The organism is Albidovulum marisflavi (assembly GCF_025751435.1).
GTDB classification, from domain to species: domain Bacteria; phylum Pseudomonadota; class Alphaproteobacteria; order Rhodobacterales; family Rhodobacteraceae; genus Albidovulum; species Albidovulum marisflavi.
Genome location: NZ_JAOWKY010000002.1, coordinates 392878 through 449408 on the forward strand (window position 1 = coordinate 392878; position 56531 = coordinate 449408).

The following is a 56531-nucleotide window of genomic DNA, read 5'->3' on the forward strand; positions in this document are numbered from 1 at the left end:
GACGAAGCTTTCCGCTGGCGGGACCTGATCGGCTTCGCGACGGTCTTCGCAGGCGTGCTGCTCATGTCCTGGGAACACGCCCGCAAGGCGTCGGAGTAAAAGGCCATCAGGCCGCAGGGCTTGACTGTGCTCAGAAAAGCAGGGTCAGGATCAGGACGATGGCGATGCCGACCAGCAACGGTACGAGCATGCCGCCGTTCCGGCGTGCGGGATGTATGTGCGGCGGCGTCTTCAGGCGCTCTGGAACGTCCGACGCACCAGCATCACCGGGCCCCGCCGGCACCTCTGTTTCCGCCGGTCGCCCGCCCTTCCGATTTCGTTCGGCATCATCCGGCGGCGTTTCGCTTCTTTCGGATGCGGCACTCTGTTCGTCGGGGGCCTTGCCCTTGGACCCTTGGCCCGCATGCGGTTTGGATTCGGCCATGACGGTCTCCTTTTCATCCATTCGCACAGATAACTTGGCCGACCACCGGAACGTTCCCCGCCGGATGCGCGTTCAGGGATTGAAGGCCACGCGCGCGCTGCCCCGAAGGGAGGCCGGAATGAAGAAATCCTTTGAAGCGACGCACAATCCTATCGCGGATGCGCCTGTCGATCCGCCGCCCGACCAGCCCGGCGACAGCGCCCTGCTCGCCGCTGTTCATGCGGCGATCGCGGCGGATGGCCGGCTTGCGGAAGAACCCATCAGCATCGTCATCAGGGACGGCTGCGCAACTCTGACCGGCACGGTTTCGTATGAATACCAGAGGGTTCTGGCCGATGCCTGCGTCAGCTCGGTCCCGGGCATACTTGTCGTCCTGAACCAGCTTGACGTGCAGGAGACGGGTCCGATGGCCTACCCGGACTGACGCACCGGCGGGCGGGCGGTTCAACGACCACGACCACGACCACGACCACGACCACGACCACGACCACGACCACGACCACCACAACGAAGGAAGGAGACACGATGTCCATCGCGAAACACACCGAGATCAGCGCATCCGGCCCATCGCTTGCCGAGGCGATCGACAACGGGATCACGAAGGCCTCGAAGTCGATCCACAACATCGAGCAAGCCTGGGTCAAGGATATATCGGTCGACGTCAAGAACGGGACGGCGGCGCAGTACCGCGTCAACATGAAGCTGACCTTCATCGTCGACTGAACAAACAGCAGCCCGGGGAGGGTAAAACATGACCGCGAAGGTTCGCACGTGTCTGTGGTTCAACGGGAACGGACTTGATGCCGCTCGGTTCTACGTCTCGCTCATATCGGACAGCCACATTGACCGGACTTTTGCGCCAAGGCCCGATGAGCCGCCGCTGATCGTGGACTTCACGCTGGCCGGGACACCCTATCAGGCGCTGAACGGCGGCCCACAGTTTACGCACAGCGAGGCGGCGTCGATTTCGGTCCTGACCAGGGACCAGGCAGAGACGGACCGGCTCTGGGACGCGCTGACCGCGGACGGCGGGACCGAAAGCCAGTGCGGCTGGCTGAAGGACCGCTTCGGCGTGTCCTGGCAGATCGTTCCCGAAGCGCTGCCGGAGCTTTTGTCAGGCCATGACCAAGCGACCGTGGCCCGAACCTTCGAGGCGCTGATGGGAATGCGCAAGATAGAGATCTCGGCGCTTTTCGAAGCGGCGGACGTGGCTTGAGGTCAGCCGCAATGAGCCCGGAACCTTGGCGCCCTTCGCCGCGTTGATTCCGCGGAGGAAAACCGGATGGCCCTGCGATCGCTCCGGCGCGACTATCTGACCCGTCCAATTCACCGTTGGGCGCGGGACGCCCTTCCCGTGCTTTCGCAATCCGAGGAAGAGGCACTCAACGCCGGCGATACCTGGTGGGAGGCCGACCTTTTCACGGGCAATCCGGACTGGTCAAAGCTGCGGTCGGTTGCGCCGCCCCGCCTGACCGGCGAGGAAAAGGCCTTCCTTGATGGCGCATGCCGCGAACTTTGCGACATGATCGACGAATGGCAGGTGAATCAGCTGACCGCCACTCTTCCCGACCGCGCTTGGGATTTCATGCGCGCTCAGGGCTTCTTCGGCATGATCATCCCCAAGACATATGGTGGCCTTGGCTTTTCCGCCTATGCCCATTCCGAGGTCGTCCGCTTTATCTCGACCCGGTCGCTGGTTGCGGCGGTGACCGTGATGGTGCCGAACTCGCTGGGTCCGGGCGAGCTGATCCTTCAATTCGGCACCGACGCGCAAAAGGAACATTGGCTCCCTCGCCTCGCCGACGGGCGCGAACTGCCCGCCTTTGCCTTGACCAGCGAAGAGGCCGGATCGGACGCGGCGGCGATGGTGGATACCGGCGTCGTCTGCAAGGGGCGCTGGAATGGGAAAGAAGTGCTTGGTCTGCGCCTTGACTGGTCGAAGCGCTACATCACGCTTGCGCCCGTCTGCACGGTCCTTGGCCTTGCATTCCGAATGCGCGATCCTGATCGTCTTCTGGGCGGCAAGGTGGACATCGGCATTACCTGCGCCTTGGTTCCGACGGACCTGGATGGTGTGAGCATCGGCCGCCGCCACATTCCGGCGGGTCAGATGTTCCAGAACGGCCCGACCACCGGCAGTGGGGTGTTCATTCCCCTGGATCACATCATCGGCGGGCCGGATTTCGCCGGTCGCGGCTGGATGATGCTGATGAGCGCGCTTGCCGCAGGGCGGGGCATCTCGCTGCCCTCGCTCGCTTCGGCAGCGGCCTCGATCTCGGCGCAAACGTCGGGCGCGTACGCCCGCATCCGCCAACAGTTCGGCGTTCCGATCGCCGAATTCGGGGGCGTGCAGGAAGGGCTCGCCCGGCTGGCCTCCGGAACCTATGCACTGGATGCCGCGCGGCAGCTGACCTGCGCCGGCCTTGATGAGGGGCGCAGGCTTGCGGTGATCTCGGGCATCATGAAGGCGCACGGCACCTACCGGATGCGCGACGCCGTCATCGACGCAATGGACATCCATGCGGGCAAGGCGGTAATCGACGGGCCGCGCAACTACCTGTCCATGCTCTACAAGGCCCTGCCGATCGGGATTACGGTCGAGGGGGCGAACATCCTGACCCGAAGCCTGATCATATTCGGCCAGGGGGTGATCCGCGCCCATCCGCACCTTCTGGACGAGATGGACGCGCTTGCGCGAGATGACACCGAGAGATCGCTTGACGAATTCGACCGCGCATTCTGGGCGCATGTCGGCCACCTTGCCCGAACCTTCAGACTGGCCGCCGTTCGCGCCTGGACGAACGGCAGGTTCGCGCCCGCGCCCGATGAAAGCCCGGCGAGACCCATCTACCGACTCATGGCGCGCTGGTCCGCTGCCTTCGCGCTGACGGCCGATTTCGCGCTGCTTACACTTGGGGGCAGCCTGAAGCGTCGGGAAATGCTGTCTGCGCGGTTGGGGGATGTCTTGTCGGAACTCTACATCCTTTCGGCGACGGTCAAGCGGTGGGAAGACGAAGGGGCGCACGAAGAAGACCGCCCGCTGGTCGATTTCGCCGCCCAGACGGCCTTTGCCCGGATCGGCCGAAGCCTGGATGCGGTTCTTGCGAACTTGCCCGACCGTTGGGCCGCCTGGTTTCTCAGGCCGCTCATCCTGCCACGCAGGCATGGCCGCGGCCCCTCCGACCGGCTGACCAAGGCCTGCGCCGACCTTGTCTCGAACGCCGGGCCGACGCGCGACCGGATCAAGGGCGCATGTCACGACGGATGCGCACGCGACGGGATACGGCTTGTGAATGCGGCCTTCGAGGCGGCAAGCGCATGTGAGCCCCTGTTGAAGCGCCTTCGCAAAGCCGGTCTGAGCATCGCGCAGGCACGCGCAGATGGCTGCCTCTCCAAGGACGAGGCGGCCCGGATCGAAAACATGCAAACCAAGGTGGCAGAGGCGATCCGTGTCGACGACTTCGGCCCCGACGAAATCGCGCGCCTTTTCCCCGAAGCGCCGCGGCAGCCACGCGACACCAGCCAACCCGCCCCAGGCAGCAAGGAGGTTGCCCGATGAAGGATCGCCCCGTGTATCTCGTCGATGGCGCCCGCACGCCGTTCCTCAAGGCACGCGGACGGCGCGGCCCGTTCACGCCGGTGGACCTTGCGGTGCAGTGCGGCCGCCCCCTTCTGCTGCGCCAGCCGATCGACCGACGCGACTTCGACCTGGTCATACTGGGTTGCGTCAACGTCATCGCGGACGAGATGAACCCGGCCCGCGTCGCCGCGCTTCGGATGGGCATGGGCGACGCGATGGTGGCCTTCACCGTGCAAATCAACTGCGGGTCGGGAATGCAGTCGATCGACACCGGCTTTCGCTACATCCGCGACGGGCGGTGCGACCTGGTCCTTGCCGGTGGGACCGAGGCGCTGAGCCACGCCCCGCTCGTCCTGTCCGCCGACGCCGCGGACTGGTACGCCGGGATGGCGACCGCCAAGGGCCCCGTCGACCGGGCCCTGCAACTGACGGACCTGCGCCCGGATCACTTGCGACCGGTCATTGGCCTGGAACGCGGCCTGACCGATCCCGTGACCGATCTGAGCATGGGGCAGACCGCGGAAATCCTCGCCTACCGCTTCGGCATCAGCCGCGAAGCCGCCGACAGTTATGCCGTCCAAAGCCACCGCCGACTTGAACGCGCGCAACACGAAGGCTGGCTGGCCACCGAGGTTCTTCCGGCGTTCGACAGGGATGGGAAGGTTCACGACCGGGATGATGGCATCCGGCCCGACACCTCGACGGCGGCGCTGGCCGCATTGAAACCGGCGTTTGAGAAGCCATACGGAAACGTCACGCCCGGCAACTCGTCCCAGATCACCGACGGCGCGTCATGGGTGATCCTTGCCTCGGAGGAGGCCGTGAGCAAGCGCGGCCTTGAGCCCATCGCGCGCATTGTCGACAGCGAATGGGCCGCGCTTGATCCCGCCTTCATGGGGCTTGGCCCCGTCCTGTGTGCGACATCCCTGGTGCGGCGGCACGGCCTTGCGCGCGAAGACATCGGGCTTTGGGAGTTGAATGAGGCGTTCGCCGCCCAGGTCCTGGCCTGTCTTGCGGCATGGGAAGACAAGGCTTTCTGCCGCGATGTACTGAAGCTGGATGATGCCTTCGGCCGGATCGACCCAGGCCGCCTCAATGTCGATGGCGGCGCGATCGCGCTTGGCCACCCGGTCGGAACCAGCGGTAACCGCATCGTCCTGCACCTCGCGAAGGCGATGCGCAGGCGCGGTGACCGGCGCGGCATCGCCACCGAGTGCATCGGCGGCGGGCAAGGCGGCGCCATGTTGCTGGAGGCGGCGGCATGAGCGGCCCCATCTCCTCGCAACTCGGGCCCGACCGGCTTGAACTTGGCCCCGCCCGCGATGCGCAGCGCGACCGGCATTGGCGCGCGGCGACCGACACAGGAGGCGTGTGCTGGCTTCTGCTCGACGTCGAGGGGCAGGACACGAACACGATCAACGAAGACGTGCTTCGCGGCCTTTCGGATCAGCTTGGCCTGATCGAAGCCGATCCGCCGTCCGGCCTTGTCATACGATCCGCGAAGCCGGGCGGGTTCGCAGCCGGGGCGGACGTCGGAATGCTGGCCGCAATGACCGACCCCAAGGGTGCGGGTCAGCGCCTTCGCGATGCGCACGCGATCCTTGACCGGCTGGAAGACCTGCCCTGCCCGACCGTCGCGGTGGTCCATGGCGCGGCCTTGGGCGCAGGCTTCGAGATCGTGCTGGCCTGTGATGCCTGCATCGCGATCGACGGCGCAAGCTTCGGCTTCCCCGAGATCAAGCTTGGCCTTCATCCCGGTCTGGGCGGCACCTTCAGACTACCCGCGCGGATCAACGACACGAAGGCCATGAAGATGATGCTGACCGGCAGGTCCGCGCACACGAGCAAGGCCAAGGACCTGGGCATCGCCGATGTCGTGACCCAGGAACGCCATCTTGCAGCGGCGGTCCGCGGGGTGCTGGCGGACGGAATCAAGCGAAACGGGCCGGGCCTCGCGGATCGGGCGATGGCCATCGCACCCGCCCGGTCGATCGTCGCGCGCCGGATGCGCGCAAAGACCCAGGACAAGGCGCCACAGGAACACTACCCCGCGCCTTTCAAGCTTATCGACCTTTGGGAGCAACACGTTGGTGGCCGCGAGGCCCAGGAAGAGGCCGAGATAGACTCCTTCGTCGATCTTCTGGAAACGGACACCGCGCGGAACCTGATGCGGCTTTTCCGGCTGCGCCAGAAACTCAAGTCCCGCGCGCCGGACGAGGATGGCGTGGAGCATGTGCATGTCATCGGCGCGGGCCAGATGGGGGGCGCGATCGCCGCCTGGTGCGCCATGAAGGGAAAGACGGTCACCCTGTCGGACCCCGATCTGCAACAGATAGGCAAAGCCCTGCCCGCCGCCGTCAAACTGTGCGAAGGCGCGCATCTTTCCAGCCTGGAGACGCGCGATGCGCTGGACAGGTTGATCCCGGACCCCGACGGCGAAGGCGCGTCCCATGCCGACCTGGTGATCGAGGCCGGCCCGGAAGACGCCGGGATCAAGGCGGAGATCTATGCCAAAGTCGAGCCGCGCCTGAAGCCCGACGCGATCCTGGCGACAAACACTTCAAGCCTTGGGCTTGAAGGGCTTGCGCACGACCTGCGCCGTCCCGGTCAGTTCGCGGGGCTGCACTTCTTCAACCCGGTGGAAAAGCTGCCGCTGGTCGAGGTCGTCAGCGCCGACAAGACCGAAGTTCGGGTTCAGGACGCGCTGGCCGCGTTCTGCGGAGCTGTGGACAAGCTTCCCGCCCGCGTCTCGGACGGGCCCGGCTACCTGGTCAACCGCGCGCTCACGCCTTACCTGCTTGAGGCTGTCCTGCTCATCGGCGAGGGGATCCAGAACGAGGCGATCGACCTGACCGCCACCCGCTTCGGGATGCCGACGGGTCCTGTCGAGCTTGCGGACCGCATCGGGCTGGACATCTGCCTTGACGTCGCGGACAGCCTTCGGTCGCAACTCGACAAGCCGATGGCCGAAATCCCGGACTGGTTTCGCGACAAGGTAAGGCAAGAGCGACATACAGGCCGCAAGGCACAGCGCGGCTTCTACCTGTGGAAGGACGGAAACGTCCAGAAGATCGACAGCAACAACGAGCCGAAGGAAGACTTCACGGACAGGCTGATCCTGCCGATGCTGAATGCCTGCGTCGAATGTCTGCGCAAGGGTGTGGCGGAGGATGAGGATCAGGTAGATGCCGCCCTGGTCTTCGGCGCGGGCTTCGCCCCCTTCCGGGGTGGACCGATGCGCTACGCGCGCAGCCGGGGGGCCCTCTCCGTTCGCGATCGGCTGGAAGAACTGGCCGACATCCATGGTGAACGGTTCCGGCCGGACCCGGGATGGTCGGATCTCGCGTGACGATGGCGGGCGTGACTTCCAGAACGGATCCTCAGGAAATCGCACGGGACATCGTCGCGCGCGTCGGCCCGAACGTGCGTCTTGCGCTGCCGCTGGGGCTTGGCAAGGCCGTCACCATCACCAACGCGCTGACACGTCTTGCGGAAGAGGACAGTTCGATCCGGCTCGACATATTCACCGCGCTCACGCTTGAACGACCGCAGCCCGAATCCGACCTGCACGCGCGCTTCCTTGGCCCTGCCATGGACCGGCTGTTCGGCGCCTACCCGGATATCCGCTATGCCCAGCTTCTTCGCCGCGATGCCCTTCCTCGCAACATCACCGTCAGCGAGTTCTTCTTCATGGCGGGCCGCTGGCTTGGCAACGTCCGGGCGCAGGCGGCCCATGTGACGGCCAACTACACCCACGCGCTAGGCGACCTGATCGCCCGCCGGCCCAATGTCGTGGCCCAGCTTCTGGCCGAAGAGCGCGGACGGCTCAGCCTGTCATGCAACACGGATATCACGGTCGATCTGCTGCAAGCCCGCAGCCGAGGCGAGGCAAGCTTTCTGATGGTTGGCGAGGTCAACCGTCAGCTGCCCTTCATGGGCGGAACCGGCGAAATCGGCCGGGGCGAGGTGGACATCTTGCTAGACGACCCGGACAACGCCTTCGAACTTTTTTCGGTCGTCAAGCGACCGCTTTCGCTTGCCGATCACGCGATCGGGTTGCACGTCGGACGCCTTGTCCCGGACGGCGGCACGCTTCAGATCGGCATCGGCCAGATCGGCGATGCGGTTTCCTCGGCGCTGCTGCTGAGGCACGAAAGGCCGGAGGTCGCAGCAAGCATCTGGCGCGATACCCCGTTTCCGCGCGCCCCGGACTTCAAGGGGGCCGGTTTCAATGAATCAGGTCCGTTCCGGACCGGACTTTACGTCGTGACGGAAATGCTGGTCGAGGGCATCCTGGCGTTGCTGAAGGCCGGGGTCATCGGGCGCGAGGCCCAAGGGGCGTTGGTGCATGCGGGGTTCTTCCTGGACAGCCGCGCCTTCTACCGGACCCTGCGCGAAATGTCTGCGACGGATCGCGCACGCATCGCGATGGTGCCGGTTTCCTTCACGAACGACCTTTTCGGGGATGAGCCAGCCAAGCGCGCCGCGCGCCGCGACGCGCGCTTCGTCAATGCGGCGATGAAGGTTACGGCCCTGGGCGGGGTGATCTCGGACATCACGCGGCAGGGCCAGACGATCAGCGGTGTCGGCGGGCAGTACAATTTCGTGGCCCAGGCCCATGCGCTGGACGGCGCGCGCTCGGTCATCGCGCTTGACGCGACACGGGTGCGGCGCGGCCGTCCGGTTTCGAACATCGTCTGGGACCATCCGCATGAAACCATCCCGCGCCATCTGCGGGATATCGTCGTCACGCAATACGGCATCGCCGACCTGCGCGGACGCCCGGACGCCGATGCGATCCTGGCAATGATCGCGATCTCGGATTCACGCTTCCAGGAGGAGCTACTGGAAATGGCGAAGTCCGCAGGCAAGCTGCCGGCTCGGGCGCAGGTGCCCAAGGCGCGGCGCCAGAACACAAGCGAAAACCTGTCGGCATGGCTGGCAGGCTACCGGCGAAGCGGTGAGCTTCGGGATTTTCCCTTCGGCACGGATTTCAGCGAAACCGAACAACGCCTTCTTCCGGCGCTTCAGCGCATCAAGCAGGCGACCGGTTCGCCCCGAAGCCTTGCGATGTTGGCGCTCAGGGGGGCCATGCACGCATCGCCAAGCGCTGGCCCCGAATGCCTGCGCAGGCTGAAGCTGGACCGGCCCGCCACACCAAGGGAACTCGCCTTGAGATGGCTTGTGCTTGGCGCACTGGCGCAGCGGGATCGCTGACGCCTGTCATGGCAATCGTGTTCAGGCCCGCACAGAAGGCCTACCCTCAGCCATGAAGCATGAGCTTTTCGGGGTCGCCCAGAAGCGCGCGCACCGCGTTCACGAAACGCGCCGCCTGCGCGCCGTCGGCGACGCGGTGATCAAAGGTCAGGCACACCGGCAGGCAGAGCGCAAGCTCGAAACGGTAGTCGTCAAGGTCACCCTTCACAAGCTGGCGAAGCTCGGCTCGGGCCGCGCCGAAGATCGCGGTTTGCGGCGGATTGATGATCGGAGAAAGCCCCGTCCCGCCGATGGGGCCAATGTTGGTCAGCGTGAAGGTCGCCCCCCTCAGGTCTTCCGCGCGGGCCTTGCCTTCGCGCAGGCGCTCTGCAAGTTCGCCAAGGTTGTGCGCCATGTCGATGATGCTGGCCTGGCCCGCATTGCGAAGCACAGGCACCAGTAGCCCCCGTTCCGTATCCAGGGCCACGCCGACGTCGAAGCGATTCTTTCGGTGAACCTCGCGGGCTTCGGCGTCGAACGTGGCATTGAAGTCTGGAAAGTCGGCAAGTGCCACGGCCAGCGCCTTGACCAGAAACGGCGTGAGCGTGAGCGCGCCACCTTTCTTCTCGATCTCCGGTGCGTGTTTGCGGCGCAGACGTTCAAGCGCGGTGATGTCGATCACGTCGTGATGGGTCACATGCGGGATATCGCGCCAGGCCTGTTCCATGCGCCGGGCGGTCGTGCGGCGAAGCGAGCGCAATTCGTAGACATCCTCTTCGCCGTCGGCCGCGTCCGCGTCGTCATCCGCTTCGCCATGCGTGGTCTGCGCGGCCTCCCTGACCGCCTTTTCGGTGACGCGCCCGTCCTTGCCGGTCGCTTCCAACTTTGTCAGATCCACCCCAAGTTCACGCGCAAGCCCTCGCACGGCCGGTGTCGCAAGAACCTCGTCGGGTTTGAGCTTTTCGTCCCTGTCGCGACTGCGCTCTGGCTCATCGGAGGCTTCGCCCCCGCCTCCTTCATCCGTGTCTCCTTCATCCGTGTCTCCTTCATCCCTGTCCCACTCGCCTTCGCCGTCTTCAGGCGCGCGGTCCTCCGGTTCGTCGTCGGATCGCGCCTTCGCCGGGGCCGTTTCTGTTGGGGCCGTTTCTGTTGGGGCCGGTTCGCGGTCTCCGTTCTGTGACTGGGCCTTGTCTGCATCCCCATCCCCGTCTTCCGAAAACACCAGCAGGACATCGCCGACATTGACGATGTCGCCCACCGCGACGCGGATCTCCTGGACTGTGCCGCTGACTGGCGCGGGAATGTCGACCGCAGCCTTGTCCGTCTCGGCCACGATCACGTCATCGCCCTCGGCGACCTTGTCGCCCTTTGCGACATTGATCTCGACGATCTCCGCCTCATGGATGCCTTCGCCGGGATCTTGCAGTCGGAATTCGTGGGGCATCATGTATCTCCCGGCTAGTAGTTCATGGTCGCGCGGCAAGCATCGGCGATGCGTTCCGCATCCGGCAGGTAGAGTTGTTCGCGCGCGAAATAAGGCACGTTCACGTCCGGTCCGGTCACGCGCATGACCGGCGCCTGCAGCTTGAGGAAGGCACCCTCCATCACACGCGCCGCGATCTCGGCGCCCGGGCCATAGCTTAGCGGCGCCTCGTGCACGACGACGCAGCGCCCGGTCCGTCGCACGGAGGCCGCAATCGCCTCATGGTCGAGCGGAGAAAGCGTGAGCAGATCGATCACCTCGGCCTCGATCCCCCCGTCGGCCAGCGTCTTCGCGGCCTCCATGGCGCGCGGCAGCATGGCGCCATAGGCCACGAGCGTCAGATCGGTCCCGTCACGCCGGATCATGGCCTTGCCGATCGTGATCGGTTCGTCCTCCTCATCCGACACCTCTTCGCGAAAGGCGCGGTAGAGGGCCTTGGGCTCGAAGAACACCACCGGATCGGGATCCCGGATCGCCGCGACCAGCAAGGTTCTTGCGGCGCGCGGCCCGGATGGCACCACCAGCTTGATCCCCGGCATGTGGGTGTAGAAAACCTCGCGGCTTTCCGAGTGGTGTTCGAGTGCGCGCACGCCCGCGCCATAGGGCATCCTGACGACCACCGGCACCTGACGCCCGCCCTGCGTTCGCCAGCGCATCCTCGACAGGTGCGACTCGATCTGGTGGAAGCCGAGATAGGAAAAGCCCGAAAACTGCATCTCCGGAACCGGGCGCAGCCCGCGCATGGCCATCCCGACCGACACGCCCATGATCCCGCTTTCGGCCAGCGGCGTGTCGATCACCCGTTCTTCGCCGAATTCCTCGATCAGGTCCTTGGTCACACGGAAGATGCCGCCGTCGACGCCGACATCCTCTCCAAGAATGACGACGCGTTCGTCCCGGCGCATTTCTTCGGCAAGCGCAAGGTTGATCGCTTCGACCATGGTCAGTTCAGCCATCCTTCCACCCGCCGGGACTGTGCCCGTCCTGCATGCGCGCGCGCTGCCGCGCGAGTTCCGGTGTCAGTTCGGCGAAGACATGATCGAACATCGGGCCGACATCCTTCAGCGTCTCGATCCGGGCCTCGGTGGCCTTCCAGGCGGCCTGGATCTCATCGGTGATCTCTTCCTCCATCCGCTCGATGCCCTTGTCATCGACAAGACCGCGCGCCATCAGCCACTTCCCGAACCGTTCGATCGGGTCGCGCTGCCGCCATTTTGCCACTTCTTCCTCGTCGCGGTAGCGGCTGGGATCGTCGGCTGTCGTATGCATCTCAAGACGGTAGGTCACGCACTCGATCAGCGTTGGTCGGCTTTCGTTTCGGGCACGATCGACAGCCTCGCGGGCGGCGACATGGCAGGCAAAGATGTCATTGCCGTCGACCTGGATGCCGGTCACACCGTAGGCGATCGCCTTTTGCGCCAGTGTTTCCGATCGGGTCTGGCGCGACCGCGGCACCGAGATCGCGTATTGGTTGTTCTGGCAGACGAAGACGACGGGGCAATCGAAGACAGAGGCAAAGTTCATCGCCTCGTGAAAATCGCCCTGGCTTGTGGCGCCATCGCCGAAATAGGTCATGGCGATCTCTTCCTCGCCCAGAAGCCGCGCCGCGTGCACGATGCCCACGGCGTGCAGCATCTGCGTGCCGACCGGCACGGCAAGCGGCAGGGTGCGGCTGTCTTCAGCAAGCGCGCCACCCTCGTTGTAGCCGGCATCGTAAAGCAGGATGTCCTTGGGATCGGTGCCGCGCCAGAAATGCGCAGCCGTTTCGCGGTACGACGGCACGAACCAGTCCGTTTCATCAAGGGCAGAGATCGTGCCGACCTGGGCCGCTTCCTGGCCATTCACGGGTGCGAAGGTGCCGATCCGCCCCGACCGCTGCAACTTGAGCCGCCGTTGATCGAAGCGGCGGGCCTTGACCATCGTGCGGTAGCCGCGGACAAGCAGATCATCGGGGATTTCGGGCACAAGTTCTTCGTCCGCCTTGCCGTCTTCATCCAGGATCGACAGGCGTTCAACGCGGCTTTCAAATTGAAGCGGTTCTCTTGGCAAAATCCTCTCCGCAGTGATGTGACACAACGTTTTCAGACGGGGAATGGTTCCGAACAGCCTGATCGGCGCACGCCACAGGTCTTTCCGGCGTTGGCGCGATCGCCGCCGCGTCGCCTCGTCGCCTTCGCCGCCCACCGAGCGCCAAAGTCATTGACGATCTCGGGCCGTTTTCAGGAAGATGTCATCGCGACGCCGACGCCAGTGGCGGAAATTCATTGCTTCAATGCGGCCCATTCGTGGCTGGGCGGCAAACGCAGCGCCGAAGTGATGCCGCCAGAAGCGGACCGTCCCATGGATCACGTCGTCGTCGCGTTGGTGAAGCAGTTCAAAGTGCTGACGCGCGACAGCGGCGGTCAAAGTGAGGGATGAGACTTCGCACCCCAACCGATGCCATTGATAAAAATGGGGCTGTGGCGGACAGAGAGGGATTCGAACCCTCGAGACGGTTCCCCGCCTACACACTTTCCAGGCGTGCGCCTTCGACCACTCGGCCATCTGTCCGTGGCGCGCTGTTTACAGGGGGATATGGTCGATTTGCAAGGGGGCGCCGGGGAAATTTGACGGTTAATCGGTAAGGTACAGGTTCACCCGGCGGTTCTGCTTGCCCTTGTTCTCGATCTTGCCAAGCGTCACGCGTCCGATCTCTTTGGTCCGCGCCACATGGGTGCCCCCACAGGGCTGCAGATCCACCTGGTTTTCCGCAAGCCCGATCCTGACCAGGCGCACCCTGCCCTGCCCCATCGGAGGCTGCACCGACATTGTCTTGACCAGCCCTGGATTTGCCAGAAGCTGCTCGTCGGTGATCCAGTCGTCGCTTACCGGAAGGTCCAGCGCGATCAGATCGTTCAGCGCGGCCTCGATCGCCGACGGATCGGTCGGAGGTTCGGGCATCATGAAATCCAGCCGGCCCTTTTCCGTTCCGATCTGCCCGCCTGTCACCGGCAGCGGGATGACCACTGAAAGCAGATGCAGGGCGGTGTGGACACGCATGTGGCGGAGGCGGCGATCCCAGTCGATACGCTGAAGGACTTCGCCCCCGACCGGCGGCAAGGGGCCCGATGTGGCGGGAACCAGGACGATCGCATCGCCTTCGCCCTTGACCGCTGTCTCGATCTCAAGCCTCGCACCATCGTGGACCAGGAAGCCGCAGTCGCCGGGCTGGCCGCCGGATGTCGGGTAAAAGATCGTCCGGTCCAGGATCACGCCGCCTTCTGGCGTGTGCGCCAGAACCCGACCTGTCGATTCACGCAGATAGGCGTCGGCCCGGAACAGCGGCTCGGTCATTGCCCATCATCCTCATCCGAAGGATCGTTATGGATCAGGCGCGGATCGGTCTCGGGCTTTTCGGCTGCCGGCTGGGCCGCGCCAGCGGCCGGCTTGGGCTTTTGCTCGCCGCGCAGCGCCTCGGGGTTCCTGATCCAGATGTCACGCTGGGCGAAGGGTATCTCAATCCCCTCCTCGGCGAAGCGGCGAGCGATCTCGTGGTTGATCTCGGACTGGACCACCAGCTTGTAATTGACGTCCGACAGGATCAGGCGGATTTCGAAATCAAGCGAATCCGCCCCGAAGCCGGTAAAGATGATTGAGGGTTCGGGATCGACCAGCGCCATCGGCTGAGCATCCGCGATTTCCTTGAGAATCGCGTCGACCCGCCGCGTGTCCGTACCGTAAGCGACCCCGACCTTAAGGATCAGGCGCCCCGTCAGGTTCCCGCGCGTGAGGTTCGTCACCACGCCGGAAACCAGGTCGCCGTTCGGCACGATCACATCGGTGCGGTCGAAGGTCTCGATCCAGGTCGACCGGACCGAGATGCCCTTGACGGTGCCGAACTGGCCGTTGACCTCGATCATGTCGCCTTCCGAGATGGGCCGTTCGATCAGGAGGATGATGCCCGAAACGAAGTTCTGCACGATGTTTTGCAGACCGAAACCGATCCCGACCGACAGCGCGCCGGCGACGATGGCCAGCGACGAAAGATCAAGCCCGGCCGCGGTGATCGCGATGACCGCGGCAAGGACGATACCGACGTAGCCGACGCCGGCCGCAAGCGCGTTCTGGACGCCCTTGTCAAGCTTGGTGCGCGGCAGGACCGAAGACTTCAGCGCGCCCTGTATGAGCCGCGTCACCAGGTAGCCTATGACGAAGACCGCCACCAGCGTCAGGAATGAGGTCGGCGAGATCCGCGTGCCGCCCAGCACCACGCCTTCCCGGAAGCGCGTCCAGGCTTCGGTCAGGTCGGCTATCCTGGCGCCCCAGATCAGGGCAAGAACCGGAATAGCGCAGACCGACAGCAACAGGCCGATCAACACCGGAACCAGCGCCTCCCGCCCCTCTTCGCCGGAGCGAGAGACGATCAGGTAGACGTCGGTCAGGAACCTGTGCAGGAAAATGACAAGACCGACCAGAGCCAGCGTCCCCAACGCGGGCCAGATCAGGGCGTTGGCCGCGGCGACGTAGCCCACGGCGCCCAGAACGGGCGAAATGATCGATGCCGCGACCAGCCCGGTCCCGAACAGGCGTTGGACACGCGCTCGGAACGCGCTTCCGGCATCAGCGCCGCGGGCCCCTTCACGCCGGATAAGCTGGCCAAGCCGGAACAGGAACACCGCGACCAGCACCACGACCGGGAACGCCCAGACCGATTGCGCCGATTGGGACAGGGGCGGACGAACGTCGGTCGCGAACGCGATGCGCATCACCTCAAGCGCGGCGGCGAGGCCCAGCATATTCGCGTGGAAGCGTGCCTCACTAGGGCGATCCACGACGATCGGCGCCGTCGTGCCCCCCGAAAAGACCGATGCCCCAAGCCAGCTTGCAAAGAACAGCGCCGCCGCCGCATCGGGCAGCGCGCTGATCAGTTCGCCGGATCTTAGCCCGGTCATGCCGGTCGCCTTGACCGCAAGAACCAGAAGGAAGACACCGATCACCGGAACCACGACCTGTCCCAACGACAGGATCGAGGCGGCAACGTCGCGCGTGCGCATCGAGGCGGAATGGCGCAGCCTGGCCGTCATCCTCTCAATGAACGCCGGGGCTCGCAGCACCAGGAATCCCGCGACCACGAGGTAAAGGATTATGACCGGAAGGTTGTTGCGCAGCTCCGTGCGACGCGCGGGGTTTTCCCAGGCTTCGACGGATTCCTTCCAGAGCGTCTTCATGCCCTGCGTCAGAACCGCCGCGCCCGCGGGCCAGTTGATCGGGTTCACGGGCGATGGGGACAGCTTCAGCAGAGCATCCGCCTGCCTTTCGCGAATCCTCGTGTCGATTTCCTTGATGATGCCTTCTGCGCGGCTGTGCGCCTCGACCGCGGCGATGCCCGGCGCCTGCAGCTTGTTGAGCTGGTCGTTCAGTTCCGCTCTGCGTGATGCGATTTCGTCCGCCTCGCCGTTTCCATCTTCGGGAACCGGGCCAAGCGCGGTGATCTGGTTGCGCAGCGTTTCGATCCGCTGCTGGTTCGCGGTCTGCGAGGCGGCGAACTTGCTCCGCCAGTCGTCGATACGGGTCCGCAGTTGCTCAAGCGCCTGATTGGACGCGCGATCGGCCTCAAGAACCTGCTCGGCCAGTGCGGCGTCCTTTTCCCACTGCTTGTAATCTGGTGCAGCCGGCGCCTCTTGCGCGATCGCGGCGGATGGCGTCAGCAGCACGACGCCCGTGGGCGCCGCGAGCATCGCCAGCAGCACCAGCAGGAAAAGGCGAAGCCCCCCCATCAGCCTTCGAAGACCGAGGGCAGGTCCCTCGGCTCACCATCTAGCCATGCCGGGACCGGAAGCCCCTTCGCGCGCAGGAAATCGGGATTGAAAAGCTTGGACTGGTACCTGTTGCCGTAGTCACAAAGTACCGTCACGATCGTGTGGCCGGGGCCCATTTCCTTCGCCATGCGGATGGCGCCGGCGATGTTGATGCCCGACGATCCGCCCAGGCAAAGCCCCTCTTCGGACAAGAGGTCAAAGACGATCGGCAAGGCCTCGCTGTCGGGGATGCGCCAGGCCATGTCGGGTGTCATGCCTTCAAGGTTGGCCGTTATGCGCCCCTGGCCGATCCCCTCGGTGATCGAGGATCCTTCGGCCTTGAGCACGCCCGAGGTGTAGTAGCTGAAAAGCGCGGCGCCATCGGGGTCCGCAAGGCCGATCTTCACGCCCTTGGGCTGAAGCGCCATGGCGACGCCGGCAAGAGTGCCGCCCGATCCAACCGCGCAGACAAAGCCATCGACCTTGCCGCCGGTCTGCTCCCATACCTCGGGTCCCGTCGTTTCGACATGCGCCTGGCGGTTGGCCACGTTGTCGAACTGATTGGCCCAGATCGCGCCGTTCGGCTCGCTCTGCGTCAACGCCGCGGCCAGGCGACCGGAATAACGGACGTAGTTGTTGGGATTTGAATAGGGAGCCGCGGGAACCTGCACGAGTTCGGCACCGGCAAGGCGCAGCATGTCCTTCTTTTCCTGGCTCTGGGTTTCGGGGATGACGATCACGGTGCGAAAGCCCAGTGACGCCCCGACAAGCGCAAGGCCGATGCCGGTGTTGCCCGCCGTACCCTCGACGATCGTGCCGCCGGGCTTCAGAAGCCCCTTCGCCACCGCGTCACGGATGATGAACAGCGCCGCGCGGTCCTTGACCGACTGGCCGGGGTTCATGAACTCTGCCTTGCCGAGAATCTCGCACCCGGTCAGCTCGCTGGCTTTTTTCAGGCGCACCAGCGGTGTGTTGCCGACCGCATCGGCCAAGTCCTTGTGAATGCGCATAAGCCCCGTCTCCCCGGTTCGTTGATTCATTCCTAGGACGGCGGGCGCGGGACCTCAAGCCCCGGATCGATGCCGCTTCCGGATCGCCGGGCGCTTGCGCGCAAGGACCATCCCCAGAACCAGCAAGGGCGCATTGTCCACCTCGCCGCTGTCGAGCAGGTCCATGAAGTTCTCGAAGGACAGGAGATGCGCGCGGATATCCTCGGCCTCGTGCTCGACGCCGCCGATGCCCGCGACACCGTCCGGCAGGTCGGCAAGGCCAATGTAGGTGTAAAGGTATTCTGCCTTGGCTCCCGGCGTGGGATAGTAGTTCGCCGCCGGGACAAGCTCGGACAAGGTCAGGCCCGCCTCTTCCTTCGCCTCGCGACGAACGGCCTCCTCTGGTGTCTCATCGGGATCGATGCGCCCCGCGATCGACTCGATCTGCCAGGGCTCGGCGTCGCCGCGGGCATAGGGTCCCATACGGAACTGCTCGATCAGCAGAACCCGGTCGCGGACCGGGTCGTAAGGAAGGACCACCGCCGCGTCGGCAGAGATAAAGGCGGCGCGGTTCACGGTCTCGCTCATGGTGCCGTCGAAGCGGCGGAAGCGCAGGTCGTACTCCTCGACCGCGAAGAAACGGGCATAGGGCTGGCGCCAGGCATCGACCTGCACGTCGTCGGGGCGGGCATGGCGGCGCAGCCGCAAAGGCCGCACCGCGCGGGCACGAAGCCGCGACGCCGCCTGCATCAGGACCATGCGGTACCTGCGGAAGGCTTCCTTGGCGGGAACGGTGCCGAACAGGCGCATGATGTCCGCCGCCGCCTCGACCGTTACGGCCCCCCAGCGGTCGACCCAGTCCTCAAGCCGCCACGGCGCCCCCGGCTTCACGCTGCCCGCTTCGGGAAAGTAGACGCGCGCGACGACCTGTCGCCCCTGCGCATCGACCGTCAGCTCGCGCGTGCTGTAGGCGAACCCCGCCTCGTAGTGATCGAGCCGCGCCAGATCGTCCGGGCCCAACCCCTCGACAAGAAGCCCCTGCGCACCCTCGCCCCCGGCGTCGATCACCGGAAAGTTCTCGCCCTCGGCCCAGAAAACCGAATGACCAGGCAGGCGCGCCTTCACACTCTCAGGCTCACGGCCAAGCACGACAGACAGAAGCGGCCGATGGCACAGGGTCCCGTAGAAGAACAGATCAGCCACGGCGTCACTTCCAGCGTTTTGCCGCCCACTCGGTCAGCATTCCGGCAAGCCCGCCACCGATCAGCAACACCGCCAGCATGTCGGCAAACAGAAGATAGGCCCCGAACTCGATGAACAGCCGCGCGACGTCCACCACGGCCTCCATCGGGCCGTCGTAGATGTTGCGAAGCGTCTGTTGCAGCATCTCCTCGAACGCGAAGACAAACAGCGCCCAGGCTGCGGTGACCACTGCGGTCTTCATGCCGGATCCGAAGGACCTGTAATATCCCCTGCCCGCGATCGGCCCCATCACCATCCAGCCGCATGCCAGCCCTACCAAGGCTGCGACCTGCGACATGTAGCCGAAATTCGTGCTTTCCGGCATGTGCGGTTTTGCGATTTCAGCCGTGAAGAATGCGAGCATAGCGAAAGCCAGCGCGCCCATGAGCTTTGCGGCTGTCGGCATCAGGCAAGCGGCCTTGTCACGGTGATCTGTGTCACGTCGCAGTTGCCGCCATGGAAGGCACCCGCGCAGGACGTCAGATAAAAGTTCCACATCCGCCTGAACCTTTCGTCAAATCCTATCCTTGCGACCTCGTCCCAACGCGCATTGAAAGTCTCGTGCCAACGGCGAAGTGTCTGGCTGTAGCTTTCACCGAATTCCAGGGATCCCACAAGCCCCAGACCCGCACGGGCGATTTCGGTGCGCAGCGCCGTGGGACTGGGCAGCATGCCGCCGGGGAAGATGTACTTCTGGATGAAGTCGACCCCCTTGCGGTAGGCATCGAACCTTCGGTCCTGGAGCGTGATGATCTGAAGCGTCGCGCTTTTCCCGGGCTTCAGGCGTTCGCGAACCGTGTCGAAATAGACCGGCCAGTACTTCTCGCCGACGGCCTCGAACATCTCGATCGAGGCGATGCCGTCGTAGGTCCCGCGCTCGTCCCGATAATCCTGCAGCTTGATCTCGACCCGGTCGGACAGTCCCGCGCGCGCCATGCGCTCGATCGCGTATTCGCGCTGCGCCTTGGAAATGGTCAGCGCGGTGACGCGAAGCCCCCGCTCGCCCGCAGCGTACTCGCAAAAACCGCCCCAGCCGCAACCAATTTCAAGCACATGATCGCCCGGCCGCGCCCCCATGCGATCCACCATCGAGGCGTATTTGGCCTTCTGCGCCGCCTCAAGGCTTTCCTGGCCCGAGGTGAACAACGCCGAGGAATAGGTCATGCTGTCGTCCAGCCAAAGCCGGTAGAAGTCGTTTCCAAGGTCATAGTGGTAGGCGATGTTCTTTTTCGCCTGGCTCTTGGAGTTCGATTTCAGGAAGTGGCGCATACGTTCGTAGAAACGCACCAGGCCCATCCCGGGGAAGCCGTCGTAAAGCCGTTCGTTGTGATCGTGGACCAGATCCATCAGCGCCTGCAAGTCGGGCGTTGTCCAACCGCCCTCAAGATAGGCGTCGCAAAATCCCAGGTCGCCCTCGCGGATCAGCCGCGCAAAGATGTCCGGATCGTGGACCCGGATTTCGGCGACATAGCCCGGCTCGCGGCCCTCGGCGCGAAAACGCCGCCCGTCCGGCAACACGAAATCCAGCCGCCCGCGTTCCAGTTCGGTCGCGGTCCGGAAAGTTTGCGCGAAGTACCGCGGCAGGTCCTTCTGTCCTTCGATCGAAGAAAGTGCGTCCATGGCTCCCCCCTCAAGGTGAATCAGTAACCGAAACTTCTGCCTCAGGGCAACAATTTCAGTGCTTTCCACCGTTCATAGGCGTCAAGTGCGCGCTTGCGACCCTCGGCGGGATCGATGCGGCGGGAGGGGTATCGCGCGTCTGGTGCGATTTTCCATGATTTCGGCGCGGCCTCGAAGAACGCCAGCGCATCCTCTTGCGGCTGCTTGCGGCCTTCGGCGATCCAGCGATGCCGGTATGCGCCTTCAGGGTCGAACTTTTCGCCCTGAGTCACGGGGTTGAAGACGCGAAAATACGGCGCCGCGTCGGGGCCGGAACCGGCGACCCACTGCCAGCCCAGCGCGTTGGCCGCCGGGTCCCAATCGGTCAGGCAATCCGCGAACCATGCAAGGCCGACGCGCCAGTCGGTCAGCAGATGCTTGGTCAGGTACGAGGCCGCGACCATGCGCGCGCGGTTGTGCATCCGGCCAGTCACATACATCTCGCGCAGCGCCGCGTCGACGAACGGCTCGCCGGTCATGCCCCGCCGCCAGGCCTCGGCGTCGGCATTGTCCGCGCGCCATGGGAACCGGTCCCAATCACGGTTCCAGTTGTCCCGCGCCATGTCCGGCGAATGATGCAGAAGGTGGTAGGCGAACTCTCGCCAGCCCACCTCTGACAGGAACTTGGCGTTGCCGCCGGCCTTGCCGGTTTCGGACCAGATGGTGCGGGGGGAAATCTCTCCGTATGTCAGGTATTCCGACAGACCCGAGGTTGCGTCCTCGGCGGGGAAATCGCGCCGCTCGGCGTAGGCCGCGGCGCGGGAGCGCAGGAAATCCGAAAGTCGCTCAAGCGCCTCCGGCTCCCCCGGCGCGGAATTGCGGCGCAGAACGGCTTCACCCGCACGCAGCGCGTCCGCCAACCGCCAGGAAGACAGATCGTCGGAATCCGGCCAGCCAGACGGAGGCACAAGCACGCCCGGCGCCGGCAAGGGCCGGCCGGGATCCAGGCGGGACGCGGCCCGCCAATAGGCGGAAAAGACCTTGTAGCCCGTGCCCTGCCCCGTCGTCACCGCGTCCGGTTCGAACAGCAGATGCCCGGGAAAGCTGCGCGCGCCCGTGCCGTTTGCCCGCAGCCTGGCCTTTGCCGCGACGTCGCGGGCGCGCCCGTCCGGATCGTATGTGCGCGACCACCAGACGGCCTCTGCCCCGGTCTCGGCCACGAGTTGCGAAAGGATATCCCTCGCCTCTCCGCGCCTCAGGATCAGCCGCGCCCCCTTTTGCGCCAGCGACTTGGCGAACACGCTCAACCCTTCGCCCCAGCGCCATCTGGCGGCCGCGCCCCAGCTTTCGGCAACCGGGTCAAGGATCGCCACGGGGATCAACGGCCGTCCGGTGCGGGCGGCTTCGTGCAGCATCGGGTTGTCCGCAAGCCGCAAGTCGCGCCGGAACCAGAGGATGATGGGCCTATCGCTCACGAACCGGCGCTCACAGCACCCGGTCAAGCGCCCCGATCAGGCGCGCGACCTCGTCCGAAGTGGTGTAATGCGTGGCCGACATGCGCAGCACGCCCCTGTCCAGATCGACCCCCATCGCGGTCAGCGGCCGGACGGCGTAGAAATCACCCGCCCAGCAGTTGATGCCATGTTTCGCAAGCTCTGCCGACACCGGTTCCGCCGGCCGGTCAAGGGCAACGGCAACGGTGGGCGCACGCCTGGCTCCATCGCGGGGCCCCAGCAAGCGCAGGTCATTGCGGGCTGAAAGGTAATCCAGCAAGGGCTGGATCAAAGCGATTTCATGTGCGCGGATCATGTCGTGCACCTGCTGGCCGCGCGCCCTGGGGTCGGCCTCGGCGCGGATGAAGTGGTGGGTGTGCAGGGCGTCAAAGTAATCCGCCATGCCGGCGCTGGCGGCGATCTGGGCATGGTCTGGGCCAGCGGGTGTGAAGCGCTTGTAAAGCGTCTCGCCGTTGAACCAGTGGCCCTGGTTCGGAAGCCGCGCGCCCAGGTCACGGCGTATCGCCATGATCCCCTGGTGCGGCCCATAGACCTTGTAGGCCGAGAAGAGGTAGATGTCGGTCCCAAGTGCCGCAACGTCCGGGATGCCGTGTGGCGCGTAGCTGACACCATCGACGCAGGTCGCCGCACCTGCCGCATGGGCCATCGCGACGATGTCGGCCACCGGGTTGATCTCGGCCACCACGTTCGAACAGTGCGGAAAGGCGACAAGCCGCACATTGCCATCGGCCAGAAGCGGCTTCAGCCACTCTGGGTCCAGATGTCCGGTATCTGGATCGATCTTCCATTCGCGGATTTCGATTCCCTCGTCCCCCAGCCGCCGCCACGGCCCGGAGTTGGCTTCATGGTCCTGATCGGTGACGACGATGGCCTCTCCCGGTTTCAGGTGGTGACGGAACGCCTGCGCCAGCACATAGGTATTGGCGGTGGTCGAAGGCCCGAAGCTCAGCTCATCCGCAGCGATGCCCATCATCGCCGCCAGCCGCGCGCGCGCCTCGTCCATCTCATCGCCGCCAAGACGGCCCGCCTCATAGGGGGCGTAGGGCTGCACCTTGCGCTCTCGGTAGAACCGGTTCAGACGATCGATGACCGGCCCGCAGGCATAGGACCCGCCGGCATTCTCGAAGAACGCCTTGTCCGCAAGCGCGGGGACGGAAAAGGCCGGGAACTGGCTGCGGACGTAGGCGTGGTCGAGCTTGGGCAAGGACACGTCGGACCCCTTTCGTTGACGTGGCGATCCTTGCCCGGCTCATTCCTGACCGCAAGGGGGTTTCTCTAACCCTTCCCGCGCTCCAGCCGTCGGAACAGAAGCGACAGCAGGAAGCACAGTCCGCCATACAGAACTGCCGTCGTGATCCAGGCCTCGAAGATCGCGCGGGTCGAGGACACCAACTCCACCGTCTTGTAGGTCAGGTCATGGACCGAGATCAGCGATACGATGGCCGAATTCTTCACCAGTGCGATGAATTCGCTGGCAAGGGGCGGCACGACCTTCCGCATCGCTTGCGGCAGGACGATGAACCTCATCTCGTCGCCCCAGGTCATGCCGATGGACTGCGCCGCTTCTCTTTGTCCTTTCGGGATCGACTGGATGCCTGCGCGCACGATTTCGCCGACGAACGCGCTTTCGAATAGCGCCAGCACCAGGATCCCCGAGATGAGCGAGGGAAAGCGGCGCATGTCGCCGAAGAAGCTTTCCCAGATCCACGCGTTTTCACCGCGCGCGATGCCGCGGGCCCAGGACTCGACCCCGAAGGCGGCGATCAGCTGTTCCGACAGAAAGAAGTAGAAGATGAAGATGACAACCACGGCCGGAACGTTCCGCAGAACCTCCAGGTAGGTTCGCGCCAGCATCCGCACCGCCAGGTTCTGCGCCACCCGCGCCAGCCCCAGCACCGTGCCAAGCACCAGAGCCAGCATCCCGGCGAGGACCGAGATGCGCACCGTGTTCATCAGCCCCTGCATCAGGATGTTGGCGACCCAGCGGCCCTTTTCCTCATCGTAGCGGAACAGGTACTGCGGGATGATCTCCCAACGCCACTTGTAGTTCAGTGCGCCATCGATCCGAAACCATACATAGCCCGCGAACAGGATCAGAAGGGCAAGGATCGCCCAATCGAGCCAGTGCAGTTTGCCAAGCCTGTTCATGAGGCGCGCCGATCATCCATGCCCCGCCGAGCCGGCCAGCGGGGCGTTTCGCTTCACTGCACCTGGTCGGCCCAGTCCTCGGTCGTGAACCAGTAGTCGTGCCGCTCTTGCAACCAGCCCGAACGCCACTGCTGCGCGATCCAGTTGTTGAAGTAGTTTTCCGCGTCCGGATCGCCCTTGCGGAACACGAAGCCTTCGCCGCTTTGCGCATAAAGCGGACTGTCCATGACCACCAAGGTCTCTGGATGCTTGCGCGCCTCGAGCGAGGGCGTCGGCTCGGCCGCCATGGTTGCATGGGCGTTGCCGTTCAGGACCTCTTGCGTGGCGGCGCCGTCCTCGTCGAACTGCAGGAGCGCGGCGTTGGGGAAGATCTGCCCGATGACGGTCGCGGGCGTCGCGCCGCGGCGGGCAGCGAACGTGATCGCGCCGTCGTTGAGATCGGCCACCGACTTGCCTTCGACCATCGCCCTGTTGGCGAGGATCTTCAGCCCCGAATAGGCGTACGGATCAGAAAAGTTGACCGTCAGGTTGCGCTGCGCCGTCCAGCTCATCCCCGATATGATGACGTCGAACTTGCCCGAGACCAGCGCGGGGATGATCCCGTCCCATGCGGTTTCGACAAATTCGACCTCGACCCCCATATCCTCGGCCAGCTTGCGGCCCACATCAAGTTCGAACCCGATCAGGTCGCCGTTCTTGGCCCGCATCGACCAGGGAACGAACAGCGACAGGCCGATCTTGATCACGCCGCGCTCCTTGATCCCTTCGATGACGCTTTCGCTTGCCAACGCCTGCGTCGCCTGTTGGGCGATCGCGGGCAACGCGACAAGGGCCGATGTCGCGATCGCGAATACACCGGCTAGAAAGGTTCGTTTCGTCGTCATGGCAGTTCTCTCCGTGTTGGAAATGTTCTTCAGATTTCAACGGCAAATCGGCGTTCGAGATGCGAGACGAAAACAGACAGGCACAGCGTCACGGCCAGGTAGATCACGGCGACGGTGAACCAGATCTCGAAGCTCATGTAGGTGTCCGAAATGATGTTGCGTCCGGCGGTGGTCAGTTCTGCGACGGCAATGACTGAAACGATGGCAGAGCTTTTGATCATGTTCACCGCCTCACCCGTAATCGGCGGCAACATGAACCGGACCGACTGCGGCAGGATGATGTAGCGATAGGACTGCATCCGCGTCATGCCAATGGACATGGCGGCTTCCCACTGGCCACGGCCAACCGAGTTTATGCCGGCGCGGAAGACCTCGGACAGGATCGCGCCGTGGAAGACTCCAAGGCACAGGACCGACGCAACATAGCGGTCGAGCCCGAAGATCGGCCCGCCGACGTAGTAGAAGAGGTAAAGCAGCACCAGAAGCGGCATATTGCGCACGATCTCAAGGAAGGCGCGCGCCACGGCCTTGCCGACGACCAGATTGGAAAGCCGCAACAGCGCCACGACAAGCCCGATGATCAGCGCAAGCGTGAACGCGACCGCAGACAGCAGCAGCGACGCGCCCAGCCCCGTGGCCAGTTCGCCCAGGGCAAACCCGTCGTCGGTCCGGCGCAGCAGGTACTGCGGAACGCGGTACCATTGCCAGTTGTAGCCCATCGCCTCGGCGCCCGTCCAAGCGGTGCGCACGATCAGCCAGATGACGACGGCGTAGAGGGCGACCGAGAAGATTCGGGACGCGAACATCCGGCGCAGAGTCAGTCGCCTGCTGCGTGCGTCGGACCCGGGAATGCTCGCCTCGGCCACCCTCAGTGCTCCAGTATCTGGTCCAGGAAGGCGCGGCACCGTTCGCTTTTCGGCGCGGTGAAGAACACGTCCGGGGGCGCGACCTCCACGATTTCTCCGCGTTCCATGAAGACCATGCGGTCGGCGACCTTGCGCGCGAACCCCATCTCGTGCGTGACGACGACCATCGTCATGCCGGTGCCGGCCAATTCCACCATGACATCCAGCACCTCATTGATCATCTCGGGATCAAGCGCCGAGGTCGGCTCGTCAAAAAGCATGATCCGGGGCTCCATGCACAGGCTGCGCGCGATCGCGACCCGCTGTTGCTGGCCACCGGAAAGCTGCGCGGGATACTTGTCCGCCTGTTCGGGGATGTGGACCCGCGCCAGGTACTTGCGCGCCCGCGCCTCTGCCTCGGCCTTGGGGATCTTGCGCACCCGCATCGGGCCGATGGTCAGGTTTTCAAGGACGGTCATGTGCGGAAACAGGTTGAACTGCTGGAACACCATGCCGACCTCGCGGCGCACGGCCCGAATGTCCTTGGTTTCCTCGGTCAGTTCGATCCCGTCGACGATCATCCGCCCCGAACTGTGTTCCTCAAGCCGGTTGATGCAGCGGATCAGCGTGGACTTGCCCGAGCCCGAAGGCCCGCAGACCACGACTTTCTCCCCTGACAGGACGGTCAGGTTGATATCCTTCAGCGCCTCGAAGCCATCGTAGAACTTGCCGAGGTTGCGGATTTCAATGATCGGCCTGGCCGTCATTCATGCCCCTGTTCGCGCGCGCGGATGCCATTTTCCCGATTTTGCTTACATTCATTCGATTCGCACAAACTGCCTTCACCCTTGATAAGGCCCGTCCGGGCGATCAATCCGCGCAACGTCCCGCCCCGCTAAAGCAGCACCTGAACCATTCCGTCGTGCACGCGCGCCTGGATCATGCGCAGGGGACGCCGCGCCGGGCTGGCCAGCGCGGCACCGGATCGTGCGTCGAACAGACCCTGATGCAAAGGGCACTCGATGCGCCGCCCGTCGAAATAGCCGTCGCAAAGATTTGCGGCGCCATGCGTGCAGCGCGCATGGGAAACCGTGATCCCGCCTGCGCCGTCATAGACGGCAAGATCCCGTGTGCCCAGACTAACCGGGGTGACGTCGCCCTTTTCCAGCCGAGACACCTCGATCAGGTCGCGCCATGCCCGTTCCGGCGCGGCCGCCGCGCTGGTCATTCGACAGCCTCGCCGCGCAGATCGGCACGCGGCACCCGACCGCGAAGCTGCCGCAGGATTTCCCGGTGCGCACCGAAATAGCCCCCCGCCTCGACATGGACATAGCCGTTCAACTTCGCATGCAGGCGCGGCAGCGCATGGAAGGGAACCGAAGCGGCATAATGATGTTCGGCATGGTAGTTCATGTTCCAACCCAGGAACCTTAGAAACCGGTTGGTCAGGTTCGTGCGCGTGTTTTCCCGCATGTCGGCGATGTTCGGCCGCCCTACATGCTCGGTCATGCGGATCGCGCGCATGACGGGTTGTCCCAGCAGCGACGGAAGGAGCCAGTACCAATGCGCCGCCGTGCTGCCCGTGGCGACGGACCCGGCAAGCACGACGGCGTAAACCGCCAGATAAGCGCGCGCCTCCCATATGACGGTTGCGCGGGCCTCCCTTGGCAGGAACACCAGGTCTGCCTCGGATATCCGCCCAAACGCGTGCAGGAACAGACCGCCCAGATTCGATCGCCAATAGGGAACCGCCGTGATGTACCAGAGATAGGCCCGCAGCGAGCCCGGCAGCTCGATCAGTTCCGGGTCGTGCCCCTTGAGCTGCGTGTGCGTGTGATGATCGCAGTGCTCATACCGGAAATACTGGTGGGGAAGCGCGATGATCAGGCCGCAGAGCGTTCCGAAAACATCATTCAGCCATCGCGTGCGAAAGACCGTGTAGTGGCAGCATTCGTGCTGCAGCGCGAAATGATGGACGACCACGATCCCGTGCACGAACATCGCGGGCCAAATCCAAGGCGTCCCCATCGTCAGATGAACAGCCGCGGTGGTCGAGCCAAGCATCAGGATCCAGCCAGCCAGATGTCTGAGCGCGGGCAGGTCGGATCGCCGCATGAATTGCTTCAGCTCCTGCCGTGTCAGCACGCCGTCTTGCAGCGCCTGGGTGATCGGAGTCCTGACCTGCATCCCCATGCGCCCCGCCCGACCCCGCCTCAGTACGGATTCCGCGCGGCCCGGTCGGAAGACAGGCTTTGCTGACGCCGGGCGACCAGAAGCTCGATCGCGTCGGCCAGGTGTTCCTCGTGGATGTTGTAGTCGCCACGCTCGACGCGCAGCCTGTGCGCCTCGATCATGACATCGGCATGGGTGCATCCAACGGGCGGTTCGAAGCGGTAGCAGGCAAGTTCGATCAGAAAGCCCAGCGGGTCGCGGAAATAGATCGAGTCCATGAAACCGCGGTCCTTCGGACCGTAGACGCTGATGCCGCGCTCTTCGAGCCGGTCCTTGGCATGGGTGAAGGTCGCCCGGCTGACGTTGAACGCCAGGTGATGAACTGCGCCAGGATCGTTGGGCGTCCGGGTAGGATCGGGCTTGCGGTCCTCGTTGGTGAATACCGTGATCAGCCGCCCGTCGCCGGGATCAAAGTACAGATGGCCTTCGCGCGGGTTGTCCAGGTTCGGCTGGTCAAAGACGAAGGGCATGCCCAGAACACCTTCCCAGAAGTCTATGGAGGTCTGGCGGTCCGCCCCGTTCAGCGTGATGTGATGGACGCCCTGGCTCTGGATCTTCTTCATTGTCGTGCCCTCCGGAGGCCAGTATGGGCGCGGGTGGACGTTCGGGCAAGGCGGATCGCGGCACGCGGCCTGTGCAATGACGCAGGTGCGGACCTATTGCGCCAGCAGGTCCTGGGCGGCTGCGCGCGCAGCTTCGGTGATGGTCTCGCCCGAAATCATCCGGGCAAGCTCGTCCACACGTTCGTCACGGGCCAGCGCCACCACGGTCGAGGTGGTGATGCCGCCCGACACCTGCTTTTGCACGCGGAAATGATGCGCGGCGCGGGCGGCGACCTGCGGGCTGTGGGTCACGACCAGGATCTGCGCGCCTTCGGCCAGCCGTTCAAGGCGCCGACCGACCGCATCGGCCGTCGCCCCGCCGACGCCGCGGTCGATCTCGTCGAAGATCATGGTCAGCGCCTCGCCCCCGCGCGCAAGGCAAACCTTGAGCGCCAGAAGAAAACGCGACAGTTCCCCGCCCGACGCGATCCGGTTCAAGGGCCCCGAGGGGGCGCCGGGGTTGGTGGCGACAGTGAAGGAAACGGCCTCGGTACCGTCAGGTCCGGGTTCCGCCGTCTGGACCTGGGTGCGGAAAACCGCCCGCTCCATCTTCAGCGGGGCCAGTTCGCCCGCGATGGCCGCATCCAGAGCTTCGGCCGCACTGCGACGCGCAGCGCCCAAGGTCTGAGCGGCCTGCGCATAGGCGGCACCGGCCGCATCCACCGCGTCTTTCAGTCCCGCGATGTCGCGCGCCCCGCCATCAAGCGCCGCCAGGCGACCACGCAAACCGTCGGCGAACCCGCCCAGATCATCGGGCAGCACCCCATGCTTGCGCGCCAGCGCCCGGATCGCGAAAAGCCGCTCTTCAACGCGCTCCATCTCGCGCGGATCGAAGTCGAGCCGGTCAAGCGCGTCTTCCACGCCCTGCGTCGCCTCGCCCAGTTCCGTAATCGCGCGGGACAAGGCCGCGATGGATTCGTCCAGCAGACCTTCGGCCTTGGCCGCTGCTCCATCCAGCCAGCGCGCGGCGTCCGCCATCAGGCCCTCGGCGCCTTCGCCGCCCAAGGCCTGCAGCGCCCGCGCGATGTCCTCGCGGATGCGGACGCCTGCCTGCATCTGACGTCTGCGCGTGTCCAGGTCCGCCTCTTCGCCAGCCTGCGGGTCAAGCTTGTCGAGTTCCGACACCGCATGACGCAGGAAGTCCTCTTCGGCCTTCAGCGCCGAAAGCCCTTGCTCGGCTTCCGCAAGCACTTGCCGCGCCTTGCCAAGCGCCGACCAGGCCCTGCGAACGGGCGCGGCATCGGCGCCTGCGAAGGCGTCCAGCATCGCCCGATGCCCGCGCGGATCCAGGAGCCCGCGATCGTCCTGCTGTCCATGCAATTCGATCAGCGCGTCCGACAGCGCGCGCAGAACCTCGCCCGTGGTGCGGCGATCGTTCACATAGGCCGTCTTGCGCCCGTCTGCGGCATTCACCCGGCGAAGGATCAGTTCATCATCGGCGCCGATCCCCGCATCGGCAAGAATGGCGCGCGCCGGATGCCCATCGGGCAGGTCGAACACCGCAGTCACTTCGCCTTGCGCGGCCCCGGCGCGCACCAGTTCCGCCCGACCTCTCCAGCCCAGGACGAAGCCCAGGCAATCCAGAAGGATCGACTTTCCGGCGCCGGTTTCACCGGTCAGCACGTTCAGACCCGGCTTGAACTCCAACTCAAGCCGGTCGATCAGCAACATGTCACGAATGTCCAGCGACCGAAGCATCCTTGCCCCCAAAAGGCCGCGCTTCAGCGCATCGTCACAGCCATTCGCCCTTGACCACGCGACGGTAGATCATCGCAAGCCAACTGTCGCCCTGCGCCTCGGGCTGCAGACCCTGCTTGGTCAGCAGGCGGTAGCCATCCTCGTACCAGACCGTGGACTGGTAGTTGTGGCCCAGGATCGCGCCGGCGGTCTGCGCCTCTTCGGTCAGCCCCAGCGACAGGTAGCACTCGATCAGACGGTAAAGCGCCTCGGCGGTGTGGGTCGTGGTCTGGTACTGCTCCACCACGACGCGGAAACGATTGAGCGCGGCGGTGAAATGATTGCGACGCAGGTAGTAGCGGCCGATCTCCATCTCTTTCGACGCAAGGTGGTCGAACGCAAGGTCGAACTTCAGGATCGCCGATCGAGCGTAGTCGGTATCGGGGTATTCCTCGATGACTGCGCGCAGCGCCTGCAGAGCCTGGAAGGTCAGACCCTGGTCGCGGCCAACCTCGTCGATCTGGTCGTAGTAGCTGAGCGCCAGAAGGTACTTGGCATAGGCCGCGTCTTCCTCGGCCGGGTAGGTGTCGATATAGCGCTGCGCGGCGGCGCGGCTGTTCTCGTAGTCCTTGTCCTTGTGATACCCATAGGCCTGCATGATCAGCGCGCGCTTGGACATCTCGGAATAGGGGTAGAGCCGTTCAACCTCGGCGAAGTAATAAACCGCGTTCTCTGCCTTCTTCTCGGTCGCAAGCGACTGCTCGCCCAGTCTGAAGATCGACTCGGCGTCAAGCTGGTCCAGGGGCTGATCCTTGACCTCGCTGCTGCCACAGGCTCCTAGAAACAAGGCCAGCGCAAGGCTCGCGACACCCTTTGCCGTTCCAATGCGCCGCGCCATCTGCCGCTACCCCGATTCCGCTTCAATTCTTGGTGGTTCGCGCCCAAAGGCGCGCCGGTTCGCCACGTCCTAGCACAGAAAAATCCGTTGCGCAAAACGCCTTTGGCGCTTCAGCGTCAGGCGACGGCAGGGATGTCGGCGCGGCTGACACCGACGCCGGGAAGCCGCGCGCGGCGATCGGCGGCACACTCCACGACACGGAACGCCGTGGGATCGGCGAAAAGCGCCCGCAATAGGCGGTTCGTCATCGCATGGCCGGCGCGGTTCCCGGTGTAGCGGCCAAGAATCGGTGCGCCTGCCAAGGCCAGATCACCAAGCGCGTCCAGCATCTTGTGACGCACGGCTTCGTCCTGATGGCGCAGGCCACCGGGGCTGAGAACACGGTCACCATCGACAACGACCGCGTTTTCGTAGGTCCCACCCAAGGCGAGCCCGTTGGCGCGCATGGCATCGACGTCAGACTGACGGCAGAAGGTCCGACTGTCGGACAACTCACGCACGAAAGCGCCGTTGGCGAGCGTCATGCGCTTTTCCTGCCGCCCGATCGCCGCGTCCTCAAACTGGATGCGGAAGTCGATCTCAAGCGTCTCGGCCGGCTCGAGCCTTGCATAGGCGTCGCCGCCATGCACCTCGACGGGCTTCAGGATCTCAAAGCAGCGAACGTCCTGGTCCAAGGAACGCAGCCCCCTTGCCAGGATGCCCGACACGAACGGCGCCGAGGACCCGTCCAGGATCGGAACCTCGGGCCCGTCGATCTCGATCAGGGCATTATGGACACCGCAACCCGCAAGCGCCGCCATGATGTGTTCGATCGTCGAAACCGAAACACCAGACGCGTTTTCGATGCGTGTGCAAAGCTGGGCGGGGATGACGGCATCCCAGATCGCAGGAACCATGGGGTCTGCGCCGATCACATCGGTGCGGCGAAACCATACGCCAAAGTTGGCCGACGCAGCATGCACGCGCATCCGGGCAGGCCGGCCCGAGTGAAGGCCGACGCCGGTGAATGTCACTGTGGATCTTATGGTCGTCTGCAAGACTGCCCCCGAAACTTTGATCCGAAAGCTGGGAATGAAATCCGCATGCTTTTCGGCAAGGGTGAGGTAACCATCCTGCGCTGAACACTCAATTCACTCTTTGCAACGAACTGAAACAAAACCTTCACGATTGGGCAAGGCGTTGCCGACGCGACAAAAAGATCCCGCAAGTCGCTGTTATAAAAAGAAAAAGGGCCGGATATCTCCGGCCCTAGTGAACGAAATGTTACAGGTTTAGTTCGCTTGCCGACGCAGGAATGCCGGAATTTCGATGCGCTCCTGATCAGGATCGACCTCCTGCTCGTCGTCATAGGCCGTGCTCAGGCGCGGCTGTTGGCGCATGGCGGGAGCCGCGCGTTCGGTATGGTCAGACGAATGCCCGGTCATCCGGTTGATCAAGGTGTTTATTCCGAAACGCGGGCGTTCTGCGGCTTGCGGCGCGGACTGGGCCGCACGGGGCTGGGCCGGGCGCTGTTGCGGCTGCGCGGGCTGGCGGCTCACCGCAGCCTGCAAACGAGCCAGCGCTTCGGCAGAAGGGGTGCCGGGTGCGCGCGGACGTGGCGCAACGAAGGCCGCCGCGTCGTCTTCCACATGAACACTGCGGGCCTGCGCGACCTGTGCGGCGGTCGGCTGCGGCTGGTAAGCCGGCGGAGGAAGATCATCCTCGACCGATGCCGCGGGCGCGTCGAACAGAGTGCGGTCCTGCGCCGCTGCTGGCTGTGGCGCGGGCTCGGGCCGCACGGGTTCCGGGGTGGGCTGGGCGGCCACGACTGGCGCGGGTTCGGCGGCGCGGGGTGCCTCGACCGCAGCCTGATTGCGCTGCGGCAGGGGCTCGGCCAAGCTGCGGCGCGGCGCAGGGGTTTCCGCCTCGGCCGTCGCAACGTCGATCCCGGTGGCAACGACGGACACGCGCATCATCCCGTCCATCTTCTCGTCCAGGGTCGAGCCCACGATGATGTTGGCGTCGGGATCCACTTCTTCGCGGATGCGGTTTGCGGCCTCGTCCAGCTCGAACAGTGTCAGGTCCGGACCGCCGGTGATGTTGATCAGGACGCCCTTGGCGCCACGCAGGCTGATTTCGTCCAGAAGCGGGTTGGCAATCGCCTTTTCGGCAGCCTGGATCGCACGATCCTCGCCGCTGGCCTCGCCCGTGCCCATCATGGCCTTGCCCATCTCATCCATGACCGAGCGCACATCGGCGAAGTCCAGGTTGATGAGACCGGGGCGAACCATCAGATCTGTCACGCCCTTCACGCCCTGGTAAAGTACGTCATCGGCCATCGCGAAGGCCTCGGTGAACGTGGTTTTTTCGTTGGCCAGGCGGAACAGGTTCTGGTTGGGAATGATGATCAGCGTATCGACGACTTTCTGAAGCGCCTCGATCCCCTCGTTCGCCTGGCGCATCCGCTTGGCGCCCTCGAACTGGAACGGCTTTGTAACCACGCCGACGGTCAGAACGCCAAGCTCGCGCGCAGCCTGCGCGATGATCGGGGCCGCGCCAGTGCCGGTGCCGCCGCCCATGCCCGCGGTGATGAAACACATGTGCGCGCCGGCAAGGTGATCTACGATTTCCTCGATGGTTTCTTCCGCAGCCGCAGCGCCGACAGCCGGACGCGCGCCAGCGCCCAGCCCCTCGGTGACCTTCACGCCCATCTGCACGCGGGAATTCGCCTTGGACTGCTGAAGCGCCTGCGCGTCGGTGTTCGCGACGACGAATTCGACGCCCTCAAGCGCCTTGGCGATCATGTTGTTGACCGCATTGCCGCCCGCACCGCCGACTCCGAATACCGTGATCCGCGGCTTCAGCTCTTCATGCTCGCTCATCGTCAGGTTCAGTGCCATCGGTCCCCGCCTGTGCTACCGGCCGTTTCGGCCATTTTGCCCCGCAATTGGGGTGATTTTATAGACTACGGCCACCGAGGTCACGAAAAAAACGCCCGGAAACCACAAAATATAGAGACATTCTTACAGCTTTCGGCGGCATTTCGCCAAGCTGTCAGCATGTAGCGTTTACCAGTTGTCCTTGAACCACCTGACGGCCCGCCGAAGCGATCGGGCCGGGTAGCGCTCGGCTGGAATCTCGAAGTCCCACCACTCGTCCTGAGGGTGCGCCGCGAACAGGCACAGCCCCACCGAGGAAGAAAACGCAGCCCCGGTCGCCGCCTGCGGCAAGCCCTGGACGCGCAGCGGTCGGCCAAGGCGAACGTTGTGGCCCAGGATCCTTGCGGCAAGACCGTCCAGGCCGGGGATCTGGCTTGCCCCGCCCGTCAGGACGATCTGCTGGCTGGGCAGGTGGTCGAAGCCCGCGACGTCAAGGATCGCGCGCACCTCTTCCAGGATCTCTTCGATCCTTGGCCGCATGATACCGATCAGCTCGGTCCGGCTGATCTTGCGGCGGTCCTTTTCCCAGTCGCCGCTGTCGCCGCCGATCTCGATCATCTCCCGGTCATCCATCCCTGTGGCATGGACGCCACCGTGGATCGTCTTGATCCGTTCGGCCACGGGCACCGGCACCTGCAGCCCCTTTGCGATATCGGACGTGACATGATCGCCGCCAAGACGCGCGCTTTCGGCGAAGATCATGTGTTTCTTGATGAAGATCGACACGCCCGTCGCGCCACCGCCCATGTCGATGCAGGCGGCGCCAAGTTCCTGTTCGTCCTCGACGAGGCTCGCAAGACCGGAAACATAGGCAGAGGATGCGAGCCCTGCCATTTCAAGATCACAGCGCTTGATGCAATAAAGCAGGTTCTGAACCGCGGGGGTATCGACTGTCAGAAGATGCATGTCCACCGCCAGGCGGTTGCCGACATGCCCGCGCGGATCACCGAAGCCGGTCCGGTGATCGACCGCGAAGTTGACGGGGTGGGCGTGCAGAACCTCGCGCCCTTGCCCGTAGTCGGGCACATCGCAAGCTGCCAGGACGCGGGCCACGTCGTTCTCACTGACCTGTCCTTCGGCCAGCTGCACCTCTCCGGCCAGACCATAGCTGCGCGGATGCGCACCTGAAAAACAGGCGATAACATGGTCGACCCGCACCTGCGCCATCTTCTGTGCCGCCTGGACGGCCGTCCGGATCGCGCGTTCGGTTTCCTGCATCGTGTGAATTTCGCCGAAGCGCACGCCGCGCGACCGCGTCGTCGCGGCACCGATCACCCTAAACTGGGACTGACCCGCCAGGGACCCAAGCCCGTCCTCACGCTCGGGTTCGGGCCCGTCGAATTTCAGCACCAGGCAGGCGATCTTCGACGTGCCGACATCAAGGATCGCGATCACGCCGCGCTGCATCGCGGCCTGACGCATGTTCCGCATGGCTCTTTGCGACTGGTACAGATCGGTCATTGCCCGTTCACCTTTGTCTTATCCACGGTCTGCCCCCTGAGGCTGGCGATCGCGGCTTCGCTCAGCCGGATCGTCGGACGGTAGTCGTTGCGCATGTCGATGACGGCGACATCGCGCGAAAGCAGGTCTTCGGCGCGGTCCAGTTCGATCACGTGGTTCAGCGCCGCGATCGGATCCGTTTCGGGCAACATGATCCGCTGGTCACGATCAAGAACCAGATCCCAGCGACGCTCGCCGACCAGGATTAGCCCGCGCAGCCGCGGCGCAAGCGGCCGCGCGTGCGCGATCAGCACAAGCGCGTCCTGGACGTGATCCTCTGCGCCCTCGCCCGCGATTACGGCAAGGTCCGGGCGCGCGTCGCGGGCGGTCAGGGTCGCGACCCGGTGCCCCTGCGCGTCCAGCATCTCAAGCCGCCCGGCGGCGGTGCGCCACAGGATGGCCGCCTGCCGCTCCGTCACGTCAACCTGAAGCACGCCGCCCGGCCTGATGCGCAGATCGACCGAGGCAACGGCATCGATCTGGGCGATCGTGGCGCGAAAGGTTTCCAGGTCGATGCGGAACGACGATGCCGGAAGCTCGACCGGCAGCATTGCGCGAATGCCGGCGGCGACCGCCTCTGACGCGCCATCGATCCGCATCAGCGTCACCATGAACTCCGGTCGCTCCTGTAGGTCGCGCTTCAGATGCTCGAAGCCCGAAGCCAGGTGCGCCCGGCGGCCGTCGTCCTTCAGATAAAGCCCCGTGGCCAGCGCCAGGACAAGCGCCGGCAGACCGACGCGCGTGGCGCTGCGCACCAGCGGCGTCAGCCAAAGCCGGTTGAGCCTGTAGGCCAGACGCGACGGCGCCGGGTCTGCGCGCCCATTATCCTGCCACCGCTCTCTCTCGTGCGGCTTCAGCGCCCACATGACGCGTCCTCCACGATCCAGCGGCAAAGCTCGGCAAAGCTCATCCCCTCGGCCGCCGCCTGTTCCGGCGCGAGCGAGGTCGGGGTCATGCCGGGCTGGGTGTTGGTTTCCAGGATGAACAGTCCCTTGATACCGCGCGCATCGTCCCAGCGGAAATCGGACCGCGACAGACCGCGGCACCCCAGCGCCCGATGCGCCCGCAGCGCATAGTCGCGGCAGGCCTCGGCGATCTCGGTCGGGATATCGGCCGGGCAGACGTGCCGCGACCCGCCCGGAGCATATTTCGCGTGGTAGTCATACCAGCCCGCGGTCACGATCTCGGTCACGCAGAAGGCCCGATCGCCAAGGATGGTGCAGGTCAACTCGCGGCCCGGAACGTAGGCTTCGACCATGACCTCGTCCGGCATCTCGGGCCCAAGCCGCGGCGGCGTGTTGGCACTTTCGGAAACGATATAGACGCCGACCGACGACCCTTCGGCGTTGGGCTTGACGACATAGGGCGTGTTCAGCACATGCCGGGCCATGACCTGGGACTTGGGCGCGATAACGCTTTCGACGACGGGCAGTCCGGCGGATGCGAAGGCCGCCTTGGCGCGGGTCTTGTCCATCGCAAGCGCCGAGGCAAGAACTCCGGAATGGGTATAGGCAAGGCCCAGCCATTCCAGCAGGCCCTGAACGCAGCCATCCTCGCCCCAGCGGCCATGGAGGGCATTGAAACAGACGTCGGGGCTGAGATCGGACAGGCGTGCGGCAAGGTCGGGGCCGGCATCGACCTCGACCACCTCGTATCCTGCCTCCCGCAGCGCGGCCGCGCATTCGCGCCCACTGACAAGCGAGACCTCGCGCTCGGCAGAGCGCCCGCCCATCAACACCGCAACCTTGGGGGCTGTCCTGCTCGACCTGCCCGCCAAATCCGCCTCTGTCCGGGGCTTGTCGCCCCTGTTTTCGGACCATTTTCGGCCCTGAATTCGTTTACTTGTCAGCCGCCGTTACACCGACGCGCATGATTTCCCACTCTAGCGTCAAACCGCTTTGTTGGAAAACCCTTTTTCGGACTTCTTCGCCCAATCCTTCAAGATCCGCCGCGGTCGCGCCGCCCGTGTTGATGAGGAAGTTCGAATGCTTTTCGCTCATCTGCGCACCACCCAGCCGCGCGCCGCGCAAACCGGCATCGTCGATCACCTTCCATGCCTTGAGTTCGTGGGTGTCGTCGGCCAGCCCGGTCGAGGAAAAGCCCGCTGGATTGCGGAACGTGGACCCTGCCGAACGCTCCTTGGTCGGTTGGCTCGCATCCCGCCTTGCGATCTGATCGGCCATCCTGGCGTCAAGTGCTGCGGGATCGGCAAGATCGCCCTGCAAGGTCGCCGACGTGATGACCCACCCCTCGGGCAGGTCGGTCTGCCGGTAGCGGAAGCACAGGTCCCCGGCGCCCAGCGTCACGCGGCGCCCGTCGCGGCGTATCGCGGTGGCGGAAACGAAATGGTCGGCGACGTAAGACCCGTAGCAGCCCGCGTTCATTCGCACCGCCCCCCCGACAGCGCCGGGGATCGTCCTCAGAAATGTCAGGTCCACGCCCGCTTCTGCCGCGCGCCGCGCGACATGCGCATCCAGCGCCGCAGCGCCCGCGGTGACGCGATTGCCCTCGACACTGATCGTGTTGAACCCGCGCCCCAAGCGCACGACCACGGCGCGAAGACCGCCATCGCGCACGATCAGGTTGGACCCGACACCCATCGGAAAGACTGGAATCGACGGATCGAGCGCGGCCAGGAACGTGGACAGATCCTCTTCGTCCGCGGGCTGGAACAGCCAGTCCGCGGGGCCGCCTACGCGCAGCCAGGTCAGATCTGCCAAGGGCCGGTTGGGTGTAAGCTGGCCGCGAACTGGGGGAAGGGCGGTCATGGTCTGCCGTCGGAAAAGTGAAGGGGGCCGATAGCCGGCCCCTTTCTCAAATCAGATCATGCCGCGCCGCACAAGGCCGGTTTGAGGTCCGACGGACTACCTGCCCGTCGCGCCGCCGCTGCCCGAAGACGCAGCCGCCGCAATCAGCAGCAGAAGCAGAAGCGGAACCACGATACCGGCGCTGGACGAACTGGCCTGTTCGATCACCGGTTCCTGTTCCATGATTGGCTCGGCCATGCCCCCGGCAAGCGCCGGACCTGACATGATCGCCAGAGCGGTGGCGCAGGCAATGATCTTGGACTTCATAAAACTCTCCATGGCTAAAAACCCCGGCGCCCTTGCCGAGGTGAGAAATTTCAAATCGGATGGATCAACCCGGGGAAGGCGTGCTGCCGCCACCCGAGGACGCAGCCGCTGCGATCAGCAGCAGAAGCAGCAATGGAACGACGATGCCGGCGTTGGAAGAGCTGGCCTGCTCGATCACCGGTTCCTGTTCCATGATGGGTTCGGCCATACCGCCCGCAAGCGCCGTACCGCTGGCCGCAACCGTCACAGCCAAGGCCCCGAATATGTTCCTGAACATCGTGCATCCCCTTCCGAAACGTCTGTGGTTTTCCAGAAGGCTGCGTTCGCCCCAAGCGCGAGTCAATTGCAATCTTGGACTCTGTCCGATTTTTCCCGGTTCGCAGCGGTCAAGTCGCCGGAATCGCGGCTTTCAGCGCCCGCTTGCAAGCCTGCGAAGCCATCGGAACAGGTATATGACCGGCCAGCGCAGAATCGACATCGCACCCGCCAGCACGGCCATTCCGGCCCAGGGTCCGCTTTGCCAGAAGACCGCAACGAGGATCGGAATGCCAAGCGCGATCAACACGTAGGCCGCGCGCCAGTGGTGGTCGCGCGTGGGCGTGAACGCGACCGTCGTCGCAACGACGAACCACGCGGCGGCGGCCCCGATCGCCAGCATCAGCCGCGCACCCGCGTCAAAGCCCTTCGCGCAAGAAAGAAGAGCGGCCGCCTGAACATCGAGACGAACCCCACCGTGGCGGCAATGCCTGCCCATACGCCATAGTCGAGCGTTGCCAGGACGATCAGCACCGGCGCTGCAAGCAGCAGGAACACCCCTGGCACGACTTGCCGCCGCATGGGCAGGAAGGCGGTCAGGGTGGCCATGATCACCCAAGCGCAGATGAGGATCTGCAACGTCACGCCGCCACCCTTGCGGCCGCCGCGCAGACACCATCATCCGTCGCGGCCATCGCGATCGCCTCAGCCCTTGAGACGGTCGGGCAGCGCATTTGCCCAGGTGCTTATGGTGCCCGCGCCAAGGCAGACCACCATGTCGCCGGGACGGCCCTGCTCGCGCACCAGTCGCTCCAGGTCGCTTTCGTCGATGATCGCGCGGGCATGGCGGTGGCCGTGGGCGATGAGCCCGGCCACCAGGTCATCGCGCGAGGCGCCGGGGATCGGGTCCTCGCCCGCGGCATAGACCTCGGCGATGGCGACAACGTCTGCCTCGTTGAAGCAGGTGCAGAAATCCTCGAACAGGTTCGAAAGGCGCGAATAGCGGTGGGGCTGGTGAACGGCGATCACCCGGCCCTTGGTGGCCTGGCGCGCGGCCTTCAGCACCGCCGCGATCTCGACCGGATGGTGGCCGTAGTCGTCGATTATGGTGACGCCGTGCACCTCGCCCACCCTGGTGAAGCGGCGGTTCACGCCACCAAAGGCGGCCAGTGCGGCGCGGATCTCATCCTTCTTCATGCCAAGGTGACGTGCGACCGCGATCGCCGCCAAAGCGTTCGACACGTTGTGGTCGCCCGGCATCGGCAGGGTGCAGCCTTCGATCACCGCCCCCTCGCCCTCGCCCTGAAGCGCCACGTCGAAATGGGCGACGCCATCTTCGTACGTCAGGTTCACCGCCCGCACGTCGGCCTGGGCATTGAAGCCGAAGGTGACAAATCGGCGATCCGTGATGCGGCCGACAAGCGCCTGGACCTCGGGGTGGTCGGTGCAGCAGACGGCCAGCCCGTAGAAGGGAATGTTCGACACGAAATCGTAAAATCCCTTGCGCAGGTTCTCGATCGTGCCCCAGTGCTCCATGTGTTCGGGGTCGATGTTGGTGACGATGGCGATGGTCGCTGGCAGGCGGTTGAAGCTGCCGTCGCTTTCATCGGCCTCAACCACCATCCATTCGCCTGCGCCCGCGCGCGCGTTGGACCCATAGGCGTGGATGATCCCGCCATTGATCACGGTCGGGTCAAGCCCCCCCTTGTCCAGCAAAGTCGCAACCATGGTCGTGGTCGTGGTCTTGCCGTGCGTCCCGGCTATCGCCACGTTCGATTTCAGGCGCATGAGTTCGGCCAGCATCTCGGCCCGGCGCACGACCGGCAGCCCGCGACGGCGCGCTTCCTCAAGCTCGGGATTGCCGCGCTTGATGGCGGATGAGATGACGACAACAGCCGCGTCGCTGACGTTTTCCTCCTTCTGACCCTCGAAGAAGGTCGCTCCCAGCTTCACCAGCCGGTCCGTGATCTTGGAGGACTTGGCGTCCGAACCCTGGACGCGGTAGCCCAGGGTCATCAGGACCTCGGCGATACCGGACATGCCGATGCCGCCGATGCCGACGAAGTGGATGGGGCCAAGCTCTCCGGGAAGTTTCGTCGCCGCTGCGTTCATGTCTTTTCTTTCGCTGCCAGAGCTTCGACCATGGCGGCAAGCCGCCCGGTCGCGTCCGGGATGCCATAGGCAAGGGCCGCGTGGGCCATCTTCACCGCAGCACCGGGGTTTTCGAGGATGGCGGCGACATGACTGCAAAGCGTCGCGGCGTCAAGCTTCGATTCCGGGATCAGGACAGCCGCATCGGCCGCGGCCAGCCCATGGGCGTTCGCGGTCTGGTGGTCGCCCGAAGCCGCGGCGAAGGGGATGAGGATGGAGGGGCGCCCGATGACCGAGATATCGGCAACCGACGATGCGCCCGACCGCGAAATGACCAGTTGCGCCTCTGACAGGCGTCTGGGAACATCCGCGAAGAAAGGCTGGACTTCGGCCGATATCCCGGCCTTGCCATAGGCTTCGGTGACGCGGTCCGCGTCTTCGGGACGGGCCTGGTGGGCAACGCGCAAATGTCTGCGCAAGGCTTCGGGAAGCCCCCCAAGGGCAGCAGGCACCACGTCGGACAGGATGCGCGCGCCCTGGCTGCCGCCGATGACAAGCACGCTCATCGGATAGTCACCCGGCGGGATATAGGGTGCGCCAGCGCGCTCTAGCACCGCAGCCCGCACGGGGTTTCCGGTGTGGGTTGCCTGCGCGCCCTCGGGCAGGTCCGTGGGCCAGGTGCCGCAGGCGATCCTGTCGACGCGCCGGGAAAAGACCCGGTTCACGCGGCCCAGGACGCCATTCTGTTCATGGATCATGCGCGGCAGGCGCAGGATCGTGGCTGCCGCCAGCGCGGGAATGGTCGGATAACCTCCAAACCCCACCACCGCCGAGGGCCGGTCCCCGTGCAGACGCATGATCGCCGACATGACCCCGCCTGCGATCCTGAAGGGCGCCACGAGTTTCGCCAGCACCCCGCCCCGGGCGAAGGTGGCCGAGGCGACGGTCTCGATCTCGACCGCCTTTGGGAACCCGCCGATGTAGCGCGCGCCGCGTTCGTCCGTGGACAGCCTGACGCGCCAACCCTGCGCCAGCATCGCCTCGGCAAGCGCCTGCGCGGGAAACATGTGCCCGCCGGTCCCCCCGGCGGCGATCAGCAGAAGCCGCGCCATCAGCGCCCCCGCCTGCCGATGAAGTCGCTGATCCGCCCTTGCGGACGCGTGCGCGTGAACGCCAGCAGCATTCCAACCGCAATGCCGCTGGCGATCACCGAGGACCCGCCGTAGCTCACGAAGGGAAGCGTCATGCCCTTGGCCGGCAAAAGCCGGACAGCCACGCCCATGTTGATCAGTGCCTGCACTCCGAAGGCGCAGGCCAGGCCCGTGCCCGCCAGCCGGATGAACGGGTCGCGTTCGCGCATCAGGCGGAACAGCGAGCGCACCGTGACGAAGGCATAGAGCGCGATGATGATCAGCACCATGATCAGGCCGTATTCCTCTGCCGCCACGGCGATGATGAAATCGGTATGCGCGTCCGGCAGAGACCACTTCACGGTCCCCTCGCCCACGCCGACGCCGAAGATCCCGCCCTCCTGGATCGCGTTCGTGGCATAGCCGATCTGGGTGCGCGGGTCGATTTCAGACGACAGAAAGCCATCGATCCGGCGCGCGAAGTGTTCGGACGCGTTGTAGGCGGTCAACCCGCCCGCAACGACCATGCCCGCGAGGACGGTCAACAGCAGGAAGGGCGCGCCGCCCACGAAATACATGACCCCCCAGGCAAAAAGCACGAGGCAGGCTTGTCCGAAATCTGGCTGAAACGCCAGGAAAAGCACGATGACCAGCGTCAGCACGAAGGAATAGAGCCTGCCCGGCGGGCCGTTGATTTCCTGCGCGGCAGCCATCAGCCAGGCCGTCAGGACAATGTAGCCGGGTTTGAGGAACTCGGACGGCTGGAACGAGGCGAAGCCCAGCGAATACCAGCGCACCGCGCCCTTGCCGAAATCGGTGCCGAGGATCGGTAGCAGCGTCAGCGCGACGAAGGCGCCAAGAAACCCCAGGACGCCCAGGCGTCGGACCATGTCGGGCGACATCATCGAGGTTATGGTCATCGCCACGATCGCGGCCGCGCCGAAGACCGCCTGGCGCGACACGTAGTAGAACGGATCAAGCCCGTTCTTTTCGGCCAGCGGAACCGAAGCCGCGAGCCCCAGAAGAAGGCCAAGGCCGAAAAGCGCTATGACGGCGCCAAGCGCCCAGCGATCGATCGTGCGCCACCAACGTGGAAGGATGGGCTCACCCGCGCGCGCGGGAACGGAGCCGAAGACCATTTCAGTCATGGGATACCGCCGTCACTGCCTCTGAACGCCCGTTTGCCGGGTCTGTCTTGAACAGTAGCGAAGCGCGGCGTGAAAGACCAGAAAAACTAATCCCCAAGCGCGGGGAACGGCGGGCATTCGCCTTACCTGATCGCAAAACGAAAAACGGCCGCACAGGTGTGCGGCCGCTTCGGTTTGCGATCGGAAAGTCCTAGCTTGCGGACAGCATTCCCCGTTCCTTGGCCAGCTGCTGCATGCGCGCCTGGATCTTTTCGAACGCGCGCACCTCGATCTGGCGGATGCGCTCACGGCTGACGTCGTAACGTGACGAAAGCTCCTCGAGCGTCATCGGATCGTCCCGGAGCCGACGCTCGATCAGGATGTCGCGCTCCCGGTCGTTGAGCGTGTCCATCGCGCGCTCCAGAAGTGCGCGGCGGGCCTCAAGCTCTTCGGCCTCGGCGTAGGCTCCGGCTTGGTCGGCGTCCTCGTCCTCAAGCCAATCCTGCCATTGGCTGCCACCGTCCTCGGCCCCGATCTGCGCGTTGAGCGAGGCGTCCGACCCCGACAGGCGCCGGTTCATGTCGATGACTTCGTCCTCGGTCACGTTCAGGTCCTTGGCGATCTGCGCGACATTTTCGGGACGAAGGTCGCCCTCTTCCAGCGCGCCGATCTTGGACTTGGCCTTGCGAAGATTGAAAAACAGCTTCTTCTGGGCCGAAGTCGTGCCCAGCTTCACAAGGCTCCAGGACCGCAGGATGTACTCCTGGATCGAGGCCCTGATCCACCACATGGCATAAGTTGCAAGCCGGAAGCCCTTTTCGGGGTCGAACCGCTTGACCGCCTGCATCAGGCCCACATTCGCCTCCGAGATGACCTCGGCCTGGGGCAGGCCGTAGCCCCGGTAGCCCATGGCGATCTTCGCCGCGAGACGAAGGTGCGACGTGACCATCTTGTGCGCGGCCTCGGTGTCCTCGTGGTCGGCCCAGCGTTTCGCAAGCATGTATTCCTCTTCCGGTTCCAGAAGGGGGAACTTGCGGATCTCCTGAAGATAGCGGTTCAGCCCCTGTTCAGGGCTTGGCGCGGGAAGGTTTGCATAACTCGTCATTCTGACCCCGTTTCTTCCTACGGACCCGCGAAATTAAGGCTGGTCCGGGATTTGTTCAAGGCGAAGCCACCCGCAGTGGCGGTGACTAACACCATTATTTTAACTGCAGATGAACATTCAGCCGTCGCGTTACGAGGTTTGTGTCACTCAGATCACGCGGTTGTCAGGCGCGCAGCCTCAACGCGGACAGCAGCGCGGCCATGTCGTCGGGAAGGGGGCTTTCGAATTCCAGCCACTCGCCGGTGACCGGATGGGAAAACCCCAGGGTCGCCGCATGTAGCGCTTGGCGCGGAAAGGCCGCCGCGGCTTGAGAGGCAGCGTCGCCCACCGCCTTGGCCGAAAGCTTCCGCCGCCCCCCGTAGGTCTGGTCGCCGACAAGCCCGTGCCCCGCATGCGCCATGTGTACGCGGATCTGGTGCGTGCGACCGGTTTCCAGCCAACATTCGACCAGGGCCGCAGCGGGCGGTTCGCCAAGGATTTCAAGCACCCTCACACGCGTGACCGCATGCCGCCCTCCCTGAAACAGCACCGCCTGACGCTGGCGGTCGGTCTTGTGCCGGGCCAGCTGGGTCGTGATCTTGAGGATGCCGCCCGGCTCAAAATTCGTTCCCTTAACGCCATGCAGCCTGGGGTCGTTGGCGTCGGGCACCCCGTAGGCGATGGCAAGGTAGCGCCGGTTGACGGTGTGCTTCTCGAACTGCCGGGCGAGGCCGTGGTGCGCTCGATCGGATTTCGCGACGACCAGCAGACCCGTCGTGTCCTTGTCGATGCGGTGCACGATGCCCGGCCGGCGTTCGCCGCCGATCCCTGACAACGTGTTTGCGCAGTGATGCAACAGGGCGTTCACCAGCGTGCCATCGTGCGAACCCGGTGCGGGATGAACGACCATGCCCGCGGGTTTTTCAATGACGATCAGGTCGTCGTCTTCCCACACGACATCCAGCGGAATGTCCTGCGCCCGCGTTTCGACGGTTTCGGCCGGGCCAAGGACAATCTCATAGACTTCGCCCTCTGCCACGCGGGCCTTGGGATTGTCGACCAAGGCGCCATCACGCCGCACCGCGCCTTCTGCCAACAGCTTCGCAAGACGCGAACGCGAAAGCGCCGCTTCCTCTGGCACATCGCGGGCCAGCGCCTTATCAAGGCGGTCGGGCGGGTTTTCCCCGATCGTCACGCTCAGGATGCGGTCCGAAAGGTCAGACATGAACGATGCTCCAGAGGCCGGGCCGGGTGTCAGCCCCGCCGATCTCAGATTTCTCAAGCGGTTGGTCACGGTGCTTGCCGGGACGATGATCCTTGGCCTCATAACGATCATCACGCTGCTTGTCATCCGCCTGCAGGCGCTCGACCGTCCGGCCCCGGTCCTGCCCGAGGCGGTGAATCTGCCCGATGACGCAACGCCCGAGGCGATCACATTCGGACGCGGCTGGTACGCGGTCGTGACTGACGACGACCGCATCCTGATCTTCGACGCGCAAAGCCACGCCTTGCTGTCGGAAACGCGGGTCGACCTGCCCCGCTAGGCGCCCGGCGCGATCGCGGCCAACCCGGCAAAGGCGGCTTCGAGCGCGTCGCACAGGATGTCGGCCTCCGCCCTTCCGAAAACCATGGGCGGCTTGAACTTCAAGACGTTGTCAAACGGTCCGTCGGTCGAGGCAAGGACACCCTGCCGTCGGATGTGGTTGACGATCCAGCCCGCCTCGTCCGTGGCCGGCTCAAGCGTCTGCCTGTCCCGAACCAGCTCGACCCCCGAAAAAAGCCCCCAGCCCCGGACATCGCCGATCAGAGGCCAGCGCTTTGCCAGATCGTGAAAGCGGTCCAGCATATACCTGCCGGTTTCCAGTGCGCGCTCCTGCAAGCCCTCGCCCTCGATCACATCCAGTACGGCCATGCCGACGGCCATCGACACCGGGTTCCCGCCGAAGGAGTTGAAGTATTCCATTCCGTTGGCGAACTTCGCCGCAAGGTCAGGCGTGGTGACGACGGCGCCCAGCGGATGGCCGTTGCCGATGGGCTTGCCCATCACCACGACGTCGGGGACCACGCCCTGCAACTCGAACCCCCAGAAGGCCGCGCCGACGCGACCGAAGCCGCACTGCACCTCGTCCGCGATGCAGACCCCGCCGGCGGCACGGACATGTTCGTAGGCGGCCCTGAGGTAGCCGTCGGGATAGCCCACCTGCCCGCCGACGCCGGATATGCTTTCGGCGATGAAGGCCGCAGCGGCGCTGCCAGTCTTGCTGCGAACCCGTTCGAGGCAGCGTGCGACGTCATTGGCATAGGCGCGTCCCGCCGCCTCGGACCTACCCTTGTGCGGGCCGCGGTAGGGATCGGGGAAGGATGCGATCTCGACGAAGTCAGGCTGAGGATAGCCGCCCCTGCGCTTGAACTTGTAGGGGCTGACGTCGACCATCCCCCCCGAATTGCCATGATAGGCCCAGTCCAGCACCACGGTCGATTTCTTGCCGATCGCAGTGCGCGCTATGCGCAGGGCCAGTTCGTTCGCCTCGGTTCCCGAGTTCACGAAATAGGCGACCTTCAGATCTCCGGGCAGCTTCGCCGTCAGCCGTTCGGAGAAATCGAGCATCAGTTCGCTCAGATAGCGCGTGTTGGTGTTCAGGATCCCCGCCTGCCGCGCGATCGCGGCGACGACATGGGGGTGGCAGTGGCCCACGTGGGTGATGTTGTTCACCGCGTCCAGGAATCGCCGTCCAGTGTGATCGACAAGCCAGGGACCCTGCCCCCTGACGATCTTCAGCTTTTCGGCGTAAGAGATCGACAACGAGGGGCCGATCGCCTTTGCCCGACGCTCCAGAAGCTCGGCAGGGGGGTGCGGATCGGCGCGGAAACTTTCGGGTGCCAGCCTCAGGATCAGGTTGGGGTCGATGCAGATGTCGGACCACAGATCCCAAAGGCTGTCATGGCCGACGCCGAAGAAATTCCCTTGATCCTGCGCCAGCATGTCGGACATGACCTGGAAATGCAGGTGCGGCGACCAGCCGCCGTTTTCGTGCCAGTCGCCGAAATGGCCGACCAGCTGGCCGGCTTCCACCCGTTGCCCCGGCTGGACAATCGTGGGCAAGGTGCTGGCAAGATGACCGTAGAGCGTCCAGAAGCGAACGCCCTGGCTTGTTTCGTGTTCAAGGATCAGCGTGTGCCCATAGTCCAGCGGATCGGCGTTGTAGGTGACATTGGTGACCTTGCCGGCCAGCGGTGCGTTGACCGGCGTGCCCTTCGCGGCGAAGATGTCGATCCCGGTGTGCCGCGTTCGCCGTTCCGGGCTGGCCGCGTCGGCGAAGTGGCTTGCGGTGTAGACCGACCGATTTTCTCCGTAAGGGCCAAAACCGTAAAAGGCGACGTTGGCGGGCAGTCCCGCCGGACGCTGCGCCGAAAACCAGGCGTCGAAGGCACGATCGAAAAAGGCGGGCATGTCGGGATGCGTGCCGTCCGTCAGCAGCGCCACCCGTGCCGCGCGTTGCGGATCGGGTGAAACCACCGGCGCAACTCCTGCCTGCGCCAGGAAATCGCGAACCGAAACCGCCCCACGCGTCGCGTCAAAGCCCGCGGCCTTGCGGCAAAGCGCCACCATGAACTCGGGATCGATGCCGTCGAGCCGCTCCAGAAGGGCAAAGGCGGGCCGTTGGCTGATCGTCAGGTAGGCGTTGTTCGCATTCTCCTTCGCGCGGCGCGAGGATATGCACACGCTCATCACCAGGCGCATCCGCATGAGGTCGTAGAGCACCTCTGCCTCGTCTTCGGTGATCGGAAAGGCCGCGACATATCCCGAAATGAGCGACCGCATCGCCGCGTAAAGATCAGGCGCATCCAGCAACGCATAGGCCATCGTGATCGCCAGTTCGTTGATCGTGCGCCCGTGCGCCATGTCGCCGAAGTCGATCAGACCCGCGACCGCATTGGCGTTCGCGGCCTCGACGATGACGTTGTTGTCGTTCGCGTCCTGATGCAGGACCGACACGCGCAAACCAGCCAGCCGCGGCGCGACGCGGCGGCGGTACCGATCAAACAAAGCCTCGACCAGCGCGCGCCGATCAGGGCTGTCGATATCGCTCGCCCATGAGGCGATCCCAGCCGCGTTGTCGAGAGACCACAGGAACTCATCGCGGAACGCGGCGGGATGGCCGAAACCCTGCATCGCGCGGCTCAGCCGCCCCATGAAGCGGCCCAGGCTTTCGAGCTGCGCAAGCGTTCTTGGCGCGGACGAAAGAAGCGGCCCGTCGACCCAGGTCACGATCCTTGCACTTCCGGGCCCGTGGCCGGTTTCGACCTCTGCCCCGTCCTCTCCAGCAAGGGTCGGAACAAGGCGCGGAATGCCTGCAAGCCCCTGATCCTCAAGATGCTTCAGAACCGCCGCCTGAAGCGCGATCTGACCGGCGTCTTCGCCCGCGTTCGACACCTTCAGCACGTACCGCCCCCCCGGTGCATCAAGACGCGCGTTCTGATCACGCTCTGAAATCAGGGAGTGGATCGTGCCCTGCAGCCCCCAATGGCGGCGCGCCAGTTCGGCAAGCGTGACGGGATCTAGCGCGGGCGGAGGCGTTTCGAATGGGGACATGGGGCTCTCTGATATCAGGGTCGGCTGTTGACGCCGCCGTCCAAGCGTCGGGATGAACGCGGGCGTCACGAAGATTCGCGGATGCTAGTCGGGTTCGCCCGCGACCGCACGCAGGATGTGTCCGCGCGGCCGCGCCACCAACGGCACATGGACAGGTGCGCGAGTTTGGCGGCGGGTTCACTCAATCCGCCGGTGCGCGCCTTTGTCTGCCAACGAACAAGGCGCGGCCCTGACGGCACCGCCACGCCGACGAAGGAAGGACACGATCGCGCGCGGGATTCGATGTTCGCGCCCGGCTGTTCGATGCTCGCGCCCGGCTGTTCGATGGCAATCCAGAACCCCGCCCTCGTCTTCGTTGCAGCGCGCCTGACCGCCCAAATCAGTCGGCTTCTCGTCCTTAAGGGAAGTCAGCGCCCCGGACGTGCCGCGATGCCACGAAGGGCAAGGAACCGCTCCTTGCCCTAAACCAGCTTCCCGCGGAAGAATTCCACCGTGCGATCCCAGGCGAGTTTCGCCGCCTCTTCGTCGTAGCGCGGGGTGGTGTCATTGTGGAAACCGTGGTTCGCGCCCTCGTAGAAATGGACCTGATAGTCGGTTCCCGCCGCTTCCAGCGCGGCTTCGTAGTCCGGCCATCCCGCGTTCACGCGCTCGTCCAGGCCGGCGTAATGGATCAGGAGCGATGCCTTGATCCTGGGCACGTCCGCCGCGTCGGGCTGGCGGCCGTAGAACGGCACCGCCGCCTTAAGTTCCGGATAGGCGACCGCGGCGGCATTGGCCACGCCACCGCCGTAGCAGAACCCGACGATCCCGACGTTCCCCGTTGAGCCATCGTGCGTCATCAGGACTTCGACCGCCGCGAAGAAATCGTTCATCAGCTTGGTCCGGTCGACCTGCTTTTGCAGCTCGCGCCCCGCGTCGTCATTGCCCGGGTAGCCGCCGACCGAACTCAGCCCGTCCGGCGCCAGAGCCATGAACCCCACCTTGGCAAGGCGCCGCGCCACGTCCTCGATATAGGGGTTCAAGCCCCGGTTCTCGTGCACCACGACGACAGAGGGCGCAGGCCCGTCGACGCCGGCAGGGCGCACCAGATAGCCGCGCACCTCGCCGTGGCCGTTGGGCGAGGGATAGGTGATGTAGTCTCCCACTATCTCCGGATCATCCGGGCTGACCTGTTCGGCCAGCGCGTAATTGGGGCTCATCATGCCAAGGATCGCCGAGGCGGTCAGGCCGCCGACCGCATACTTGCCGGCGCGCTCCAGGAACTCGCGCTTGGTGATCATGCCATGGGCATAGAAATCATAAAGTTCAAGCAATTCCGGCGCAAAATCACGCGCTGTCAATCGGGTCATTGCGTTCTCCCAGGCGTTGAAAGCCTGGATGCTAGCATGGAAAGGCGGTGCCGGGCCTCACGGTGGCGTGAGCGTTCCATTCACGGCTCTGGCGCGGCGGCGCCAGAAGACAAGGTTGTAAGCCAAGAGCAGGATCAGCACGGTCACCCCCGTTTCGCCGGCGACGTACTCCAGCATCCACTCGGGCTCCGCGACCGTTGCGGTATCAAGCCGGTCCCACAGACTGTTCACGGTCCTATGCGCTAGCGCCACGGGCCATATGCTGGCCGATGCGAGGCGCAGATGGCCGTAGAACGTCCCTGCAAGCGTCATGACGCCCAGGAACAGCGGCACGACAATCCAGGGCGCCCCGGCCGAATGGTAAAACGGGGTGAGGAGCATCAGCGGAAGGTGCCAGATGCCGTGCAGGGCTCCGGTCAGCAACATGGCCCTGCCCGGCCCCAGATGCATCAGCCGCGGAAAAAGGTAGCCGCGCCAGCCGATCTCCTCTCCCAATGCGCCCAGGCAGGCACCCACAAGAATTGTGACGCACAGTCGAAAAAGGTCGCGCGGCAGGTCGGACCACTGGGGCAGTACAGGACCTGAATCCGGCATCAGCCAGACGATGATGTAGCCGGGCAGAAGCAGGGCGACGGGGAACGCGACGGCCATAGGCCACATCGCCAGACCCAACCGATGCAGACCGGCGTCGGCCCACGCAGCCGGCGACCAGCCGTCCCTCACCAGCACAAGCCGCAAGATCAGAACAGCGGCAAGCGGCGTGAACATGGTCAAAAGCGCGACCGCCTCCCCAAACCGCGGTGCGGCCAGTGCAATCCCGAGGGCAAGCGTGAAGGCGAGGATATAAAAGACCGCGGCCTGGCCGAGCGGACCGGAGAAAACCCCCCGGCCGGGCAACGGCGCTTCCGGGCTTCGCAGCTTTGACATTCCGGGATCGGGGACGCTCATGGCTGCACTCCGGACGGTGCGACCATGGGAATCTAAGCCGCGTTCGCCCCAAGCCAAAGCAAATTCGGCGCCTCGGCGCATTCCCGTGTCGCCCGGACGGCCGCCATGGAGTATTTCTGGACTTGCCGGCGCAAGCGGATGCGCCGTCGGTCACGGGGCAAGAAGATCAGGGGGTTCGGATGCAGCGACTTTTCACCATCGAAACCGACGGACCCGGTCTTTACGAGTTCACCGACCATGTGCGGACATTCGCGCGCGGCAAAGGCGACGGCCTGCTGACGCTTTTCGTCCGTCATACCTCATGTTCGCTCGCCATACAGGAAAACGCCGACCCGGAGGTTCGGCGCGACCTGACCGAGTTCTTCCATCGGCTGGTGCCGCCCTCGGACCATCCGGAGATGTCCTACCTCACGCATACCTACGAAGGTCCTGACGACATGCCGGCGCACATCAAAGCGGCGCTGCTGCCGGTCAGCCTCTCCATCCCGGTCGCATCGGGCCACCCTCTTCTGGGGACCTGGCAAGGCATTTACCTTTTCGAACACCGCCACGATCCCCACCGCAGAGAGGTCGCAGCGCATCTGGGCTGAGTCCCGGAAGCCACATATCCGCGCTTCAAGATCTGGTGGCCCAGACAACCCACTACCCAACGAATCGCTTGCCCCCTATAGTGCCTGTGGAAAACCCCACTCTGACCCCGAGGGAGAGGCGATGCGCTGCCCGTTTTGCGGAAATGTCGACACGCAGGTTAAGGATAGCCGTCCGGCGGAAGATCACGTCGCAATCCGCAGGCGCAGGTTCTGCCCGGCCTGTGGCGGCCGCTTCACCACTTACGAACGGGTGCAACTGCGCGACCTCGTGGTAATCAAGTCCTCCGGCAAGCGTGAGGATTTCGACCGCGGCAAGCTGGAGCGCTCCATCCGCATCGCCATGCAGAAGCGCCCGATCGAACCGGAACGCATCGACCAGATGATCTCCGGCATCGTACGGCGGCTTGAATCGCTGGGCGACACGGATATCCCGTCGAAGTCGATCGGTGAAATCGTGATGGAGACTCTGGCCCGGATCGACACCGTCGCCTATGTTCGCTTCGCAAGCGTTTACAAGAACTTCCAGGCAGCGGACGACTTCGACAAGTTCGTTTCCGAACTTCGCCCGGCCACCCCGGCGGACGAGTGAGTACGCAAGACGACCGCCGCTTCATGGCGCTTTCCATCGCGCTTGGTGCGCGGGGCCTGGGCCGTGTGTGGCCCAATCCCGCCGTCGGATGCGTGATCGTGAAGGACGGCCGGGTGGTGGGGCGCGGCTGGACACAGGACGGTGGCCGCCCCCATGCCGAGACCGTGGCGCTGGCCCAGGCCGGCGCACAGGCGCGTGGCGCCACCGCCTATGTCAGCCTTGAGCCCTGCGCCCATCACGGCCGGACCCCGCCCTGCGCCGTGTCACTGGTCAACGCCGGCGTGGCGCGCGTCGTGAGCGCGATCACCGATCCCGACCCGCGCGTCGCGGGACGCGGCCACGAAATCCTGCGCGGCGCCGGCGTCTCTGTCACCACTGGCGTCATGGCCGAGGCCGCCGCCGCCGCGCAGAGCGGCTTTCTGACGCGCATCCAGCATGGCCGACCGATGGTCACGCTGAAGCTCGCCACCAGCTTCGACGGCCGGATCGCCACCGCGACGGGCGAAAGCAAGTGGATCACAGGCCCCGAGGCCCGCCGGATGGTGCACGCGATGCGCGCGACGCATGACGCCGTCATGGTCGGCGGCGGCACGGCGCGCGCGGACGATCCGGCGCTGACGGTGCGCGATCTGGGGATCGCGCGGCAGCCCGTCCGCGTCGTGTGCGCCCGCGATCTGGACCTGCCGACCTGGGGCACCCTGGCACGCAGCGCGGAACATGCGTCGCTCTGGCTGGTGCACGGCCCATCGGCGCCACATTCGGCGCGGTCTGCATGGACAGATATTGGCGCACGCCTGATCGAGGTGCCGGACGACCAGACTGCGCTTTCGCCGGAAGCCATTCTGGCTGCTCTGGGGGCCGAAGGTCTGACCCGCGTCTTCTGCGAAGGCGGCGGACAGTTCGCGGCGGCGCTTTTGCGCGCGGGCCTTGTGGATGAGATCAGGCACTTCACGGCCGGACTGGCGCTTGGATCGGACGGCCGTCCCGCGCTTGGCGCGCTTGCGCTTCCCGCCCTGGCCGAAGCACCCAGGTTCATGCTGCGCGATCTGCGCAGCATCGGTCCTGACACGCTCGCACATTGGGTGCGCGCCTGAACGGGCCCAGTCGCGGGGTCTAACGCCAGAGCCAGCTCTGGCTGGCAAAAAGCCCCTGCAGCTTGGACAGCGCGCGGTTCGCGGGGCCTGGAGCCGGAGTATCGTGCTTCACCAGACGGTCGACGATTACCTCGACCGGGCAAGGAACCCTGGTCACCGGATCGACGTAGCGCGGATAGGAGATCAGCGCGGCATGTGCCAGCGCCAGCAGGCTTGCCCTGCCCCGCCGCGCAGGTTGCGGAAACAGGTCGCGCGTCAAGCCCCAGCCAGCGTAGAACGGCATTCCCAGCGTCACCACGGCCTTGCCGCGCAACAGCGCCTCGAACCCAAGACCCGAGGTCATGGTCCAGATTTCGTCAGCGGCTTCGATCAGCTGTATGGGATCGCCATTGGCGATGACAGCGTCGGCGTATTTCAGCGCGTCGCTCTCGGTCACGGCCCCGGCCCTCAACCCCGCTTCGACGTCCGGGTGCGGTTTGTAAAGGATCACGGCATCGGGGTTTTCCGCCCGCACCCGCGCCAGCAGGGCAAGGTTCGTCCTTTCCTGCCCCGCGCCAAGCCGGATCGAGGCGTCATCCTCGACCTGGCCGGGCACGACAATGCGGCGTCCTTCCGGCAGTTCGGGCAGTTCACGGGCTTCCAGATTGTACTTGGACAAGCCCGAAAGCGTCAGGCGGCGCAGCAGCCGCTCTGCCCGCGCCTCGCCCCCCGGCGGCGGCCCGGCCTGGATCAGCCGCTCAAGGTTGCTGGGTCTTGAAGGATCGTAGTAGATCCCGGCCCGGTCTGCGAGAAGCGACAACGGCGGAACAAGCTCTGCCCCCAGCCCGCGGGATCGCAGGAACCCATCCTCGACCCGGCGGATCGGAATGTCGCCCGCGGCCTCGGTCAGCGCCTGGCTGTCCTTGCCCGCCCAGACCAGGATATCGCGCCCCTCGCGACGGGCCCGCGCCGCGGCCCGGCCCGGTTCGTCGACGAAGGCGACGCGCCTTTCCCGACCGAATGCGCGTTGCAGATGCGACCGCTTCCAAAGCCGCATGCCCACGGCGACATGGCCGCGCCGGTCGTCGCGATAGGCGCGCACTTCTGCCTCAAGCTGATCCACGGCCTCTTCGAACGTGGTCAGCCTGTCCCGGGCACGGTCGTACCACGTGGGCGCAAGGATCATGGCAGCCGCGAACAGTTGCGCCCGCGTCAGGCGCTTCTGGCGCCGCGCGACGGGATTTTCGTCCTGTGTCAGTCCCCAGCCGGCATAGAAGGGCTGCCCGAATACACGCGGCTTATGACCCGCCAGGATCGCCTCGAACCCCATCTGGGAAGAGACGGTGTAGACCGCGATCGCGCCATCCAGAAGCGTCCATGGCGAAATCGGATCGCGTAGAACGCTGATGCGCCCGTGACCGTGACGCTCGGTGTAATGCCCAAGCCGATGTCCCGCGACCGACTCGGGGTGCGCCTTGATCACGATGCGCGCGCCGGGGTGTTCTTCCTGTGCGATGACCAGCATTTCCCGGAACGTCGCCTCGGATGCGCCGCCGTGGCGGATCGAGGCGTCGTTGCGGGTCTGGTCCAGGACCAGCACATAGCCGGGAGGCGGGGCCTCAAGATCGGGGTCGAAGCCGTTGTACTTGGACAGGTGCAGGTGTTTCAGCCGCGCGATCCCGTCGCGGGCGCGCGTCAGAACGGCAGCGTCGTCCAACGGTTCGCGGCGGATGATATCCTCGATCAGCGAGGGCGCGGAGCCGTCGAAATGGATGCCCACCGGGTCGATCAGAAGGCCCAGCGGCGGCTCGCCCGACCGGCCCGGCCGGATCGAACGCAGGAACGCATCCTCGATCCGCAAGAGGCCCGCCCCGGTGCGCGCGGCCACGGCCTCGCCCCGGGGCGCGGTCGGGCTCTTGCCCCAGACCGCGATCAGGTCATCCTTGCCGGGAATGCCCAGTCTCTGGTCGTATCCGCTAAGCGCCAGGATGCGGCGGACGCGGTGGTTGGTCAGAAAGCCGCCGTTGAAGACATAAAGCCTCCGGCCCTTTTCCCCGGCAGCCCCTTCTGAACCCGGATGGGCCATCAGCCCCCGGCCGCATTTGTGATCGCGTTGGCAGAGCTTGCGGTCCCGGTCAGCACCGACAGCGTCTTCTGCCACTGGACGTAGGGCGCTTCGGTCACGTAAATCGTGTCGCCGTCGCGGATGATGAAATCGCGCGCGTTGAAAATGCCGTCCGGCTGGGTCAGGTCAAGCACATAGGCGACGCGCTGCGTTTCCCTCAAGCCCGCCTGCCCCAGAACCGCCGAAGCGATTTCGGGCGTTTCGTCGCGCATGATGAAGACGCCCTTCGGATCTGCCAGGTTGGTGTTGAGCCCGCCAACCTTGGCGATCGCCTCGATCGCGGTCATGTTCGGCGAATCGAAATCGACGCGGGTCTGTCCCCCGGTCGCACCAAGCGCGGTGAACGTCCGCGTGTCCTTTTCGACCAGGATCACGTCGCCACCACGCAGCGCGATGTCCATCCTGGGATTCCTGTAAAGGTCCTTCAGCCAGACGCTGCCCGTGCGCCCGCGGCGGGTTACCGTGATCTGCGCCGTTTCGGGATCGACGGCGATGCCGCCCGCGCGCGCGAGCATCGACGACAGCGTGCGTGTCGGCCTTTCGATCGGGAAGACGCCCTGCGCGCCGGTATTGCCCAGGACCGAAACGGTCGCACCGTCACCCGCCGCGCGGGAGACCAGCACCTGCGGATCGGGCGTCTGTTCCTTGAGCTTGTCGGTGATCGCCTGTCGCAGCGTTTCGGGCGTGTTGCCCGATGCGCGGATCCGCCCTGCGTAGGGCACAAAGATGAAACCCGCGTCGTCGACCTGAAGTTCCTGCAGTTCGGTCGCGTTCACGCCCTTGCTGGCCAGAAGGCCGTCATCGACGTTTTCCCAGATGACAAGCGACAGCGTGTCGCCCGGGTGAATCACGTCCGACCCGACGACATCCGCCGTCACGAAGTCCGCGGAGAAGCCAAGTTCGGGCGACTTCGAGGCCGCGCGCGCCACCCGCGCGTCAACTGGCACGATGTAGGTCGTCCCCAGTTTTTCGACCGATCCGGCAAGAATTTCAC

The 56531-nt window shown here is 65.0% G+C and carries 54 protein-coding genes and 1 tRNA gene (2 of these 55 only partly in view); 13 read left to right on the forward strand and 42 right to left on the reverse strand.

The features are described 5' to 3' along the window. Positions 1–99: the 3' end of a DMT family transporter gene (locus tag OEW28_RS10775; RefSeq protein WP_263734764.1), read on the forward strand. Its footprint begins 849 nt before the window's first position; 99 of the gene's 948 nt are visible here — the last part of the coding sequence; the start codon falls outside the window, past its left edge; its stop codon occupies positions 97–99. Positions 100–130: 31 nt separating this feature from the next. On the opposite strand, the gene OEW28_RS10780 is transcribed toward OEW28_RS10775, so the two are convergent. Then, positions 131–424 (reverse strand): hypothetical protein, encoded by a 294-nt coding sequence (locus OEW28_RS10780; protein WP_263734765.1) that lies wholly within the window; start codon positions 422–424, stop codon positions 131–133. A gap of 118 nt (positions 425–542) precedes the next feature. On the opposite strand from OEW28_RS10780, the gene OEW28_RS10785 reads away from it, so the two are divergent. The 7 genes from OEW28_RS10785 (at position 543) to OEW28_RS10815 (ending at position 9221) form a co-directional block, all read left to right on the forward strand. Then, positions 543–848, forward strand: a complete 306-nt coding sequence (locus tag OEW28_RS10785) for a BON domain-containing protein (RefSeq protein WP_263734766.1) — start codon at positions 543–545, stop codon at positions 846–848. Positions 849–949: 101 nt separating this feature from the next. Beyond that, positions 950–1147 (forward strand): dodecin family protein, encoded by a 198-nt coding sequence (locus tag OEW28_RS10790; protein WP_263734767.1) that lies wholly within the window; start codon positions 950–952, stop codon positions 1145–1147. 28 nt (positions 1148–1175) lie between these two features. After that, positions 1176–1640 (forward strand): VOC family protein, encoded by a 465-nt coding sequence (locus OEW28_RS10795; RefSeq protein WP_263734768.1) that lies wholly within the window; start codon positions 1176–1178, stop codon positions 1638–1640. Positions 1641–1706: 66 nt separating this feature from the next. Further along, entirely contained in the window at positions 1707–3983 is a 2277-nt protein-coding gene (locus tag OEW28_RS10800) for an acyl-CoA dehydrogenase (protein ID WP_263734769.1), read from the forward strand. Next, a complete protein-coding gene (locus tag OEW28_RS10805; RefSeq protein WP_263734770.1) occupies positions 3980–5269 on the forward strand; it encodes an acetyl-CoA C-acetyltransferase in 1290 nt (429 codons plus the stop codon). The genes OEW28_RS10800 and OEW28_RS10805 overlap by 4 nt, the downstream gene beginning before the upstream one ends. Then, the gene (locus OEW28_RS10810; RefSeq protein ID WP_263734771.1) at positions 5266–7353 is read left to right on the forward strand and encodes a 3-hydroxyacyl-CoA dehydrogenase NAD-binding domain-containing protein; all 2088 of its coding nucleotides are present in this window, start codon (positions 5266–5268) and stop codon (positions 7351–7353) included. Before OEW28_RS10805 ends, OEW28_RS10810 begins: the two co-directional genes overlap by 4 nt. Beyond that, positions 7335–9221: an acetyl-CoA hydrolase/transferase C-terminal domain-containing protein gene (locus tag OEW28_RS10815; protein WP_263734772.1), complete on the forward strand. Its 1887-nt coding sequence runs from the start codon at positions 7335–7337 to the stop codon at positions 9219–9221. The genes OEW28_RS10810 and OEW28_RS10815 overlap by 19 nt, the downstream gene beginning before the upstream one ends. Before the next feature lie 46 nt (positions 9222–9267). Here the strand turns inward: OEW28_RS10815 and OEW28_RS10820 are convergent, their stop codons facing one another. From OEW28_RS10820 to pdhA, 3 genes are read right to left on the reverse strand one after another with little or no spacing between them, the layout of a single operon-like run. Further along, entirely contained in the window at positions 9268–10644 is a 1377-nt protein-coding gene (locus OEW28_RS10820; protein WP_263734773.1) for a dihydrolipoamide acetyltransferase family protein, read from the reverse strand. Between the two features lie 14 nt (positions 10645–10658). Next, positions 10659–11639 (reverse strand): alpha-ketoacid dehydrogenase subunit beta, encoded by a 981-nt coding sequence (locus tag OEW28_RS10825; protein WP_263734774.1) that lies wholly within the window; start codon positions 11637–11639, stop codon positions 10659–10661. Further along, positions 11632–12648, reverse strand: a complete 1017-nt coding sequence (gene pdhA / locus OEW28_RS10830; RefSeq protein WP_263734967.1) for a pyruvate dehydrogenase (acetyl-transferring) E1 component subunit alpha — start codon at positions 12646–12648, stop codon at positions 11632–11634. Before pdhA ends, OEW28_RS10825 begins: the two co-directional genes overlap by 8 nt. Between pdhA and OEW28_RS10835 the strand changes: the two genes are divergently transcribed. Continuing rightward, positions 12577–13101 (forward strand): hypothetical protein, encoded by a 525-nt coding sequence (locus tag OEW28_RS10835; RefSeq protein WP_263734976.1) that lies wholly within the window; start codon positions 12577–12579, stop codon positions 13099–13101. The two genes, pdhA and OEW28_RS10835, sit on opposite strands and share 72 nt — an antisense overlap. A 42-nt stretch (positions 13102–13143) precedes the next feature. Here the strand turns inward: OEW28_RS10835 and OEW28_RS10840 are convergent. From OEW28_RS10840 to OEW28_RS11000, 33 genes are all read right to left on the reverse strand, one after another. Then, a tRNA-Ser gene (locus OEW28_RS10840) sits at positions 13144–13233 on the reverse strand. A gap of 63 nt (positions 13234–13296) precedes the next feature. Further along, complete coding sequence (locus OEW28_RS10845; RefSeq protein WP_263734775.1) at positions 13297–14016, reverse strand: alanyl-tRNA editing protein; 720 nt, start codon at positions 14014–14016, stop codon at positions 13297–13299. Beyond that, on the reverse strand, positions 14013–16439 hold the full coding sequence (locus OEW28_RS10850) for a DUF3772 domain-containing protein (RefSeq protein WP_263734776.1): 2427 nt from the start codon (positions 16437–16439) through the stop codon (positions 14013–14015). Before OEW28_RS10850 ends, OEW28_RS10845 begins: the two co-directional genes overlap by 4 nt. Then, a complete protein-coding gene (locus OEW28_RS10855; RefSeq protein ID WP_263734777.1) occupies positions 16439–17470 on the reverse strand; it encodes a cysteine synthase A in 1032 nt (343 codons plus the stop codon). Before OEW28_RS10855 ends, OEW28_RS10850 begins: the two co-directional genes overlap by 1 nt. Positions 17471–17524: 54 nt before the next feature. Further along, a complete protein-coding gene (locus tag OEW28_RS10860; protein ID WP_263734778.1) occupies positions 17525–18652 on the reverse strand; it encodes an NUDIX domain-containing protein in 1128 nt (375 codons plus the stop codon). A gap of 4 nt (positions 18653–18656) precedes the next feature. Next, positions 18657–19097, reverse strand: coding sequence for a TrgA family protein (locus OEW28_RS10865; RefSeq protein WP_263734779.1), 441 nt, complete (start codon positions 19095–19097; stop codon positions 18657–18659). Continuing rightward, complete coding sequence (locus tag OEW28_RS10870; RefSeq protein ID WP_263734780.1) at positions 19097–20311, reverse strand: SAM-dependent methyltransferase; 1215 nt, start codon at positions 20309–20311, stop codon at positions 19097–19099. Before OEW28_RS10870 ends, OEW28_RS10865 begins: the two co-directional genes overlap by 1 nt. 41 nt (positions 20312–20352) lie before the next feature. Next, positions 20353–21765, reverse strand: coding sequence for a cryptochrome/photolyase family protein (locus OEW28_RS10875; protein ID WP_263734781.1), 1413 nt, complete (start codon positions 21763–21765; stop codon positions 20353–20355). Positions 21766–21775: 10 nt separating this feature from the next. Further along, on the reverse strand, positions 21776–23008 hold the full coding sequence (locus tag OEW28_RS10880; RefSeq protein ID WP_263734968.1) for an aminotransferase class V-fold PLP-dependent enzyme: 1233 nt from the start codon (positions 23006–23008) through the stop codon (positions 21776–21778). A gap of 71 nt (positions 23009–23079) precedes the next feature. After that, positions 23080–23952 carry an amino acid ABC transporter permease gene (locus tag OEW28_RS10885; protein WP_263734782.1) on the reverse strand — a complete coding sequence of 291 codons (873 nt, stop codon included), beginning with the start codon at positions 23950–23952 and terminating at the stop codon, positions 23080–23082. Between the two features lie 53 nt (positions 23953–24005). Further along, complete coding sequence (locus OEW28_RS10890) at positions 24006–24836, reverse strand: transporter substrate-binding domain-containing protein (protein ID WP_263734783.1); 831 nt, start codon at positions 24834–24836, stop codon at positions 24006–24008. Positions 24837–24865: 29 nt separating this feature from the next. After that, positions 24866–25642, reverse strand: a complete 777-nt coding sequence (locus OEW28_RS10895; RefSeq protein WP_263734784.1) for an amino acid ABC transporter permease — start codon at positions 25640–25642, stop codon at positions 24866–24868. Between the two features lie 62 nt (positions 25643–25704). Next, positions 25705–26448, reverse strand: coding sequence for an amino acid ABC transporter ATP-binding protein (locus OEW28_RS10900; protein ID WP_318527532.1), 744 nt, complete (start codon positions 26446–26448; stop codon positions 25705–25707). 128 nt (positions 26449–26576) lie between these two features. Then, a complete protein-coding gene (locus OEW28_RS10905) occupies positions 26577–26909 on the reverse strand; it encodes a Rieske 2Fe-2S domain-containing protein (RefSeq protein WP_263734785.1) in 333 nt (110 codons plus the stop codon). Continuing rightward, entirely contained in the window at positions 26906–27868 is a 963-nt protein-coding gene (locus OEW28_RS10910) for a fatty acid desaturase family protein (RefSeq protein WP_263734786.1), read from the reverse strand. The genes OEW28_RS10905 and OEW28_RS10910 overlap by 4 nt, the downstream gene beginning before the upstream one ends. A 26-nt stretch (positions 27869–27894) precedes the next feature. Further along, positions 27895–28476: a VOC family protein gene (locus OEW28_RS10915; protein ID WP_263734787.1), complete on the reverse strand. Its 582-nt coding sequence runs from the start codon at positions 28474–28476 to the stop codon at positions 27895–27897. Between the two features lie 93 nt (positions 28477–28569). Continuing rightward, a complete protein-coding gene (recN, locus tag OEW28_RS10920) occupies positions 28570–30213 on the reverse strand; it encodes a DNA repair protein RecN (RefSeq protein WP_263734788.1) in 1644 nt (547 codons plus the stop codon). Between the two features lie 34 nt (positions 30214–30247). Next, the gene (locus tag OEW28_RS10925; protein WP_263734789.1) at positions 30248–31090 is read right to left on the reverse strand and encodes an outer membrane protein assembly factor BamD; all 843 of its coding nucleotides are present in this window, start codon (positions 31088–31090) and stop codon (positions 30248–30250) included. Between the two features lie 116 nt (positions 31091–31206). Then, positions 31207–32127, reverse strand: coding sequence for a UDP-3-O-acyl-N-acetylglucosamine deacetylase (lpxC, locus tag OEW28_RS10930; RefSeq protein WP_263734790.1), 921 nt, complete (start codon positions 32125–32127; stop codon positions 31207–31209). Positions 32128–32361: 234 nt separating this feature from the next. After that, positions 32362–33969, reverse strand: coding sequence for a cell division protein FtsZ (ftsZ, locus tag OEW28_RS10935; protein ID WP_263734791.1), 1608 nt, complete (start codon positions 33967–33969; stop codon positions 32362–32364). Positions 33970–34137: 168 nt separating this feature from the next. Beyond that, the gene (gene ftsA, locus OEW28_RS10940; protein WP_263734792.1) at positions 34138–35469 is read right to left on the reverse strand and encodes a cell division protein FtsA; all 1332 of its coding nucleotides are present in this window, start codon (positions 35467–35469) and stop codon (positions 34138–34140) included. Next, positions 35466–36374: a cell division protein FtsQ/DivIB gene (locus OEW28_RS10945; protein WP_263734793.1), complete on the reverse strand. Its 909-nt coding sequence runs from the start codon at positions 36372–36374 to the stop codon at positions 35466–35468. Before OEW28_RS10945 ends, ftsA begins: the two co-directional genes overlap by 4 nt. After that, positions 36362–37285 carry a D-alanine--D-alanine ligase gene (locus OEW28_RS10950; protein WP_263734794.1) on the reverse strand — a complete coding sequence of 308 codons (924 nt, stop codon included), beginning with the start codon at positions 37283–37285 and terminating at the stop codon, positions 36362–36364. The genes OEW28_RS10945 and OEW28_RS10950 overlap by 13 nt, the downstream gene beginning before the upstream one ends. 61 nt (positions 37286–37346) lie before the next feature. Next, positions 37347–38276 (reverse strand): UDP-N-acetylmuramate dehydrogenase, encoded by a 930-nt coding sequence (gene murB, locus OEW28_RS10955; protein ID WP_263734795.1) that lies wholly within the window; start codon positions 38274–38276, stop codon positions 37347–37349. A gap of 96 nt (positions 38277–38372) precedes the next feature. Continuing rightward, a complete protein-coding gene (locus tag OEW28_RS10960; RefSeq protein ID WP_263734796.1) occupies positions 38373–38582 on the reverse strand; it encodes a hypothetical protein in 210 nt (69 codons plus the stop codon). A 64-nt stretch (positions 38583–38646) separates the two neighbouring features. Further along, a complete protein-coding gene (locus tag OEW28_RS10965; RefSeq protein WP_263734797.1) occupies positions 38647–38859 on the reverse strand; it encodes a hypothetical protein in 213 nt (70 codons plus the stop codon). A 132-nt stretch (positions 38860–38991) separates the two neighbouring features. Beyond that, positions 38992–39240, reverse strand: a complete 249-nt coding sequence (locus tag OEW28_RS10970) for a DUF2484 family protein (protein WP_318527533.1) — start codon at positions 39238–39240, stop codon at positions 38992–38994. After that, positions 39240–39482: a DUF2484 family protein gene (locus OEW28_RS10975; RefSeq protein ID WP_263734798.1), complete on the reverse strand. Its 243-nt coding sequence runs from the start codon at positions 39480–39482 to the stop codon at positions 39240–39242. The genes OEW28_RS10970 and OEW28_RS10975 overlap by 1 nt, the downstream gene beginning before the upstream one ends. Positions 39483–39542: 60 nt before the next feature. After that, positions 39543–40949, reverse strand: coding sequence for a UDP-N-acetylmuramate--L-alanine ligase (gene murC / locus OEW28_RS10980; protein ID WP_263734799.1), 1407 nt, complete (start codon positions 40947–40949; stop codon positions 39543–39545). Then, positions 40946–42040 carry a UDP-N-acetylglucosamine--N-acetylmuramyl-(pentapeptide) pyrophosphoryl-undecaprenol N-acetylglucosamine transferase gene (locus tag OEW28_RS10985; RefSeq protein WP_263734800.1) on the reverse strand — a complete coding sequence of 365 codons (1095 nt, stop codon included), beginning with the start codon at positions 42038–42040 and terminating at the stop codon, positions 40946–40948. The genes murC and OEW28_RS10985 overlap by 4 nt, the downstream gene beginning before the upstream one ends. Then, positions 42040–43206: a peptidoglycan glycosyltransferase FtsW gene (locus OEW28_RS10990; protein ID WP_263734801.1), complete on the reverse strand. Its 1167-nt coding sequence runs from the start codon at positions 43204–43206 to the stop codon at positions 42040–42042. The genes OEW28_RS10985 and OEW28_RS10990 overlap by 1 nt, the downstream gene beginning before the upstream one ends. Before the next feature lie 190 nt (positions 43207–43396). Continuing rightward, the gene (gene rpoH / locus OEW28_RS10995) at positions 43397–44290 is read right to left on the reverse strand and encodes an RNA polymerase sigma factor RpoH (protein WP_263734802.1); all 894 of its coding nucleotides are present in this window, start codon (positions 44288–44290) and stop codon (positions 43397–43399) included. 163 nt (positions 44291–44453) lie between these two features. Then, positions 44454–45494: an RluA family pseudouridine synthase gene (locus OEW28_RS11000; protein ID WP_263734803.1), complete on the reverse strand. Its 1041-nt coding sequence runs from the start codon at positions 45492–45494 to the stop codon at positions 44454–44456. Here OEW28_RS11000 and OEW28_RS11005 point away from each other — a divergent pair. Next, the gene (locus OEW28_RS11005) at positions 45493–45813 is read left to right on the forward strand and encodes a DUF6476 family protein (RefSeq protein ID WP_263734804.1); all 321 of its coding nucleotides are present in this window, start codon (positions 45493–45495) and stop codon (positions 45811–45813) included. The two genes, OEW28_RS11000 and OEW28_RS11005, sit on opposite strands and share 2 nt — an antisense overlap. On the opposite strand, the gene OEW28_RS11010 is transcribed toward OEW28_RS11005, so the two are convergent. From OEW28_RS11010 to OEW28_RS11020, 3 genes are all read right to left on the reverse strand, one after another. Next, positions 45810–48863, reverse strand: a complete 3054-nt coding sequence (locus OEW28_RS11010) for an aminotransferase class III-fold pyridoxal phosphate-dependent enzyme (protein WP_263734805.1) — start codon at positions 48861–48863, stop codon at positions 45810–45812. The genes OEW28_RS11005 and OEW28_RS11010 overlap by 4 nt on opposite strands. Before the next feature lie 461 nt (positions 48864–49324). Beyond that, on the reverse strand, positions 49325–50212 hold the full coding sequence (gene yghX, locus OEW28_RS11015) for a YghX family hydrolase (protein WP_263734806.1): 888 nt from the start codon (positions 50210–50212) through the stop codon (positions 49325–49327). Between the two features lie 57 nt (positions 50213–50269). Beyond that, positions 50270–51160 (reverse strand): CPBP family intramembrane glutamic endopeptidase, encoded by an 891-nt coding sequence (locus OEW28_RS11020; RefSeq protein ID WP_263734807.1) that lies wholly within the window; start codon positions 51158–51160, stop codon positions 50270–50272. Between the two features lie 179 nt (positions 51161–51339). Here OEW28_RS11020 and OEW28_RS11025 point away from each other — a divergent pair, with 179 nt between their 5' ends. The 3 genes from OEW28_RS11025 (at position 51340) to ribD (ending at position 53433) form a co-directional block, all read left to right on the forward strand. Then, positions 51340–51750, forward strand: coding sequence for a secondary thiamine-phosphate synthase enzyme YjbQ (locus OEW28_RS11025; RefSeq protein WP_263734808.1), 411 nt, complete (start codon positions 51340–51342; stop codon positions 51748–51750). A 121-nt stretch (positions 51751–51871) separates the two neighbouring features. Further along, positions 51872–52339, forward strand: a complete 468-nt coding sequence (nrdR, locus tag OEW28_RS11030; RefSeq protein ID WP_263734809.1) for a transcriptional regulator NrdR — start codon at positions 51872–51874, stop codon at positions 52337–52339. After that, positions 52336–53433 carry a bifunctional diaminohydroxyphosphoribosylaminopyrimidine deaminase/5-amino-6-(5-phosphoribosylamino)uracil reductase RibD gene (gene ribD, locus OEW28_RS11035; protein WP_263734810.1) on the forward strand — a complete coding sequence of 366 codons (1098 nt, stop codon included), beginning with the start codon at positions 52336–52338 and terminating at the stop codon, positions 53431–53433. The genes nrdR and ribD overlap by 4 nt, the downstream gene beginning before the upstream one ends. Positions 53434–53452: 19 nt before the next feature. Here ribD and OEW28_RS11040 read toward each other — a convergent pair whose 3' ends face one another. After that, positions 53453–55498: a capsular polysaccharide biosynthesis protein gene (locus tag OEW28_RS11040; protein ID WP_263734811.1), complete on the reverse strand. Its 2046-nt coding sequence runs from the start codon at positions 55496–55498 to the stop codon at positions 53453–53455. Next, positions 55498–56531 carry the 3' portion of a polysaccharide biosynthesis/export family protein gene (locus tag OEW28_RS11045; protein ID WP_263734812.1) on the reverse strand. Its footprint extends 100 nt past the window's final position, so only the last 1034 of its 1134 coding nucleotides appear in the window; its start codon lies off the right edge, out of view — the gene reads right to left on this strand; the stop codon is at positions 55498–55500. Before OEW28_RS11045 ends, OEW28_RS11040 begins: the two co-directional genes overlap by 1 nt.

Coding starts and splice junctions, on each gene's coding strand:
- OEW28_RS10780 (WP_263734765.1), bottom strand. CDS start 424: ATGGCCGAATCCAAACCGCATGCGGGCCAAGGGTCCAAGGGCAAGGCC.
- OEW28_RS10785 (WP_263734766.1), top strand. CDS start 543: ATGAAGAAATCCTTTGAAGCGACGCACAATCCTATCGCGGATGCGCCT.
- OEW28_RS10790 (WP_263734767.1), top strand. CDS start 950: ATGTCCATCGCGAAACACACCGAGATCAGCGCATCCGGCCCATCGCTT.
- OEW28_RS10795 (WP_263734768.1), top strand. CDS start 1,176: ATGACCGCGAAGGTTCGCACGTGTCTGTGGTTCAACGGGAACGGACTT.
- OEW28_RS10800 (WP_263734769.1), top strand. CDS start 1,707: ATGGCCCTGCGATCGCTCCGGCGCGACTATCTGACCCGTCCAATTCAC.
- OEW28_RS10805 (WP_263734770.1), top strand. CDS start 3,980: ATGAAGGATCGCCCCGTGTATCTCGTCGATGGCGCCCGCACGCCGTTC.
- OEW28_RS10810 (WP_263734771.1), top strand. CDS start 5,266: ATGAGCGGCCCCATCTCCTCGCAACTCGGGCCCGACCGGCTTGAACTT.
- OEW28_RS10815 (WP_263734772.1), top strand. CDS start 7,335: ATGGTCGGATCTCGCGTGACGATGGCGGGCGTGACTTCCAGAACGGAT.
- OEW28_RS10820 (WP_263734773.1), bottom strand. CDS start 10,644: ATGCCCCACGAATTCCGACTGCAAGATCCCGGCGAAGGCATCCATGAG.
- OEW28_RS10825 (WP_263734774.1), bottom strand. CDS start 11,639: ATGGCTGAACTGACCATGGTCGAAGCGATCAACCTTGCGCTTGCCGAA.
- OEW28_RS10845 (WP_263734775.1), bottom strand. CDS start 14,016: ATGACCGAGCCGCTGTTCCGGGCCGACGCCTATCTGCGTGAATCGACA.
- OEW28_RS10850 (WP_263734776.1), bottom strand. CDS start 16,439: ATGGGGGGGCTTCGCCTTTTCCTGCTGGTGCTGCTGGCGATGCTCGCG.
- OEW28_RS10855 (WP_263734777.1), bottom strand. CDS start 17,470: ATGCGCATTCACAAGGACTTGGCCGATGCGGTCGGCAACACACCGCTG.
- OEW28_RS10865 (WP_263734779.1), bottom strand. CDS start 19,097: ATGCCGACAGCCGCAAAGCTCATGGGCGCGCTGGCTTTCGCTATGCTC.
- OEW28_RS10870 (WP_263734780.1), bottom strand. CDS start 20,311: ATGGACGCACTTTCTTCGATCGAAGGACAGAAGGACCTGCCGCGGTAC.
- OEW28_RS10885 (WP_263734782.1), bottom strand. CDS start 23,952: ATGAACAGGCTTGGCAAACTGCACTGGCTCGATTGGGCGATCCTTGCC.
- OEW28_RS10890 (WP_263734783.1), bottom strand. CDS start 24,836: ATGACGACGAAACGAACCTTTCTAGCCGGTGTATTCGCGATCGCGACA.
- OEW28_RS10895 (WP_263734784.1), bottom strand. CDS start 25,642: ATGTTCGCGTCCCGAATCTTCTCGGTCGCCCTCTACGCCGTCGTCATC.
- OEW28_RS10900 (WP_318527532.1), bottom strand. CDS start 26,448: ATGACGGCCAGGCCGATCATTGAAATCCGCAACCTCGGCAAGTTCTAC.
- OEW28_RS10905 (WP_263734785.1), bottom strand. CDS start 26,909: ATGACCAGCGCGGCGGCCGCGCCGGAACGGGCATGGCGCGACCTGATC.
- OEW28_RS10910 (WP_263734786.1), bottom strand. CDS start 27,868: ATGCAGGTCAGGACTCCGATCACCCAGGCGCTGCAAGACGGCGTGCTG.
- OEW28_RS10915 (WP_263734787.1), bottom strand. CDS start 28,476: ATGAAGAAGATCCAGAGCCAGGGCGTCCATCACATCACGCTGAACGGG.
- recN (WP_263734788.1), bottom strand. CDS start 30,213: ATGCTTCGGTCGCTGGACATTCGTGACATGTTGCTGATCGACCGGCTT.
- OEW28_RS10925 (WP_263734789.1), bottom strand. CDS start 31,090: ATGGCGCGGCGCATTGGAACGGCAAAGGGTGTCGCGAGCCTTGCGCTG.
- ftsZ (WP_263734791.1), bottom strand. CDS start 33,969: ATGGCACTGAACCTGACGATGAGCGAGCATGAAGAGCTGAAGCCGCGG.
- ftsA (WP_263734792.1), bottom strand. CDS start 35,469: ATGACCGATCTGTACCAGTCGCAAAGAGCCATGCGGAACATGCGTCAG.
- OEW28_RS10945 (WP_263734793.1), bottom strand. CDS start 36,374: ATGTGGGCGCTGAAGCCGCACGAGAGAGAGCGGTGGCAGGATAATGGG.
- murB (WP_263734795.1), bottom strand. CDS start 38,276: ATGACCGCCCTTCCCCCAGTTCGCGGCCAGCTTACACCCAACCGGCCC.
- OEW28_RS10960 (WP_263734796.1), bottom strand. CDS start 38,582: ATGAAGTCCAAGATCATTGCCTGCGCCACCGCTCTGGCGATCATGTCA.
- OEW28_RS10965 (WP_263734797.1), bottom strand. CDS start 38,859: ATGTTCAGGAACATATTCGGGGCCTTGGCTGTGACGGTTGCGGCCAGC.
- OEW28_RS10970 (WP_318527533.1), bottom strand. CDS start 39,240: ATGCTGGCGATCGGGGCCGCCGCCGCGTGGTTCGTCGTTGCGACGACG.
- murC (WP_263734799.1), bottom strand. CDS start 40,949: ATGAACGCAGCGGCGACGAAACTTCCCGGAGAGCTTGGCCCCATCCAC.
- OEW28_RS10985 (WP_263734800.1), bottom strand. CDS start 42,040: ATGGCGCGGCTTCTGCTGATCGCCGCCGGGGGGACCGGCGGGCACATG.
- OEW28_RS10990 (WP_263734801.1), bottom strand. CDS start 43,206: ATGACTGAAATGGTCTTCGGCTCCGTTCCCGCGCGCGCGGGTGAGCCC.
- rpoH (WP_263734802.1), bottom strand. CDS start 44,290: ATGACGAGTTATGCAAACCTTCCCGCGCCAAGCCCTGAACAGGGGCTG.
- OEW28_RS11005 (WP_263734804.1), top strand. CDS start 45,493: ATGAACGATGCTCCAGAGGCCGGGCCGGGTGTCAGCCCCGCCGATCTC.
- OEW28_RS11000 (WP_263734803.1), bottom strand. CDS start 45,494: ATGTCTGACCTTTCGGACCGCATCCTGAGCGTGACGATCGGGGAAAAC.
- OEW28_RS11010 (WP_263734805.1), bottom strand. CDS start 48,863: ATGTCCCCATTCGAAACGCCTCCGCCCGCGCTAGATCCCGTCACGCTT.
- yghX (WP_263734806.1), bottom strand. CDS start 50,212: ATGACCCGATTGACAGCGCGTGATTTTGCGCCGGAATTGCTTGAACTT.
- OEW28_RS11020 (WP_263734807.1), bottom strand. CDS start 51,160: ATGAGCGTCCCCGATCCCGGAATGTCAAAGCTGCGAAGCCCGGAAGCG.
- OEW28_RS11025 (WP_263734808.1), top strand. CDS start 51,340: ATGCAGCGACTTTTCACCATCGAAACCGACGGACCCGGTCTTTACGAG.
- nrdR (WP_263734809.1), top strand. CDS start 51,872: ATGCGCTGCCCGTTTTGCGGAAATGTCGACACGCAGGTTAAGGATAGC.
- OEW28_RS11040 (WP_263734811.1), bottom strand. CDS start 55,498: ATGGCCCATCCGGGTTCAGAAGGGGCTGCCGGGGAAAAGGGCCGGAGG.